This is a genomic window from Plastoroseomonas hellenica (assembly GCF_018129085.1).
Classification (GTDB): Bacteria; Pseudomonadota; Alphaproteobacteria; order Acetobacterales; family Acetobacteraceae; genus Plastoroseomonas; species Plastoroseomonas hellenica.
On sequence record NZ_JAAGBB010000046.1, the window covers coordinates 1 to 44,946 of the forward strand.

The 44,946-nt window shown below is 68.5% G+C and carries 49 protein-coding genes and 1 pseudogene; 21 read left to right on the forward strand and 29 right to left on the reverse strand.

Translation table 11 applies throughout. The annotated features are described in order from the left end of the window. Together GXW71_RS26840 and GXW71_RS26845 are read left to right on the forward strand one after the other, a co-directional pair. Positions 1-700, forward strand: a 700-nt coding sequence (locus GXW71_RS26840; RefSeq protein WP_211855781.1) for an adenylate/guanylate cyclase domain-containing protein, incomplete at its 5' end; no start/stop codon positions are given. Between the two features lie 109 nt (positions 701-809). Beyond that, positions 810-1,151, forward strand: coding sequence for a Rid family hydrolase (locus GXW71_RS26845; protein ID WP_211855782.1), 342 nt, complete (start codon positions 810-812; stop codon positions 1,149-1,151). Positions 1,152-1,214: 63 nt separating this feature from the next. On the opposite strand, the gene GXW71_RS26850 is transcribed toward GXW71_RS26845, so the two are convergent. The 5 genes from GXW71_RS26850 to GXW71_RS26870 all read right to left on the reverse strand — a co-directional run bounded on the left by GXW71_RS26850 (position 1,215) and on the right by GXW71_RS26870 (position 6,891). Continuing rightward, positions 1,215-2,552: an LLM class flavin-dependent oxidoreductase gene (locus GXW71_RS26850; protein WP_246526920.1), complete on the reverse strand. Its 1,338-nt coding sequence runs from the start codon at positions 2,550-2,552 to the stop codon at positions 1,215-1,217. Positions 2,553-2,592: 40 nt separating this feature from the next. Next, on the reverse strand, positions 2,593-4,185 hold the full coding sequence (locus GXW71_RS26855; protein WP_211855784.1) for an ABC transporter substrate-binding protein: 1,593 nt from the start codon (positions 4,183-4,185) through the stop codon (positions 2,593-2,595). A gap of 23 nt (positions 4,186-4,208) precedes the next feature. Beyond that, positions 4,209-5,582 (reverse strand): LLM class flavin-dependent oxidoreductase, encoded by a 1,374-nt coding sequence (locus GXW71_RS26860; protein ID WP_211855785.1) that lies wholly within the window; start codon positions 5,580-5,582, stop codon positions 4,209-4,211. Positions 5,583-5,858: 276 nt separating this feature from the next. Then, complete coding sequence (locus GXW71_RS26865) at positions 5,859-6,467, reverse strand: FecR domain-containing protein (protein ID WP_211855786.1); 609 nt, start codon at positions 6,465-6,467, stop codon at positions 5,859-5,861. 166 nt (positions 6,468-6,633) lie between these two features. Further along, on the reverse strand, positions 6,634-6,891 hold the full coding sequence (locus GXW71_RS26870; RefSeq protein WP_211855787.1) for a hypothetical protein: 258 nt from the start codon (positions 6,889-6,891) through the stop codon (positions 6,634-6,636). A gap of 385 nt (positions 6,892-7,276) precedes the next feature. Here GXW71_RS26870 and ku (GXW71_RS26875) point away from each other — a divergent pair, with 385 nt between their 5' ends. The 6 genes and pseudogenes from ku (GXW71_RS26875) to GXW71_RS26900 all read left to right on the forward strand — a co-directional run bounded on the left by ku (GXW71_RS26875) (position 7,277) and on the right by GXW71_RS26900 (position 11,373). After that, positions 7,277-8,086, forward strand: coding sequence for a non-homologous end joining protein Ku (ku, locus tag GXW71_RS26875; protein ID WP_211855788.1), 810 nt, complete (start codon positions 7,277-7,279; stop codon positions 8,084-8,086). A 45-nt stretch (positions 8,087-8,131) separates the two neighbouring features. Then, positions 8,132-8,447: pseudogene (gene nadA, locus GXW71_RS26880) on the forward strand (quinolinate synthase NadA); the annotation flags it as partial. A gap of 28 nt (positions 8,448-8,475) precedes the next feature. Further along, the gene (locus tag GXW71_RS34995; RefSeq protein ID WP_246526921.1) at positions 8,476-8,658 is read left to right on the forward strand and encodes a hypothetical protein; all 183 of its coding nucleotides are present in this window, start codon (positions 8,476-8,478) and stop codon (positions 8,656-8,658) included. 132 nt (positions 8,659-8,790) lie between these two features. Further along, complete coding sequence (locus tag GXW71_RS26890) at positions 8,791-10,221, forward strand: cytochrome ubiquinol oxidase subunit I (RefSeq protein WP_211855789.1); 1,431 nt, start codon at positions 8,791-8,793, stop codon at positions 10,219-10,221. Positions 10,222-10,225: 4 nt separating this feature from the next. Beyond that, complete coding sequence (cydB, locus tag GXW71_RS26895) at positions 10,226-11,230, forward strand: cytochrome d ubiquinol oxidase subunit II (RefSeq protein ID WP_211855790.1); 1,005 nt, start codon at positions 10,226-10,228, stop codon at positions 11,228-11,230. Then, the gene (locus GXW71_RS26900) at positions 11,227-11,373 is read left to right on the forward strand and encodes a DUF2474 domain-containing protein (RefSeq protein WP_246526922.1); all 147 of its coding nucleotides are present in this window, start codon (positions 11,227-11,229) and stop codon (positions 11,371-11,373) included. The genes cydB and GXW71_RS26900 overlap by 4 nt, the downstream gene beginning before the upstream one ends. A gap of 25 nt (positions 11,374-11,398) precedes the next feature. On the opposite strand, the gene GXW71_RS26905 is transcribed toward GXW71_RS26900, so the two are convergent. After that, positions 11,399-12,151 carry a GntR family transcriptional regulator gene (locus GXW71_RS26905; RefSeq protein WP_211855791.1) on the reverse strand — a complete coding sequence of 251 codons (753 nt, stop codon included), beginning with the start codon at positions 12,149-12,151 and terminating at the stop codon, positions 11,399-11,401. A gap of 101 nt (positions 12,152-12,252) precedes the next feature. Here GXW71_RS26905 and GXW71_RS26910 point away from each other — a divergent pair, with 101 nt between their 5' ends. Next, positions 12,253-12,801, forward strand: a complete 549-nt coding sequence (locus GXW71_RS26910; RefSeq protein WP_211855792.1) for a hypothetical protein — start codon at positions 12,253-12,255, stop codon at positions 12,799-12,801. 45 nt (positions 12,802-12,846) lie between these two features. After that, positions 12,847-13,263, forward strand: a complete 417-nt coding sequence (locus tag GXW71_RS26915; protein ID WP_211855793.1) for a GFA family protein — start codon at positions 12,847-12,849, stop codon at positions 13,261-13,263. A gap of 114 nt (positions 13,264-13,377) precedes the next feature. On the opposite strand, the gene GXW71_RS26920 is transcribed toward GXW71_RS26915, so the two are convergent. The 4 genes from GXW71_RS26920 to GXW71_RS26935 all read right to left on the reverse strand — a co-directional run bounded on the left by GXW71_RS26920 (position 13,378) and on the right by GXW71_RS26935 (position 17,671). Continuing rightward, positions 13,378-15,000 carry a thiamine pyrophosphate-binding protein gene (locus tag GXW71_RS26920; RefSeq protein ID WP_211855794.1) on the reverse strand — a complete coding sequence of 541 codons (1,623 nt, stop codon included), beginning with the start codon at positions 14,998-15,000 and terminating at the stop codon, positions 13,378-13,380. Further along, a complete protein-coding gene (locus GXW71_RS26925; RefSeq protein ID WP_211855795.1) occupies positions 14,997-15,998 on the reverse strand; it encodes a Bug family tripartite tricarboxylate transporter substrate binding protein in 1,002 nt (333 codons plus the stop codon). The genes GXW71_RS26920 and GXW71_RS26925 overlap by 4 nt, the downstream gene beginning before the upstream one ends. A 3-nt stretch (positions 15,999-16,001) precedes the next feature. Beyond that, a complete protein-coding gene (locus GXW71_RS26930) occupies positions 16,002-16,943 on the reverse strand; it encodes a TauD/TfdA dioxygenase family protein (RefSeq protein WP_211855796.1) in 942 nt (313 codons plus the stop codon). Positions 16,944-17,074: 131 nt separating this feature from the next. Beyond that, positions 17,075-17,671, reverse strand: a complete 597-nt coding sequence (locus GXW71_RS26935) for a TetR/AcrR family transcriptional regulator (protein ID WP_367617378.1) — start codon at positions 17,669-17,671, stop codon at positions 17,075-17,077. Positions 17,672-17,805: 134 nt separating this feature from the next. Here GXW71_RS26935 and GXW71_RS26940 point away from each other — a divergent pair, with 134 nt between their 5' ends. After that, positions 17,806-18,204: a RidA family protein gene (locus GXW71_RS26940; protein WP_211855797.1), complete on the forward strand. Its 399-nt coding sequence runs from the start codon at positions 17,806-17,808 to the stop codon at positions 18,202-18,204. 123 nt (positions 18,205-18,327) lie between these two features. Here the strand turns inward: GXW71_RS26940 and GXW71_RS26945 are convergent, their stop codons facing one another. Together GXW71_RS26945 and GXW71_RS26950 are read right to left on the reverse strand one after the other, a co-directional pair. Further along, complete coding sequence (locus tag GXW71_RS26945; RefSeq protein WP_211855798.1) at positions 18,328-18,990, reverse strand: peroxiredoxin; 663 nt, start codon at positions 18,988-18,990, stop codon at positions 18,328-18,330. A 541-nt stretch (positions 18,991-19,531) separates the two neighbouring features. Then, a complete protein-coding gene (locus tag GXW71_RS26950; protein WP_211855799.1) occupies positions 19,532-19,999 on the reverse strand; it encodes a RidA family protein in 468 nt (155 codons plus the stop codon). Positions 20,000-20,135: 136 nt separating this feature from the next. Between GXW71_RS26950 and GXW71_RS26955 the strand changes: the two genes are divergently transcribed. Further along, positions 20,136-20,684 (forward strand): hypothetical protein, encoded by a 549-nt coding sequence (locus tag GXW71_RS26955; RefSeq protein ID WP_211855800.1) that lies wholly within the window; start codon positions 20,136-20,138, stop codon positions 20,682-20,684. A gap of 84 nt (positions 20,685-20,768) precedes the next feature. Here the strand turns inward: GXW71_RS26955 and sthA are convergent, their stop codons facing one another. The 3 genes from sthA to GXW71_RS26970 all read right to left on the reverse strand — a co-directional run bounded on the left by sthA (position 20,769) and on the right by GXW71_RS26970 (position 24,058). Further along, the gene (sthA, locus tag GXW71_RS26960) at positions 20,769-22,229 is read right to left on the reverse strand and encodes a Si-specific NAD(P)(+) transhydrogenase (RefSeq protein ID WP_211855801.1); all 1,461 of its coding nucleotides are present in this window, start codon (positions 22,227-22,229) and stop codon (positions 20,769-20,771) included. Between the two features lie 150 nt (positions 22,230-22,379). Then, positions 22,380-23,132, reverse strand: coding sequence for a type I methionyl aminopeptidase (gene map, locus GXW71_RS26965; RefSeq protein ID WP_211855802.1), 753 nt, complete (start codon positions 23,130-23,132; stop codon positions 22,380-22,382). A 185-nt stretch (positions 23,133-23,317) separates the two neighbouring features. Then, positions 23,318-24,058, reverse strand: a complete 741-nt coding sequence (locus GXW71_RS26970; protein WP_211855803.1) for an SDR family NAD(P)-dependent oxidoreductase — start codon at positions 24,056-24,058, stop codon at positions 23,318-23,320. Positions 24,059-24,231: 173 nt separating this feature from the next. Here GXW71_RS26970 and GXW71_RS26975 point away from each other — a divergent pair, with 173 nt between their 5' ends. The 5 genes from GXW71_RS26975 to GXW71_RS26995 all read left to right on the forward strand — a co-directional run bounded on the left by GXW71_RS26975 (position 24,232) and on the right by GXW71_RS26995 (position 26,653). Continuing rightward, positions 24,232-24,795 carry a TetR/AcrR family transcriptional regulator gene (locus tag GXW71_RS26975; protein WP_246526923.1) on the forward strand — a complete coding sequence of 188 codons (564 nt, stop codon included), beginning with the start codon at positions 24,232-24,234 and terminating at the stop codon, positions 24,793-24,795. A gap of 99 nt (positions 24,796-24,894) precedes the next feature. Continuing rightward, entirely contained in the window at positions 24,895-25,233 is a 339-nt protein-coding gene (locus GXW71_RS26980; protein ID WP_211855805.1) for a Lin0512 family protein, read from the forward strand. A gap of 13 nt (positions 25,234-25,246) precedes the next feature. Continuing rightward, positions 25,247-25,594 carry a Lin0512 family protein gene (locus tag GXW71_RS26985; RefSeq protein WP_211855806.1) on the forward strand — a complete coding sequence of 116 codons (348 nt, stop codon included), beginning with the start codon at positions 25,247-25,249 and terminating at the stop codon, positions 25,592-25,594. Positions 25,595-25,844: 250 nt separating this feature from the next. After that, positions 25,845-26,069, forward strand: a complete 225-nt coding sequence (locus GXW71_RS26990; RefSeq protein WP_211855807.1) for a hypothetical protein — start codon at positions 25,845-25,847, stop codon at positions 26,067-26,069. Continuing rightward, entirely contained in the window at positions 26,069-26,653 is a 585-nt protein-coding gene (locus GXW71_RS26995; protein ID WP_367617379.1) for an MBL fold metallo-hydrolase, read from the forward strand. The genes GXW71_RS26990 and GXW71_RS26995 overlap by 1 nt, the downstream gene beginning before the upstream one ends. A gap of 235 nt (positions 26,654-26,888) precedes the next feature. Here the strand turns inward: GXW71_RS26995 and GXW71_RS27000 are convergent, their stop codons facing one another. From GXW71_RS27000 to GXW71_RS27025, 6 genes are all read right to left on the reverse strand, one after another. Further along, positions 26,889-27,434, reverse strand: a complete 546-nt coding sequence (locus tag GXW71_RS27000; RefSeq protein WP_211855808.1) for a carboxymuconolactone decarboxylase family protein — start codon at positions 27,432-27,434, stop codon at positions 26,889-26,891. Positions 27,435-27,468: 34 nt separating this feature from the next. Further along, entirely contained in the window at positions 27,469-28,086 is a 618-nt protein-coding gene (locus GXW71_RS27005) for a nitroreductase family protein (protein ID WP_211855809.1), read from the reverse strand. A 200-nt stretch (positions 28,087-28,286) separates the two neighbouring features. Next, positions 28,287-29,204, reverse strand: a complete 918-nt coding sequence (locus tag GXW71_RS27010; RefSeq protein ID WP_211855810.1) for an NADP-dependent oxidoreductase — start codon at positions 29,202-29,204, stop codon at positions 28,287-28,289. A 220-nt stretch (positions 29,205-29,424) separates the two neighbouring features. After that, on the reverse strand, positions 29,425-30,390 hold the full coding sequence (locus tag GXW71_RS27015; RefSeq protein WP_211855811.1) for a helix-turn-helix transcriptional regulator: 966 nt from the start codon (positions 30,388-30,390) through the stop codon (positions 29,425-29,427). Beyond that, complete coding sequence (locus GXW71_RS27020) at positions 30,387-31,103, reverse strand: HD domain-containing protein (RefSeq protein WP_246526924.1); 717 nt, start codon at positions 31,101-31,103, stop codon at positions 30,387-30,389. Before GXW71_RS27020 ends, GXW71_RS27015 begins: the two co-directional genes overlap by 4 nt. A 48-nt stretch (positions 31,104-31,151) precedes the next feature. Then, the gene (locus tag GXW71_RS27025) at positions 31,152-31,607 is read right to left on the reverse strand and encodes a carboxymuconolactone decarboxylase family protein (RefSeq protein ID WP_211855812.1); all 456 of its coding nucleotides are present in this window, start codon (positions 31,605-31,607) and stop codon (positions 31,152-31,154) included. Positions 31,608-31,740: 133 nt separating this feature from the next. On the opposite strand from GXW71_RS27025, the gene pdxR reads away from it, so the two are divergent. Beyond that, the gene (gene pdxR, locus GXW71_RS27030) at positions 31,741-33,171 is read left to right on the forward strand and encodes a MocR-like pyridoxine biosynthesis transcription factor PdxR (RefSeq protein ID WP_246526925.1); all 1,431 of its coding nucleotides are present in this window, start codon (positions 31,741-31,743) and stop codon (positions 33,169-33,171) included. A gap of 28 nt (positions 33,172-33,199) precedes the next feature. On the opposite strand, the gene GXW71_RS27035 is transcribed toward pdxR, so the two are convergent. The 4 genes from GXW71_RS27035 to GXW71_RS27050 all read right to left on the reverse strand — a co-directional run bounded on the left by GXW71_RS27035 (position 33,200) and on the right by GXW71_RS27050 (position 36,355). Continuing rightward, positions 33,200-33,352, reverse strand: a complete 153-nt coding sequence (locus GXW71_RS27035; RefSeq protein WP_211855813.1) for a hypothetical protein — start codon at positions 33,350-33,352, stop codon at positions 33,200-33,202. A gap of 183 nt (positions 33,353-33,535) precedes the next feature. Continuing rightward, positions 33,536-35,110: an inorganic phosphate transporter gene (locus GXW71_RS27040; protein ID WP_211855814.1), complete on the reverse strand. Its 1,575-nt coding sequence runs from the start codon at positions 35,108-35,110 to the stop codon at positions 33,536-33,538. Positions 35,111-35,220: 110 nt separating this feature from the next. Further along, a complete protein-coding gene (locus GXW71_RS27045) occupies positions 35,221-35,775 on the reverse strand; it encodes an NUDIX hydrolase (protein ID WP_211855815.1) in 555 nt (184 codons plus the stop codon). A gap of 121 nt (positions 35,776-35,896) precedes the next feature. Then, positions 35,897-36,355 carry an NUDIX hydrolase gene (locus tag GXW71_RS27050; protein WP_211855816.1) on the reverse strand — a complete coding sequence of 153 codons (459 nt, stop codon included), beginning with the start codon at positions 36,353-36,355 and terminating at the stop codon, positions 35,897-35,899. A gap of 301 nt (positions 36,356-36,656) precedes the next feature. Here GXW71_RS27050 and GXW71_RS27055 point away from each other — a divergent pair, with 301 nt between their 5' ends. Then, positions 36,657-37,625: a SulP family inorganic anion transporter gene (locus GXW71_RS27055; protein WP_211855817.1), complete on the forward strand. Its 969-nt coding sequence runs from the start codon at positions 36,657-36,659 to the stop codon at positions 37,623-37,625. Positions 37,626-37,635: 10 nt separating this feature from the next. Here GXW71_RS27055 and ligD read toward each other — a convergent pair whose 3' ends face one another. Next, positions 37,636-40,191, reverse strand: a complete 2,556-nt coding sequence (gene ligD / locus GXW71_RS27060) for a DNA ligase D (RefSeq protein WP_211855818.1) — start codon at positions 40,189-40,191, stop codon at positions 37,636-37,638. 3 nt (positions 40,192-40,194) lie between these two features. Beyond that, on the reverse strand, positions 40,195-41,079 hold the full coding sequence (ku, locus tag GXW71_RS27065) for a non-homologous end joining protein Ku (RefSeq protein WP_211855819.1): 885 nt from the start codon (positions 41,077-41,079) through the stop codon (positions 40,195-40,197). A gap of 210 nt (positions 41,080-41,289) precedes the next feature. On the opposite strand from ku (GXW71_RS27065), the gene GXW71_RS27070 reads away from it, so the two are divergent. Further along, positions 41,290-42,093 (forward strand): methyltransferase, TIGR04325 family, encoded by an 804-nt coding sequence (locus tag GXW71_RS27070; RefSeq protein ID WP_211855820.1) that lies wholly within the window; start codon positions 41,290-41,292, stop codon positions 42,091-42,093. A 144-nt stretch (positions 42,094-42,237) separates the two neighbouring features. After that, the gene (locus GXW71_RS27075; RefSeq protein WP_211855821.1) at positions 42,238-43,104 is read left to right on the forward strand and encodes a methyltransferase, TIGR04325 family; all 867 of its coding nucleotides are present in this window, start codon (positions 42,238-42,240) and stop codon (positions 43,102-43,104) included. 19 nt (positions 43,105-43,123) lie between these two features. Here the strand turns inward: GXW71_RS27075 and GXW71_RS27080 are convergent, their stop codons facing one another. Both GXW71_RS27080 and cobA read right to left on the reverse strand, forming a co-directional pair. Next, entirely contained in the window at positions 43,124-44,140 is a 1,017-nt protein-coding gene (locus GXW71_RS27080) for a glycosyl transferase family protein (protein ID WP_211855822.1), read from the reverse strand. Then, positions 44,130-44,946, reverse strand: an 817-nt coding sequence (cobA, locus tag GXW71_RS27085; RefSeq protein WP_456315996.1) for a uroporphyrinogen-III C-methyltransferase, incomplete at its 5' end; no start/stop codon positions are given. The genes cobA and GXW71_RS27080, both read right to left, overlap by 11 nt.

Below are 44,946 nucleotides of genomic sequence, written 5' to 3' on the forward strand. Positions count from 1 at the left end.
GGCGACGGCGCGGCGCCTGGCGCGCGAGCGCGCGCGGTTGCTGGCGCGCTTCAGCCACCGCCTGCCGACCGGCGTCGCGGACCGGCTGCTGGCGCTGCCGGAGGCCGAGCGGCTGCGGCCGGAGCTCTGTCAGGTCGCGGTGGTGATGACCGACCTCGCCGGCTTCTCCGGCATGGTGCGCGCCGGCGACCCGGCGGCGGTGGTGGCGCAGCTCAACCTCTACCTCGCCGGCATCGAGGCCGCGGTGCTGGCGATGGGCGGCACGCTGGAGCGACTGATCGGCGACAGCGTGCTGGCGGTCTTCGGCGCACCGGTCGCACAATCGGACAGCCCGGCCCGGGCACTGGCCGCCGCCCGCGCCATCGACCGCTTCGCCGAGGCCTTCCGGCAGCGTCCGGAAGCGGTCGCGCTCGGCTGGGGCGAGACCCGGATCGGGGTCAGCGCCGGCGAAGTGCTGGCGGGCGAGGTCGGCGGCTCCCGCCTCACCTGGTCGGTCTGCGGCGATGCCGCCAATGTCGCGGCGCGGCTGCAGGAGCTCGGCAAGGCGCTCGGCTGCCGAGCGCTGGTGAGCGGGATCGAGGACCCGTCGCTGCCGCCACCCATCGGCCGCTTCGCGCTGCGCGGATTGCCCGGCGAGACGGAGGTGCGGCCGCTCGGCGATCTCGCCGCCCGCAACAGTGATGCGGGTATGGCCCGGTAGCGTCTGTCGCTGCCGAGCGCGGCAAACAGCGCGAAGGTGGCCTTGCTCGTCTGGTCAGGCGCGCTGCTTTCGATGAAGCTGCAGCGCAGGAGCAGGAAGGAGACACGTCTTGACCAAGCGCATCCCCGGTGCCGTGGCCACCCGCAGCCGCGCCGTCATCAGCAACGGCATCGTGACGACAGTGGCGACCTCACCCAACAAGTCCGATTCCATGTACGAGCAGGTCCAGGGCGCGCTGGCCGCCATCGACAAGAATCTCGCCGATGCGGGGAGCAGCAAGGCCAATATCCTCACGGCGATCTGCTACTGCGCCGACATGGCGCGCAAGCCCGAGCTCAACAAGGCCTGGGACGAATGGGTGGACACCGCGAACATCCCGATGCGGGCGGTGCTCGGGGTGCAGTTGGAGAACAAGGATCTCATCGAGATCATCGCCACCGCGACGATCTGATCCGTCGCTGACCGGAGCATGATCGCTTCAGCTCGAAGCGATCATGCTCCGGTCGGCTTCGCTTCAGGCGTAGCGGCTGGCGGGCACGCGCAGGCCGAGATTCTCGCGCAGCGTCCTGCCCTCATAGGCGGTGCGGAAGATGCCGCGGCGCTGCAGCTCGGGGATGACCTGTTCGCTGAAGGCCTGGAAAGGGCCAGGGTAGTAGCTGCAGATCACGTTGAAGCCGTCGGCCGCATCCTGGTCCAGCCATGTCTCCAGCTCGCTCGCGATGTAGTCCACCGTGCCGACCAGCACGCGATGGCCCTGCGCGGCCGAGACGGAGCGCGCAACTTCGCGCAACGTCATGTTGTGCTTGCGCGCCATGTCCATGATCAGTTGCTGACGGGACTTGGCGGAATTCGCCTCCGGCAGGTCGGGCATCGGCCCGTCCAGCGGATAGCTGAAGATGTCGATGCCGCGCGTGAACCGCGCGAGCGCGGACAGCGCCACGTCGTCCGGCAGCAGGGCCTGGAGCGCCTCGTACTTCTCCCGCGCCTCGGCCTCGGTGCGGCCGATGATCGGGGTGATGCCGGGCATGATCTTGATATCGTCGGGCATCCGGCCGAAGCGGTGGGTGCGGCCCTTCACATCCGCATAGAATGCGCGCGCGGCCTCGATCTCGGTCTGCGCGGTGAAGACCACATCCGCGGTCCGCGCCGCGAGCTCCCTGCCCGGCTCCGAGGATCCGGCCTGCGCCACGACGGGCCGGCCCTGCGGCGAACGGGCGACGTTGAGCGGCCCACGTACCTGGAAGTGCTTTCCCCGGTGGTTCAGGAAATGCATCTTTTCCGCATCGAACCAGACGCCGCTTGCCTTGTCGTGCAGGAAGGCACCGTCGTCCCAACTGTCCCACAGCCCGGTCACGACCTCGTGGAACTCGATCGCCCGCTCATAGCGCAGCGCGTGTTCCACATGCTCGTCGCGATTGAAGTTCCCCGCCTCGTCCTCGATCTGGGAGGTGACGAGGTTCCAGCCGGCGCGCCCGTTGCTGATATGGTCGATCGTCGCGAAGCGGCGGGCGATGTTGTAGGGCTCGTTGTAGGTCGTGGTCGCCGTCGCGATCAGCCCGATATGGCTGGTGCCGACCGCGAGTGCGGCCAAGGTCGCGGTCGGCTCCAGCTTGACGATGCGGCTGAGCCGCGTGCGCGTCATGTCGCCGGCGGCCAGCGCGTCGCTGCCGCCGACCGCGGCCGTGTCCTGGAAGAAGATGGTGTCGTAGCAGGCGCGCTCGGCCATCTGCGCGAGGCGCATGTACCAGCCGAAATCCATGTCGGTCTCGGGCACCGCGTCCGGATGGCGCCATCCGGCAAGATGATTGCCTGGCACGCTCAGGAAGGCGCCGAGTTTCATCTGCTTCTTCATGCTGCGCATCGCCGGGCCGGAGGGTGGGAAGGACGGGGCATCATTGTGGCGCGCGGCGGATGCCCGTCGCCATGGTGTACTGGTCGCCGCGCGGCACCAAGGTGAGGCCGCGGGTCATGCCCCAGGCCGATTGGACGAAGAAGACCGGGACGATCGCCGCCTCGTCCATGGCGCGCCGCACCGCACCCAGCGTCGCCGCATCGCGCCGCCGATCGTCGAGCTCGGTCTCCGCGGTCGCGAGAAGCGCATCCAGCGCCGCATCCGAATAGCGCCCGCGATTGGAGGCACCGTGGCCGAGCGCCGGATTCCAGCTCCGGAGGAGGGAGTTCATCCCCTCCGTGGCAACGCCGGTGGTCGTGGCGAACATCGAGAGGGAGACGGAGAATTCCGGCACCCGGTCCGGCCCGCCGAAGGCCGCCCGGCGGAAGAAGACCGCGGTCGGGAGCGCCTCCACCTGGGTGCGGATGCCGACCGCGGCCAGCATCTGGCCGATCGCCTGGCAGGTGCGGGCATCGCCGGCGAAGCGGTTGCTGGTGCAATGGATCGTCAGATTGAAGCCCTGCGGATAGCCGGCCTCGGCCAGCAGGGCCCGGGCGCGGGCGGGATCATACGCTGGCAGCGGCCGGTCCGGATCATGCCCGATGAAGCCCGGCGGCGCGATCTGGCCCGAAGGCTCGGCGCCGCCTTCCATGGCCCGTTCGGCGAGCGCCACCCGGTTCAGCGCGAGAGACAGCGCCTGGCGCACTCGCCGGTCGCGCAGGGGGTTGGGAACCAGCGGCTGGCCATCCGCCCCGGTGACGAAGGGCGACGGATCCCGGTGGCTGTCGATGAACATGTAGTTGTTGAAGGCCGAGGTGGCAGTGACCAGGCGGCTGCGCGCATCGGCGCGGATGCGGGCATAAAGGGCGGGCGGCACCGCATCGATCACCTCGACATCGCCGGCCAGCAGCGCCGCCACCCGCGCGCTGTCATTGGGGATGAAGCGGTAGATGACCCGCTGCCAAGGCTCGGCCGGCGCCCAGTGATGCGGCGCGCGCTCCAGCACCACATCGCTGCCCTGATTGAACCGCGCCCAGCGATAAGGGCCGGTGCCGATCGCAGCGCGGCCGCCGTTGAAATCCTCCTCCCCCGCATCGGCCGCGGCATTCGCCGAGACGATCATGAGCGAGGTGAGATAGGCGGTGATCATCGGCGTCGGCGAGGCGGTGCGGATCAGCAGCGTCCGCGCATCCACCGTCTCCACGCCGGTGATGGCACGCAGCGCCGGGCCATAGGTGCGCAAGCCCGTCGCCGCCTGCGCCCGACGGAGTGAGAAAGCGATGTCCGCGATGGTCAGCAGCGTGCCGTCATGGAAGCGCACGCCATCGCGCAGCCGGAACTCCCAGGTGTTGTCATCGACCAGACGCCAGGATTCGGCGAGACCGGGGATCGGGCGCAGGGTCTCATCCTGGAAGATGAGCGATTCATAGACCTGCATCTGCACATTGCGATTCGGGCTGTAGCTCTGGTGCGGGTCGGATCCGTCCACCGCGGCCTTCATGCCGATGCGCAGCGTCTGCGCCGCGGTCGGCGCGGCGAGCATGGCCAGCACGAGCATCGTCAGCAGGGCCACACAGCCCGGACGGCACGGCATCGCAGTGCTTCGGCCCGCCCTGCTCATTGCGCCGCGCTGCCGAGCGCCTGGGCGATCGCCGCACGCTTCACGCCGGCGCGGCGATGCTCGGGCCAGGCGATACCGAGATTGCCGCGCAGCGTCCGGCTCTCGTAGCCGGTGCGATACAGGCCGCGCCGCTGCAGCTCCGGCACCACCATCTCCACCACATCCTCAAGCCCGCCCGGCAACCAGGGCGGCAGGATGTTGAAGCCGTCGGCCGCGCCGTTCAAAAACCATTCCTCCATCGCGTCGGCGATGTCGACAGGCGTGCCGATCACCAGCCGGTGGCCGTTGCCCCCGGCGACCGCGAGGTAGAGCTGGCGGATCGACAGCCCCCCGCGGCGCGCAATGTCGAGGAAGATCTGCGCGCGGCTGTGCATGCGGCGATTGGTGGGCTCCGGCACCGGCCCCTCCAGCGGAAAGCCCGAGAGATCGCCGAGGTAGTTGGAGAGTGCACCGAGGCCGACGACCGGCTGCACCAACTCCTGCAGCACAGCGTATTTGTCCTCTGCCTCCTGCCGGGTGCGGCCGGGCACGGCCATGATGCCGGGCATGATCTTGAGCGCCTCCGGTGCCCGCCCGTAGCGCGCCATCCGACCCTTCACCGAGGCGTAGTAGGCCTGCGCGTCCTCGAGCCGCTGGGCGGCAGCGTAGACCACATCGGCCGTCGCGGCAGCGAGCTCCCGCCCCTGCTCGCTGGCGCCTGCCTGCACGATCACCGGCGCGCCCTGCGGCGTGCGCGCCACGTTCAGCGGCCCGCGCACCTGGAAATGCGGGCCGTGGTGATCGAGGACATGGAGCTTGCCGGGATCGTAGTTGAGGCCGCTCGCCTTGTCGCGAACGAAGGCGTCGTCCTCCCAGCTTTCCCATAGGCCGCGGACGACTTCGACGAATTCGGCGGCGCGATCGTAGCGGGCGTCGTAGCCCGGCGCCTTGTCGCGGTTGAAGTTCCGCGCCTCCATGTCGGTGACGCTGGTGACGACGTTCCAGCCGGCCCGCCCATCGCTGATATGGTCGAGCGACGCAAACTTCCGCGCCACGTGATAGGGCTCGTTGTAGGTGGTCGAGGCGGTGGCGACGAGGCCGATGCGCTCCGTCACCATCGCGAGTGCGGAGAGCAGGGTCAGCGGCTCGAACTGCACGTTCTTGGAGGTGTGGCAGAGCGCGCCGGGCGGCTCGTCATGGAAGCGGATGCCGACGCCGTCGGCGAGGAAGGCCATATCGAACAGACCGCGCTCGGCGGCCTGGGTGACGCGCACGAAGTGCTGCAGCTCCATGTTGCCGCCGGCGGGGGCATCCGGATGGCGCCAGGCGGCAAGGTGATAGCCGAGCCCGATCATGGATACGCCCAGCCGGATCTGACGATGCGACGCCATCTGCCGCACTCCTCCGATGAGTAGCGGCGGAGTGCAAGCAATCCACATGCCAACGAAGAGCCAGCGCCACGCGGCCGCCCCCTCCTGCGCCGAGGCTTCGGAGGGCGAGGACCACACGGCCGAAGGCCGTCATCAGAAAGGCCGGGCTGCGCGGCGTCAGCCGATGCAGACCGAGGCCGCGAATGCGGCCCGCGCGCGACCATCAGTCGCGTCCGGCACACACCCGACAGCGCGGAAGCCAAGCTGGCGCATGCCAGCGCCGGCGCATGAGGCAAGCTACACGAGCGCGAGCACCCGCCGGATCCTGGGCTGCCCCCAGCGCCGCACCGGGTCGGGCGGCGCGCCGGGCGCCGGGATGTCGACGCCGAAGCCCTCCGTGATTTGCACGCTCTGACCGGCCGCGTCCACGAGGACCCGGCCGCGCGCGACGAAGACGACGAAGCGGTCATCCAGCGGCCCGGCGAAGAAACGCGTGCCGCGCACGCCGATGCGCGCCCAGGGCAGCGTCACCTCGATCGGTGCGCTGCCCGCCTGGGGCGGGCGGTCCAGCAGCACCGGGCCGTCGAAGACGCGGAGCGCGATGCCGGCGCGCGGGCCGCGCAGCGTCAGGGCATCGACGCGCAGGCTGGCGCGCTCGCCCAGGCGGATCTCGAGCCCGCCTTCAAGCTGGCAGTGCAGGCGCGCGCCGGCGCCGGTGGTCAGCAGATCCTCCAGCAACAGGGGGGCCGCCGGTGCGAGCAGGCGCGGCGGATCGGTCGCGAAGCGCGCCATGGCCTCGCCGGTGACCGCCGCCACCTCACCCACCCGGGCGCGCTCGGCCAGGCCGCGGCGCAGCGGCGCCGCAAGCGCGATGCATGACATGACGGCACGACGGTAGAGGGGCACGACGCATCCTCTCAAACCTCGCCGCGCGATGATCTTGGGCATCCGCGGTGAGGATCGCCACTTCGGGCGACCGCCGCAGGATATATCGTGATGAGACTCCGTCCCGATGTGCCTTACGTCTCTCGATCGGGAATCCGGCCGCGCAGCCCGCCAGGTCGTGGCCGGATCAGGGCGTGGTGGCGCAGGGCGGCAGCGGCCAGCCCAGGGCGACCGCCAGTTCTCCCTCGTCGAAGATCACCTCGCCGGACAAGGAATGCAGCTCGACGGCCGAGATGGCCGACGCACCGATGATCTCGCGGGCGCGATCGAGCGCTGCCCCGGGCGTCGGGAAGCCCTCGATGCGGAAGCGCGGGGTCGCCGGGGGGCGATCACCGAACGGCGGGGCGGTACTGCGCAGGCATTCGACATAGGCCAGTCTGTACATCCGGGCTCCTCTCGTGGGGGGACGAAGGCGCGGCGTCAGCGAGGCGGAAACGAGGTGTGGCTCTTCTTTCGGCCTCAGGCCGCAGGCCTCTCTGCGGCTTTCACCCGGGTATCGCAGGACCGGGCGGCAGCGATGCCGGAGGTCCTGGACGGCATGCAAAGGCACGAAGACGGGCCATGGTCTGGGCAGGCCGTCGGCTTCGCTGCGGCGTCGTAACGGCCGCGGTAGCCATTGTCAACTGGTTGTCAACTGGATGGTTGAAGGTAACGCTGTGGCATGCCGGTTGCCGCCTGGCAAGGGGGTCGTGATGGGGCATTCCGGCAGCCGCGGCGGTGAACGTTTCGCCCGCCCGCGCGTTGGCATGCCGTGCCGAGGAGTGCGCATCATGGCCCTGCGACCCTTCTGGAAGGGGTACCTCAAGCTCTCGCTGGTGACCTGCCCGGTGGCGATGATGCCCGCCGTCACGGACAGCGAGAAAGTCCGGTTCCACACCCTGAACCGGGCGACCGGCCACCGCGTCGTCAGCCAGTATGTCGATGAGGGCAGCGGCAAGCCGGTCGCGGATGAGGACGAGGTGCGCGGCTACCGGCGCGGCGAGGATGACTATGTCACCTTGGAGGATGATGAGCTCGCCTCGGTGGCACTCGAGAGCGCGCGGACCATCGACATCGAGAGCTTCGTCCCGGCCGATGGCATCGGCTGGGTCTGGTACGACAGGCCGCACTACCTGGTGCCCGACGACCCCGTCGGCGAGGAAGCCTTCTGCGTCATCCGCGACGCCATGGCGGCGACCGGCACGGCCGGCATCTCCCGCCTCGTGCTCTACCGGCGGGAGCGCGCGGTGATGCTGCAGCCGCGGGATCGCGGCATCGTGCTGTGGACACTGCGCTACGGCGACGAGGTGCGGGATGCGGATGCCTATTTCCGCGACATCGACGACAGCAAGCCCGACACCAAGCTGCGGCAGATGATGGCGACGCTGGTCAAGGAACGGACGACGGACTGGGACCCGGCGATGGTGAACGACCCGGTCCAGGAGCGGCTGCTGGAGATCATCGCATCGAAGAAGAAGGGTCGGCGACGGCCGGCGCGGGCGAAGCCGGAGGCGGAGCCGCCGAGCAACGTCGTCAGCATCATGGACGCGCTGCGCAAGAGCCTGTCCGCGGAGGGCAAGGGCGGGCGAAAGGGGCGATAGCTTCGCGTGACGCGCCGCAATGCGGCATGCGATAAGGCCCGCGATGCCGATTCAGAATGCCCGCCGGATGTGGTGGCCGCCGCCGACCTGTCGGGTTCCACCGCCGAGGTGGCGACCTACATCGACCGCCACGCGCCGACGTGGGTGGTGCTGCTGACCGAATGCTCGATGAGCGACAACCTGGCGCTCCAGTATCCGGCGCTCGACTTCGTGCGCCCCTGCAATCTCTGCTCGCACATGAAGCGCATCAGTCTGGGCAATATCCGCCAGGCGCTCGAGCAGATGCGGCACGCGGTCGAGGTCGATCCCGCACTTAAGCTTGCGGGCTCGCGCTGCCGTCGAAAGGATGCTCGCGCTATGATGCCGCTTCCCCGCCCCTGCCGCGGCTGATGCTCGAACCGCTGGTGCGCAACGCGCTGCTGGAGGATCTCGGCCGCGCCGGCGACGTGACGACGGATGCGATCGTGCCGGCGACCGCGCCCGCGATCGCCGCCACCGGCGTGGACTTCATCTCCGCCGGCTGGCTGACCCACAGCGTCGCGGCGCTGGATATCGGCCTGGACGACATGTGACCGCACCTCTCGTGCCGGCGCGCCTCCGCGCTAGCGTTCGGTATGACGTTCTGTCCACTATCCGTGCCAGGGCAGCGCCGCTACGCCACGTCCAGCGGATGGCGCTGCGCGCGGGACGGAGGAGCGGGACCCATGTTCGGATTGACGGCGCTGGAGCTCGCGCGGATCCAGTTCGGCTTCACCGTCTCCTTCCACATCATCTTCCCCGCGATCACCATCGGGCTCGCGAGCTACCTCGCGGTGCTCGAGGGGCTGTGGCTGTGGAAGAAGGATGCGGTCTATCGGGACCTCTATCACTTCTGGTCCAAGATCTTCGCGGTGAACTTCGCGATGGGCGTCGTCTCCGGCCTCGTCATGGCCTACCAGTTCGGGACGAACTGGAGCTACTTCTCGGACTTCGCCGGGGCAGTGACCGGGCCGCTGCTGGCCTATGAGGTGCTGACCGCCTTCTTCCTGGAAGCGGGCTTCCTCGGCGTCATGCTCTTCGGCTGGCGCAAGGTCGGGCCCGGCCTGCATTTCTTCGCGACCATCATGGTCGCCCTCGGCACCCTGATCTCCGCCACCTGGATCCTCGCGTCCAATAGCTGGATGCAGACGCCACAGGGGCATGCGATCATCGACGGCCGCGTCGTGCCGGTCGACTGGCTGAAGGTCATCTTCAACCCGTCCTTCCCCTATCGCCTCGCGCATATGACGGTCGCGGCCTATCTCGCGACCGCGCTCTTCGTCGGCGCCTCCGGCGCCTGGCATCTGCTGAAGCGGCACGACACGCCGGCGGTGCGGCGGATGCTCTCGATGGCGATGTGGATGCTGCTGCTGGTGGCGCCGCTGCAGATCGCGATCGGCGATGCGCATGGCCTCAACACGCTCGCCTACCAGCCGGCCAAGATCGCCGCCATCGAAGGCCATTGGCGCAACGTGCCGGGCGCGGGCGTGCCGCTGATCCTGTTCGGCTGGCCCGACATGGCCGCCGAGGTGACGCGCTACGCAATCGAGATACCCCGTCTCGGCAGCCTGATCCTGACCCGCAGCCTGGACGGGCAGTTCCCGGGGCTCAGCGAATTCCCGCCCGGCGACCGCCCGAATGCGACGGTCGTGTTCTGGAGCTTCCGCGTCATGGTCGGCCTCGGCTTCCTGATGCTGCTGCTCGGGTTCTGGGCGGCCTGGGCGCGCTGGCGCAGGCGCCTCTATCTCTCGCGGCCCCTGCTCCGCTTCGCGGTGCTGATGGGGCCGTCCGGCGTGATCGCCATCCTCGCCGGATGGTACACGACGGAGATCGGCCGCCAGCCCTGGGTGGTCTATGGCGTCATGCGCACCGAACACGCGGTCTCCAACCATTCGGCGCTGGCGCTCTCGACCACCCTCGTCCTCTTCGTCGTGATGTACCTGATCGTGTTCGGCACCGGGGTCAGCTACATGCTGAAGCTGGTCGCCAAGGGCCCGCAGATCCATCACGAGCCGGAGGAGGAGGCGAAGCCGACCGGCACCGGCCGCCCGGCGCGACCGATGTCCGCCGCCCCCGACCAGGTGGATCCGGCGCCATCCGCGCCGAGGAGGGGCTGACGCCATGGGCATCGATCTTCCCCTCATCTGGGCCGTCATCATCGGCTTCGGCCTGATGATGTATGTGGTCATGGACGGCTTCGACCTCGGCATCGGCATCCTCTTCCCCTTCGTCCGGGGGCGGGAGGAGCGCGACACCATGGTCAACACCGTGGCCCCCGTCTGGGACGGCAACGAGACCTGGCTGGTGCTTGGCGGCGCCGGGCTCTACGCCGCCTTCCCGCTCGCCTATGCCGTGGTGCTGAGCGCGCTCTACCTGCCGCTGGTGCTGATGCTGGCCGGGCTGATCTGGCGCGGCGTCGCCTTCGAGTTCCGCTTCAAGGCGGACGAGGCGCACCGGCCCTTCTGGGACAAGGCCTTCGCCTGGGGATCCTATATCGCGACCTTCTCCCAGGGCGTGGCGCTCGGCGCCTTCATCGAGGGCTTCCCGGTCGAGGGCCGCGCCTATGCCGGCGGCATGCTCGACTGGCTGAGCCCCTTCAGCCTCTTCACCGGGGTCGGGCTGCTCGCCGCCTATGCCCTGCTCGGCAGCACCTGGCTGATCATGAAGACGGAGGGCGAGTTGCAGCGGCGCATGACGGCACTGGCAAAGCCGGTGATGCTGGCGCTGCTCGCGGCGATCGCGGTGGTCAGCCTCTGGACGCCGCTCGCGCATCCCGCCGTCGCCGCGCGCTGGTTCTCCCTGCCCAACCTCTTCTTCTTCAGCCCGGTGCCGGTGCTGGTGCTGCTGGCGAGCTGGCTGCTGTTCCGCGCGCTCGACCACGGGCTGCATGCCGCGCCCTTCGCGCTGGCGCTGCTGCTGCTCTTCCTCGGCTATACCGGCCTCGCCATCAGCCTCTGGCCCAACATCATCCCGGGGATCTCGATCTGGGATGCGGCGGGCCCGCCGCAGGCGCTGGGGTTCACCCTGGTCGGCGCACTCGTCATCATCCCGGTCATCCTCGCCTACACGGCGTGGTCCTATTACGTCTTCCGCGGCAAGGTCCGGCCGGGGGAAGGCTACCATTGACGGTCCCCGAAGCACTGAAGCCGCGCCGCCTGCGGCAGCTCGGCTGGCTGGTCGCGATCTGGGCCGCGAGCGTCGTGGCGCTGGCAATCGTGGCGCTGCTCTTCCGCGCCATCATGGGCATGGCGGGGCTGACCCTTGGATGAGCCGGGCGGGTGGCCTTGTGATGCTCTAAGCGAGGGCTTGAAGATTGACTTCCTGCAGCCTGGAGCCCGCAAGCAAAGCCTCAAGCACCTGCTTCTTGAGGGAGAGGCACTGCGAACGGGCGAGTTTGACGATACCGGACACTTCGCCCACCTCGCAGGCACGCACCAGTTCCTTTTGCTGAGCAATGATCAGCGGTGTGAAATCGCGCGATTTGAATCCGAGATGCAGCGCTCTCTCCGACTGGTCGAGCACCTGACCCAGGAGCTGCGACAGCCGGAAATTTCCGGGAAGCTCCGCGAGGGCAAGACGGAAGGCACGATCTGCCGCGAGGAATGCAACCTGGCTGCGGAGGGTCTCCGGCTTCAGCGCTTTCTTCGCGGCCTGCCTGACATCATCGAGCCCCCGCTCCGTGATACTTGATGCAGCCACCCTGAACACCTCGGGCTCGACCAGGCCGCGGACATCGAAGATCTCGTTGACGTCCCGCAGAGTAAGCGGCGCGATGACATAGCCACGACGTGGCTCGCTCTTGACGAGCCCCTCCTGCATCAGGCGGGCCAAGGCAGCACGGATCGTCGCCTTCTTGATCTGGTACCGGTCGCCGATCTGCTTCTCGGTCAGAGCTTCGCCGGGGCGCAGGACGCAGGCGACGACATCGTTCCTCAGCTGCGCGTAAGCCTGCTCGCTGCGGAGCAGGTCGGCGGTCGACAGCACCGCCGCTCCGCCAGCGGACGGGACCGATTTCGATGATCCGGCTGTGAACTTCGGGCGAGTCATGGTGCTTCCGTTTGAGACCATCGGTTGACGCTGGCATCAGCATTTGGTTATCTGAGCATCTCAGATGCCTTTGGTGATCATCTCAGATGAGGTAGCTGACAATGCCTCTTCCTGCCGCCTCGCCCCTCTATGCCGTGACCAGCGACATCGTCAACGCCGCCCAGGCTGCCGATCCGCTCGAGCGCATAAGAACGGTGTTGCACGAGCATACGGATCGCTTCCACGCGCTCGGTGCGCTTGTCCATGAAGAAGATGAAGACGAAGTTCTTCTGCATGCGAGCCCCAATCTGACGATCTATCACATTACGCTATCGCCAGGTCTGCAGTATCCGCCCCACGACCATCTCATGGATGCGCTGATCGGCATCTATAAGGGCAGCGAGACCAACTTCATTTATCCTGTCTCCAGCGGCAAGATCGATGTTCCGGAAAGGCAGGACTTCACTGCGCCTTCCGTGGTGCACTTGCCCCCGCACACCGTACATTCGGTCGCGAATACGGGCAGCCTGCGCTCAGGCGCGTTGCACGTGTATCTGGGCGATCTCCCACGGACCAGGCGGCACTTGTGGAACCAGCAAAGCCATCAAGCCGAGCCCTTCGACAACGATCGCTATCTGGCCGGTGCACGACCAATTCCGAAATCGGCCTGATCCCTTGCTGTGCCGATGAAGGAATCTGCCAGCGGGAGAATGACAATGGCCAAGCCCTACACTGGCGGATGTGCGTGCGGCGCGATCCGTTATGAAACGAGCAGCGAACCCATCGTCGAGAACCATTGCCAATGCCGCGATTGCCAGAAGCGAAGTGGCACGGGGCACGGATCCTATCTGACCTTCCCCCAGCGAGCCGGAGCGACAATTGCGGGCGAAGCCAAGAACTGGCGGGTAGCAGGCGACAGCGGGAACGAAAAGATCCACGCCTTCTGCCCGACCTGTGGAACGCCGGTCTATGTGACATTCGTCGCAATGCCAGAACTGATAGCGATCCACGCGACCAGCCTGGACGACCCAAGCCGGTTCAATCCGCAGATGGTCACATACGGTATCCGTGGCCAGGCGTGGGACACGATTGATTCCTCGTTGCAGAAATTCGATCGGATGCCGCCCGGATGAATTCCGCTGAGAGCAATGCGAAACTGCCGATGATGTCAGTGGAGACGTCAAGGGTGCGAAGCGATCGTAACGTGCTGCGGGGTTGATAGCTCCTGAGCCTGGTATGAAGGGGCCTCAGCCGCGCAGCGCGCGCAGCACCGCATGATAGGCTTCCCGGTCGACAGCGACGTCCACCACCACCGGGCGTTCCGCCTGGAAGGCATCCCGCATCGCGGCTGCCAACTGGTCCGGCGCCTCCACCCGGATGCCGGCGCAGCCGAAGCCGCGCGCGACGGCGGCGAAATCCGCGGGCGCGTAGTCCATGCCGCGCGGCGGCAACTGCCGCCGCCGCTGCTTCACCTCGATCATCGACATCGCCGCGTCGTTGAACACCACGACGACCAGCTTCCGGCAGCCGGCCTGCACGGCGGTGCCGAGTTCCGCCACGCACATCATCAGGCCGCCATCGCCGGTGAAGGCGATGACCGGCCGGTCCGGCTCCGCCAGCGCCGAGGCGATCGCCGAAGGCAGCGCGCCGCCCATGGTGGCGAGGCCCCGCGAAATCAGCACATCGCGCGGCCGCGCGGCCTGCCACAGCGCCATCACCGGCAGCATATGCGCCCCCGCATCCACGGCGATGCGCGTGCCCTCCGGCGCCGCCGCCGCGGCTTCCTCGACGATGCGATGCGGCGCGATGCCGCGCGTCGGGCCACCGGAGCGGGCGGCCGCGCGCATCGCCTCGCGCGCCGCCGCGATCTCACCCGCTCTCCATCCGCCCGGCGCGACGGCACCAGCGAGCACCGCCGCGCTCAGGGCCAGGTCGCCGACCAACGTCGCCGCCGGCGCCAGGAAAGGTCGCGCGAAGGCATGGGTGCTCAGCAGCACGACCGGCACAGGGTAGCGCCAGGGCTGCGGCAGGAACTCGATCGGGTCGCCGCCGAACAGCAGGATCGCATCGGCGCTGCGCAGCAGCGGGTCCTCCGCCGCGCCTGAGATGAAGGGTCCGACCGCCAGCGGATCGGCATCCGGGAAAGCGCCCTTGGCCTTGTAGGTGGCAAGCACCGGGCAGGCCCAGGCCCTGGCGAGGTCGCGGAGCGCCGCGGCGGCGCCCGCCTCGGCAGCCTGCAGCCCGGCGATGATCACGGGTCGCCGGCTCGCGCGCAGCACCGCCTCCGCGGCCGCGACATCGATCGCAGGTGGGGGTGCCGCCCTGGTGGGCGAGGCGCCGCGCGCTACGTCGCTTCCAGGCGGCGCCGGCGCGCGGATGCGCCCGCCGATCAGCTCGATATAGACCGGGCCTTGCGGCGGCTCGGCGGCGATCGCGATCAGCCGGTCGATCTCCGCGGCCGGATCAGGTCCCTCCAGCGCGCTTTCCGCCTTGACCAGGGGGCGCATCAGCGCCGCCTGGTCGAAGCGCTGGTGGCTGGCATGGCCGGCGTCGGGCTCGTGTCCGTCGGCCAGCACGAGCAGCGGCGCCCGGTCCAGCGACGCATAGGCAATGCCGTTCACCGCATTCGCGAGGCCTGGCCCGCGCGTGGTCATGAGCACGCCTGGCGCGCCCGTCAGCTCCGCGGTGACCGAGGCCATGATCGCCGCCGCGGTCTCGGTGCGCGTGACGACGAAGTCGATGCCGAAACCCGCCGCCGCCTCGATCAGGTCGAGGCTGCAATCCCCGCCCGGCACCCCGAAGAAGCGCCGCACGCCATGCGCAGCCAGGCGCTCCGCGAGCACCTCCGCGACGGTTCGCGTCCTGCTCATTCCGCCCTGATCCCCGCTTCGCGCGTAACCTGTGCCCAGCGGGCGATCTCGCCGCGCATATAGGCCCCGAACTCTTCCGGCGTGCCGGTGGTCACCTCGGCCCCCTGGCTCGCCAGCCGTGCGACCATCTCCGGCTCGCGTATGATGCGGTTGAGCTCCGCATTCAGCCGCGCGACGATCGGCGCTGGCACGCCGCGTGGTGCTACGATGCCGAGCCAGCCCGTCACGTCGTAGCCCGGCAAGCCCGCCTCCGCGACGGTCGGGATCGTGGGCGCGGCGGCCAGGCGCTGCGGGCCGCTGACCGCCAGCGCGCGTACGCGGCCATCCGCGACCTGCGGCAAGGTCACCAGCGGGTCGCTGAAGGCGGCGACGAGGTTGCCGGCGATCAGGTCGCTCAGCGCCGGCGCCGCGCCGCGATAGGGCACGTGCTCCATCTCGAGCCCGGCCATGCGCGCGAAGACCACCATGGCGAGGTGCGGCGATCCGCCATTGCCGGGCGAGCCATAGGTCGCACGGCCCGGCCGCTCGCGCGTCTGCAGGATGAACTCCTGCATCGTGCGCGCAGGATTCGAGGGATGCACGACGAGGATGTTGGAGAAGCGCACGAGCCGCGCCACCGGGTCAAAATCGCGAGCCGGGTCGTAGCCGGCATCGCGGTAGATGGAGACGTTCACAGCCATGACGCCGATCGTGCCCATCATCAGCGTGTAGCCGTCTGCCGGCGCGCGGGCAGCGGCGACGGCGGCGATATTGCCGTTCGCACCGGGCCGCGGGTCCACCACGACGGGCTGACCCCAGGCTTCGGTCAGCTTCTGTCCGACCTGCCGGGCCAGGATGTCCGAGGCGCCCCCCGCCGCGGTCGCGACGATCAGGCGGATGCTGCGGTCCGGATAGGTCGGCTGCGCCTGCACCGCCAGCGGTGCGAAACTCGCTGCGATGGCAAGGCCGAGCAGTCGGACGGCGCCGGATCGGCAACGCCGCGGCAAGGACTGTCGCATGGCTCAGACCGGCTGTTCGAGTGTCGGCGCGCTGTCGGAGAGCGTCACCCGCCTGAGGTCGCGGGGATAGACTTTGTCCTCATAGGGCCGCCCGCGATGCATGGTGCAGCGGTTGTCCCAGATGACGAGGTCGCCGACCGCCCAGCGATGGCTGTAGACGAACTGGCGCTGCGTCGCGAATTCGGTCAGCTCGCGGATCAGGGCCATCGCCTCGGGCGTCGGCCAGCCCTGGATGCGGCCGATATGGGCCGAGAGGTAGAGCGAGAGGCGCCCGGAGCCCTGGTGCCGCCGCACGAGGCGCTGCGGCACCGGTGTGCAGCGTGCGCGTTCCTCGGGCGTGAACTCGTCGAAGCCGAGCTGCGCGCGCGAGAAGATCAGGGAATGCTCGGTCACGAGGTCGCGGATCTCCGCCTGCTTCTTCGCGGGCAATGCGTCCCACGCGGCGCGCATGTCGGCGAACTCCGTCTCGCCGCCTTCCGGCGGGATCACCCGCGCATGCAGCATCGAGTATTGGGCAGGTGTCGGCTTGAAGCTGCTGTCGCTGTGCCATAGCAGGTTGCCGAGATTGTACATGCGCCGCCGGTCGTCGGCGGCCAGGATCCGGCCGTCGGCACCGAGGTTGGAGATATCGTTGACGCGATTGTCGGAGAGGCGCCGGCGCCCCTGATCCACCAGCGTCGGCACTGCCTCGACCTCGCCGAAATGGCGACCGAAGGTTAGTTGCTGGTCGTCCTCGAAGCGCTGCCCCGGGAAGACGAGCACGGCGTAGCGGTCCATCGCCTTCCCGATCGCGGCGACCTCCGCCGGGGTCAGCGGGCCGCTCAGGTCCAGCCCCTCCGCGCGCGCAGCGAAGACCGGGTGGAGCGGGGTGATGCGGAGTGCGGTGTCCGATGCGGCGCCGCGATGCGCGGCAAGGCCGGCCTTGTCGGCCAGATCGTTGGGCATTGTTTTCCTCCCTCATGCCCTGCGTCGCGGGATGGCCGCAGCAGCGCTTGGTATCGGTAACATGACGCTAGCCCGAGCAGTTGCGGGGCGCAAGGGACCCCCTCCACTCGTCTTGCCGGAATGGCCTGCCGTCAGCCCTCGGTCTGCAGCAAGCCGGCCGCGAGATGCCGGAAGGCCTCGATGGCCTTGGCGAGGACGGCGCGAGGATCCTCGGCCGCGGCAATCCAGAGCGCGGCGTTGAGCGCTGCGCCATTGAGCAGCCGGGCGGCCGCTTCGGCATCCACCGGCCTGACCGTTCCTTGATCGATGAGCGCCTGGATCGTCTGCGTCGTCGTGCTCAGGCAGGCGCTCTGGTTGGGCCATTGCGAGGGATCGCCGAGCACGGCCGGCCCGTCCAGCAGCATGATGCGCTGGATCTCCGGCTCCAGGGCCATCTCGATATAGGCGATGGTTTCGTCGAGGAGCCCGAGCCATGGGGTCTCTGCGCGATCGCGCACTAGGCGCAGCCGGGCCAGCATTTCCGTGTCGATCTGGTCGATCACGGCCTGCAGCAGGCCCTTCTTGTCGCCGAAATTGTGGTAGAGCGCGCCCCGCGTCAGGCCGGCCTCGGCGGTCAGGTCGTCCATGGACGCCGCCGCGTAGCCCTTCTCCGCGAAGGCTTTCCGGGCGGCGCGGATGAGCTTGGCCCGGGTCTCCTCCATCATCTGCGCGCGTCGTCCGGCGGCCACGGCCCTCTCCCCCTGCAAACGCATACGTCGCGTATGTGAGTTGACATACGGCGCGTATGCGGCAATGTGCCGGCATACGGGGCGTATATCAACACCCGCCCCCCGACGGCGACATGCAGAAGGGACCGAAGCCGATGGCCAAACGCGATGCGATCTTCCCTGCCGGCCAGCAGGCGCTCTACGAGATCAACCGCTACTCCGCGGCGATCCGCTCGGGCGATCTTCTCTTCGTCTCGGGCCAGGTCGGCAGCCGCGAAGACGGCTCACCCGAGCCGGTCTTCGAAAAGCAGGTCCAGCTCGCCTTCGACAATCTCACGGCCGTGCTGAAGGCCGCCGGCTGCACCTTCGACGACGTCGTCGACGTGACCAGCTTCCACACCGACCCGCGCACGCAGTGGGAGGCGGTCACTGCCGCGCGGCTGAAGGTGATCGGCGACCCGCCCTACCCGAACTGGACCGCGGTCGGCGTGAACTGGCTGGCGGGCTTCGATTTCGAGATCAAGGTCATCGCGCGCATCCCGAAGCCTGCCTGATGATGGGGCAGCTCAGGCGAGCGCGTCGCCGATCGTCCTCGGCGGAACGCTCGCCGGTCCAGGGTGGCCGCCGGACCTGGCCAGGCGCGGCTTGAATCGCCCGGCCAGGTCGATCGCATGACCTCAGTCGCGCGGCTGGGCGACCACGCGGAGATAGGGCTTCAGGGTCTTCCAGCCGTCCGGGTATTTCGCCGCGGCGGCTTCATCGGAGACCGCGGGCGGGATGATGACGTCCTCGCCCGGCCGCCAGTTCACCGGCGTCGCCACCGTGTGCTTCGCCGAAAGCTGGCAGGAATCCAGCAGCCGCAGCACCTCATCGAAATTGCGGCCGGTGGTCATGGGATAGGTCAGCATCGCCTTGATCTTCTTGTCAGGGCCGATGACGAAGACCGAACGCACCGTCGCGTTGTCCGCCGCGGTGCGGCCTTCGGAGGTGGTGCCCGCGCCCTCGGGCAGCATGTCGTAGGCCGTCGCCACCTTCAGCTCGGTATCGCCGATCATCGGGTAGTTCGGGGCGTGGCCCTGGGTCTCCTCGATGTCCTTCGCCCATTTGGCGTGGTTGGTCACGGGATCGACGCTGAGGCCGATGATCTTGGTGTTGCGGCGATCGAATTCCGGCTTGAGCCGAGCCATGTAGCCGAGCTCGGTGGTGCAGACCGGGGTGAAGTCCTTCGGGTGCGAGAACAGGATGGCCCAGCCATCGCCGATCCACTGGTGGAAATCGATCGACCCCTCGGTGGTCTCGGCGGTGAAGTTCGGCGCCGTGGCATTGATGCGCAGTGACATGGCCTTCTTCCTCTCTGTGCCCGGGACGGTCGCGGCGCCTTGCAGGCATCGCCGATCCGCCGGGCGGTTTCGCATGCGCGTGGGGACAGCCTCTTCGGCGCCCGGCGCTTGAGCGCTTCTGGAAAACAGTGCCGGGTGCGAACCATGCCATCCTGGCATGAAGGACGGTGCCGGGTCCCGGCGAAGGCGATGGCGCCCCCACAACCGTTCGGCGATGGCGTCCGATGGTCCCTCGCCAGGCGCCGACCCGAGTCCGGCCGGAAACGCAGCCCCGGCGGCTTTCTGCTCTGGCGTCATGGCGAGGCCCGCACGCGGGCATCCCTTCTCCCGGGCACCCTCGCCCACCGCCAGAGCATCCCAGCTTTCCAGCGGGAAAATAAGGCGCCTCCGCTGGAAAGATGAGGACAGCCGGGGAGAGGATGAGCAGCAGCCAATCGACCCCCCCCGCCCGTGCCGAGGCCGGCGTGCGCTCGCGCCACCTTGGCGGGCTCGAGCTCGGTACCGATGAGGATGTCCCCCTCGACACCGCTTTCCGCCGGGCTCAGCCCAGGATTCGGAAGATCGCCTCGATCTCCACGGGTATCCGGCTCGGCAGCGAGGCGAAGCCGACGGCCGATCGCGCATGCTTGCCGTTCTCGCCAAGCACCGCGACGAACAGGTCCGAGCAGCCGTTGATGACCTTCGGATGATCCTCGAAATCCGGATCGGCATTCACCATGCCGAGCACCTTGATCGCCTTCAGCTTCGACAGCCCGCCCGCCCCCTCGGCCGCCGCGGCCAGCAGCCCGAGGCCGACCAGGCGCGCGCTGGCATAGGCGTCCTCGATGCTCATCTCGCTCGGCACCTTGCCGCGCGGGCGCGGCCCATCCACAACGCGCGGCCCCTGGCCGGAGGTCCAGAGCATGTTGCCCTCCACCCGATAGGGCACATAGGTGCCGATCGGCTTCGGCACCGGCGGCAGGGTCAGGCCCAGCGCGGCCAGGCGCTGTTCGGGGGTCTCGCTCGGCATCGCATTTGCTCCCTAGGTTGATGCGCCATGCGACACGCGCTTCGGCGTTTCGGCAATAGCACGCATGTGAGGTCGCGGTTCGGGGCCGGATGGCCGAAGCTCCGGCGCCCATGGATCAGAGACGGGGGAACCAGATATGCTCACGCCGCCTTTTGAGGAATGGCTCGGGACACTGGCGCCATCGGAGCGTCAGAGGGCGCTGGAACTCCTGGACAAGTTCAACGCTCTGGCGGCCAGGGATGCGGAGCTCTGGGTCCGGTCGGAGATCTCCGAGGACATCCCTCAGTTCGCCCGCTACCTGGTCCTCCGCAGCCTCTGGCCCGACCATATCGATCCCTGGGCGCACAACGCCGGGACCTGGATCGGGCACGCCATCAAGGCAGCCGACAGCCAGCCGGATGGCGACTTCGCCGAGGCCGGCCGGGCGCTGGGCAGAGCGATCTCGGCGGGCGTCTCCATGGCGGATCTCGGCGCCATCGCGCGCATGGTCGCCTTCGAGACGGCCTTCGGCGTCCTGAACCATATCGACGAGGGCCACGACCCCGCCGCGGGCGCCAATGCGCCGGGCTGGCGGCTTGTCGAAACCGACGCGGATGGCGCCACGACCGGAAGGCCGGTCGTCGGCTTGCACGAGGACATCCTCTCGATGGCGCCGCCCGGGCCGGGTGCCGCAGGCCAGGCATGACAGAGGACATCGCACGCGCGCACCGACACTCGGTCCGGCATCGGGGACATCGCCCGTGATGTTGAGGCCGAGCCCGCGGCCGCATCAGCCTTCGATGGCGTCGCCCGTCAGCTCGGCCGTTTCCGGCAGCACCGCCGGAACGTCGGCCTCCGGCTCCCGGCGCGGCGTCATGCGGTTCCAGGCATCGAGCGCCGCGATCTTGTAGGCCTCGGCGAGCGTCGGATAGTTGAAGGTGTTGTCGATGAAGTAGTCGAGCGTGCCGCCCAGGTTCAGCACGGCCTGGCCGATATGCACGAGCTCCGTCGCGCCCTCCCCCACGATATGCACGCCCAGCAGGCGACGCGTCTCGATCGCGAAGATCATCTTCAGCAGGCCGCCATTGATCCCCATGATGTGGCCGCGCGATGTCTCACGGAACCGCGCGATCCCGCACTCATAGGGCGTGCCCGCCTTGCGCACCTCCTCCTCGCTCATGCCGACGGTGGAGATCTCGGGCACGGAGTAGATGCCATAGGGGAAGAAGGACGGCGCCGCCGGCAGCGGGTTGTCGCAGGCGTGGCAGGCGGCGATGCGCCCCTGCTCCATCGACATGGACGCCAGGCTCGGGAAGCCGATGACGTCGCCGGTGGCGTAGATATGCGGCACCGCGGTCTGGAAGGTCTTGGGATCGACGGTCAGGCGGCCACGCTCGTCAGCGGCGAGGCCTGCGGCGGCGAGGTTGAGCCTGTCGGTGGCGCCGACCCTGCCCGCGGCGAAGAGGAGCATTTCGGACCGGACGCGCCGGCCGCCGTCGAGGATCGCCACCGGTTGCCCATTCTCGAACTGGATGGATTGGACCTTCGAGCCCAGGCGAAAGCTCAAGCCGCGATCGCGGAGCTGGTGGACGAAGTCATCGACCAGCTCGCGGTCGATGAAGTCCAGGAAGCTGGTGCGCGGTTCCACCAAGGTGACGCGCACATCGAGTGCCGAGAAGATCGTCGCGTATTCGACGCCGATCACGCCGGCGCCGACCACCGTCAGGGAGCGCGGCACGGATTTGAGTTCGACGAGCTCGTCGCTGTCGACGACGGTCTCGCCGTTGAAGGGGATGTGGGGCGGGCGCAGCGGCAGCGTGCCGACGGCGATGACCACGCGGGACGCCTCGATCACCCGGGTCTCGTCCGCCTCCATCTGCACCTCGATGCGGTGCGGATCCAGGAAGGTGGCGAGGCCGCGCAGCACATGCACCCGGTTGCGGGCGAACTGGTGGTCCAGCGTCTCGACCTCATGCTCCAGCGTCTTGTGCAGGCGGGCCATGAGATCGCCGGCTTCGATATCCCGCTTCACGCGATAGGCCAGGCCGTAGAACCCCCGCTCCCGCCAGCCGGTCAGGTTCAGGACGGTTTCCCGCAGGGTTTTCGACGGGATGGTGCCGGTGTGGACGGACACCCCGCCGACACGCCGGCCCTTCTCGATCACCAGGACGGAGCGCCCGAATTTGGAGGCCTGCACCGCCGCCCGCCGCCCGGACGGGCCGCTGCCGATGACCACGACGTCGTATTGCATTCAGAAGCCCGTCTCTTTTGCGCTCGCCGCAACTAGGCAGTCCGCGCCGCTGGGCTTGTCAAGCTTCCCGCCGCCTGCAATGCGCCGCGTCACGGAAGTTTCGTGGTCTGGCTACGGTGGCGAGAAGACAGCGCCCGGCCGCTTGCGTCCCTAATGTCCCGGCATGGTGAGGATCAGCGGTCCGCTGCGCGTGGCGACGACGGTGTGTTCGTATTGGACCGTGAGGGCTCTTGGATGGCTGTAGAGGGTCCAGGGGTCGTCACCATCCTCGGCGAACTCAGCGCCGAGGGACAGGAAGGGTTCGACGGTGAACACCAGCCCGTCTCCCATGATCCGGCGCTCGGAAGCATCGGGCCAGGTCGCGATCCCGATCGGCTCCTCGTGCAGCGACAAGCCCACGCCGTGGCTGGCGAGATTGCGCACCAGCGTGTAGCCATGTTTTCGCGCGAAGGCGCCCACGGCCCGGCCGATGCCTGCCAGCGGCTTGCCGGCGCCGACCTGGCGCAATCCTGCCCACATTGCCCGGCGCCCGTCCCCGCAAAGCCGCTTCACCGCGCGCGTCACGGGCGGCACCGCGAAGGACGCCCCGGTGTCGGCGAAGTAGCCGTCCTTCTCCGCGGAGACGTCGATATTGACCAGGTCACCCGGCCTGATCCTGCGGACGCCCGGGATGCCGTGCGCGATCTCCTCATTGACGCTGATGCAGGTCGCTCCGGGAAAGGCGTAGACCAACTCCGGCGCCGAACGGGCCCCGGTGGCTTCCATGAATTCCCGCCCGATCCGATCGAGTTCGAGCGTGGTCATGCCGGGCTCGATGGCGTTGCCCATCACCTCCAGCGTGTCGGCAACGATGCGCCCGATCTGCTTCAACCTCGTCAGGTCGTCGTCGTTCGACACCGTCATGTCGTTTCCTTTCGCAAAGCCGGAGGAGGCTTCAACCGGACGGTTCTGCCAGTTTCAGGGAACCAGGCGAAGCCATTGACGCGGCGACGCCGGCCACCGGCGGAAAGACCATGTTGACGCCGCGCGAAGGGCGAAGAGACCAACATCGGCCGGTCCCTCCGCCGCCGCCATTCCCAAACGGGCTCTCAGGTGTTCAGGCCGCCATCCACGGTGAGGATGGTGCCGGTGATGTGCCGCGCCGCAGGGCTCGCGAGGAAGGCCACGGCCGCCGCCACGTCCTGCGGCTCCCCATACCGTCCAAGCGGCATCAGGGCGCGCTGGAAATCGGAAGACTCGCCGTCAGCCGGGTTCATATCCGTGTTGGTCGATCCCGGCTGGACCAGGTTCACGGTGATGTCCCGGGATCCGAGCTCGCGGGCGAGGCCACGCGTGAAGGAATGCAGCGCGGATTTCGTCATGTAGTAGACCGTGCCGGTGTCGCCGACGATGCGTTCGGCGCCGGCCGAGCCGATGCTGATGACGCGGCCGCCTGCCTTGAGATGGGGAATGGCGGCCTGCGCGGTGAGCACGGGCCCGCGCACATTGACGGCCAGCAACGCATCGATGTCAGCGACGCTGACCTCGGCGATCGCGTCGTAGAGCACGATGCCGGCATTGTTGACGAGGATGTCGAGACCGCCGAGCGCCTCGGCGGCCCCATCGACCGAGCGCCTGACCGCAACGGGGTCGGCGCTGTCGGCCTGGATGGCGATCGCCTTGCGGCCCTTCCCTTCGATCGCCCGGACGACCTCGGCGGCGCGATCGGCCGAGCGCTCATAGGTGATGGCGACGTCCGCGCCCTTGTCGGCCAGCGCCAATGCGATGGCGGCGCCGATGCCGCGCGAAGCGCCGGTGACGAGCGCGCGCTTTCCAGCCAGTTCGGTCATGTCTGTTTCCCAATTCTGTAGTGATCGATGCAAATTAGCTAGGGAGCTTGCCGGGGCCTGTCAATGGATTTATATAGTGATCGATGCAGAAATCGGAACAGGGGCAGGGAGCCAGGGAAGCGGCGGCCACCCGCGGTCGCGGCAGGCCGCGCGCCTTCGACCGGGAGGTTGCCTTGGCGCGCGCGACCCGCCTCTTCTGGGTCAAGGGTTACGAGGCGACGTCGATCGCCGACCTCACGGAGGCGATGGGGATCGGGGCACCCAGCCTTTATGCCGCCTTCGGCTCCAAGGAAGCGCTCTATGCCGAGGCGCTGCGCCACTACCGCGAGACCAATGAGGGGCTGGTCTGGGCGGGATTCTTTGCTGCCCGCACGGCCCGCGCAGCGGTGCTGTCGCTGCTCATGGATTCCGCCGCGGCCCTGACCGGCTGCGTGGTGGCGGACAATCCCCTCGGCTGCATGGTCGCGCTCTCCTCGGTCGGCAGCGAGGGCCATGCGGAGCTCGGCGCGCTGGTGCGGACGGCCCGCGCGGTCACGCTCGAGCGCCTCGAGGCGCGGCTGAACCGCGCGATCGCCGAAGGCGAGATCCCCGCTGCGACCGATGTCCACGGGCTCGCGCGCTTCGTGCAGACCGTGCAGAGCGGCATGTCGATCCTCGCCCGCGACGGGGCGCGCCGCGCCGAGCTGGAAGCCGTCGCCGACGTCGCGATGCTCGGATGGGATGCGCGCACGGCCTGACCGCGCAAGGCAGCGCGTGGACATGGTGCAGGAAGGCGCATTAGCTTCGCGTCAGGCCAGCCATGGGTGGCCGAAGAGGCAGGGTCCAAGGAAGCGGTCATGGCGCTCAAGCGCATGGTGCTCGAAATCGGCATGGGCACCGATATCAGGGGCGCGGATTATACCAAGGCAGCGGTGCGCGCCTTGCGCGACGCGCTCTGGCACAATTCTCTCTCGATCGGCGCCGCCGTCGGCCAGCCCGCGGATGCGATGCAGGTCGAGGTTCTGATCGGGGTGCCGAAGCCGGACCAGGTCGACAAGGCGGAGGTGCTGGCGATCCTGCCGCATGGCACGGGCAGCGTGACCGTGGTCGAAGGCGGACTCGAAATCCCCAATGAGGAAGGGACGGGTTCGACTGTCATCGCCAATTGCTGCGCGATCGTGCGGCTCGACGTCTAGGGAGCGCCGGACCATGGCTTTGAAGCGGATCATCCTGGAGATGGGCAGCGGCAACGACCTGCATGGCGGCGACTACACCAAGGCGGCGCTGCGCGCCGTGCAGGACGCGCTGCACCATTCCTCGCTGGCTTTCATCCGCAGCCTCGGCCTCGACATCAGGACCATGCAGGTGGAGGTCACGATCGGTGTGCAGCAGCCGGACAAGGTCGATATCGAGGCCGTCAGCAAATCCCTGCCCTACGGTATCGTCACCGCCAGGGCGGTGAAGGGCGGGCTGGATGTGCCGGAAGAAGGGAAGCACGACAGGGCGGTGATCGCCTCCGCCGCCATTGCGGTCCGCTTCGATCTTCCTTCACCATAGCGGGCACGGCGGCGGCCGACCGGCCTGTGACGGCTGCTCCGATGGCACGCATGGTACCCGTCTGCCGAGGTTTGGCCGAACGCGAATGGGCGGCGTTCGGGTGACCGATGCGTCGAAGCTGACGGCTACTGTTCGATCGATCTGTCGCGCCCGTCCGGGCGTCGTGCGCCGATGGCCTCCCGTGGCGGCGATGGACAGATGGCAGGCACTTCCGACAGGCTGAAAGCTCGCCTAGGCGGAGGAGACACTCATGCAGAGGATCCGGTCCGGCAGCAATTTCGCCAGCTATGCGCTCGGCGGGCTGACCATCGTGGCGCTCCGCGACGGCCATGTGGACATGCCGCCCAGCCGGCTGCGCCGGCCGGGCGACCGGCCCTTCGGCGCTGACTTGCCCGAAGGGTCAGGCTGGTCGGCGGGCGGCTGCGGCTTTCCGTCAAGGCCTTCCTGGTCATCGGGGAAGGCCGGCACATCCTGATCGACACTGGCGCCGCGAATGCCTGGGAGCCGAGCATGGGCCTGCTACCCGAGGCGCTCGCCGAAGCGGGGGTGGTGCGGGAGGCGATCGACACCGTCGCTGTCACGCACACCCATCTCGACCATGTCGCCGGGCTGGTGGCGGCGGATGGATCGGACGCCTTCCCGAAGCTCCGGCACCTCTACGTCCCGCAGGCGGAAGTCGCGCTGTTCCGCCGGGATGAACGGCTGGGGCGCTTCCACGCGCGCTGCCAGGGTTTTGGTGACGGCTTCGCCCTGAGCGACAGCGTCACCGCCATCGCGGCCCATGGCCATGAGGTGGGGCACAGCGCCTTCGTGGTCGCGAGCGGCGGGGAGGCGCTGCTGATCTGGGGCGATGTCGTGCATGTGCCTTCGATCCAGTGCGCCCGGCCGGAGCTCACCTGGGAATTCGACGACGACCAGGCGGCGGCGCGCGCGACCCGCCTGCGGATGCTGGAACGATCGGCGCGGCCGGACGTCTTCGTCGCGGGCGCGCATCTCGACTTCCCCGGCCTCGGCAGCGTCACGCGCGTGGGCGAGGGCTACGACTTCACACCGGCCTAGCGACCGCCTCGATGGGGCGGCCGGAAGACGGTCGGGCCCGAACAGGAACGCTGCCTTCCGACCCATCCCTGTCCGTCGGTCAAACGGGGACGCCGGCTGGTCAGCGTGTAGTGGCCGATTGCGGACCGTCAGCTACCAAGCTGACGGTCCGCAACAGCTGCCATTAACCGCCGGCGCGCGGCGTCGCCGCTCAGGTGCATCCGAGCAGCCAGCTGAACCACCCCGGTTGGCGACCTCAGATCGAACCAGCCGGCGTAACGGCGGGAAAGTCCTTCTCGGGATCGAACACGTTATTGAAAAAGTTCGTCAGGGAGTACATCGCCACCAGCGCGACGATCTCCATGACGTTCGCATCCGTGTAGCCGGCATCGCGGACGGCTTTCAGATCGGCGTCGCCGACATTGCCGCGGGCCTCGATGACTTTCCGCGCGAACTGGACCGCGGCGTCCCGCTTTGGGTCGGTGGCATGACCCTTCCGGGCGAGAATGATGTCATCGGCCGGCAGCTTGGCCATATGCTCGGCCGTGAAGCTGTGAACCGTCAGGCAGTAGTTGCAGCCATTCACTTCGGAGACAGCGAGGCCGATGCTGTCCCGCGTCTTCACGTCGAGCGCCTTGCTCAAGGAGCCGAGCAGGGCGGCCCATGCGTTGAACGCGATCGGGCTCTGCGCGAAGGCCGCCATCATATTCGGGGTGAACCCGATGGTCTTGGTGAAGGTATCGAGGGTCGGCTTCGAAGCCGCTGGCACCTGTTCAGGCTTCAGAGCTGCAGTTCTTGGCATCGTATTCTCCGAAAGTTCCTGGTTTTACTGATAATCAGACGAGATTCAGCACCTCGACCACCGGACGGCGCGGCTTCTGCGCCCAGTTTCCCGGACGCTCCGGCCCGACGGACAACAGCATGACCGGCACTTCGTCCTCGGCCAGCGCGAACTCGCGATGCACCGCTTCGGCGTCGAAGCCGATCATCGGCGTCGAACCCAGGCCCAGCGAGCGGGCCGCATAGATCATCGCTGTCGCGCCGATGGCGGCGCTGCGTACTGCCTCGTCGCGCTGGCGCTGCGGGTGCTCGAAATACAGACCGCGTGCGGGGATTTCCCAATCCGGCACCATCTTCGCCGGCATGATGCCGGCTTCCACCAGCGGTGCCAGGCGCTCCGGTATGACGCTGGAATCGGCCAACTGTCCGCAGACGATGAAGGTCACGGCTGCTTCGGTGATCGGGGGCTGATTCCAGGCGATCGGGCGCAGCCGGGCCTTGGCCTCCGGCGTGCGCACGGCGATGAAGCGCCAGTTCTGCAAGTGGAAGGATGTCGGTGCGGTGGTGGCGATCCGAACCAGCTCGCGGATGTGGTCGTCACTCAAGGTGGCGGCAGGGTCGTAATACTTGGCGGCGCTGCGGCTCAGAATACATTCGATGACGGCGTTGGTCATGGTGCTTCCTTTGGTGAAGGGACAGTTGAAGGACAAGAGGGCTTTCGCTGTCTTCGCCGGAAATGCCGCAGGGATGGAGCCCGCTCGACATCTCGCCAGGGGCAATGGGTGATTTCCCGGATTGCCCCGCGCGTCCGACAGGACTCAGCCGGCCGATCTGGACAGCGCCGGCCGGCCGCGTGCATCGAGGCGCATGTCGCTCACGAGCGAACGCGGATGATCGTCTTCCCCGGGCGTCGCTCGGTCGGGTTGAAGGCGGCGACGGCATCGTCGAGGGGCGAGACGGTGCCGATGTTCGTCCGCAGTCGTCCGTCCCGCACCCGTTGGACGATCTCACCGAGCTGGGCGCGATCGGACTCGACAACGAAGTCGATCGCCAAGCCGTCGGCGGGCCGCGTCTCCGACGGTCCCACGATGGACACCAGGATTCCTCCTGCTCGAACCAGGCGCGCGGACCGCTTCCCGATATCCCCACCGATGAGATCGAACACCAGATCGACCTGGCCAACGTCTTCGAGGGGCTCCTTGTCGAGGTCGACGAACTCGTTCGCACCGAAGTCGAGCGCCTTCTGACGGTCGGCGGCGCGCCCGGTGCCGATGACGTAGCCGCCGAACTCACGTGCGAGTTGCGTCACCATCGACCCGACCGCGCCGGCCGCGCCATGCGCGATCACGCGCTGTCCCGCCTGAAGGCGGCCGTGCACGATCAGTCCCTGCCACGCGGTCAGGCCCGAGATCGGCAGGCTCGCGCCCACCGTGAAGTCGACATCGCCCGGGAGTGGCGCGAGGTTGCGCGCCTCGACGGCCGCGTACTCCGCCAGGGTGCCGTCGCGTGACCAGTCCGTGAGGCCGAACACCCGCTGTCCCACCGACAGCCCAGTTGTCCCGTAGCCCAGGGCGGTGACCACGCCGGCCAGCTCATGCCCGGGGATCGACGGTGTTCGGTCGCGGTTGAGGCGATCGGTCCAGGTCGAAGGCCAACCGAGCTCGGTGTTGACGAAACCCGACGCATGAACCTGAACGACGACGTCGTTTATCGATGGCCGCGGCTCGGACCGCTCCACCAGCTTCATCCCGGCCGTTCCCGCGGCCTGGTCCGTCACAGCGATCGCCTTCATCGTCTACCTGCCTGTGTGTGGTAGGTCGTCATCTTCCGAATTCCTTCGCAGACGCGCGAAAATACGAAGGTGCTGGCGCGATGGAACCCGCGTCGGGCTTCCCTGGACGAACGGACACGCATTCCGGAATCCTGAGCTGGCCAGTGCCGAGGATCAGTGCGCCAGGCGTGCGCGAATCTGGCTAAGGACGGGAGAGATGCCTCGGAACGCGGTGTCTGGCTCAAGCGCCCTTGTCACCCTCACCGTTTTTCGCGCTCTGCCGGTACTCGCTGGGATCAACGTCGTAGGCTTTGCGGAATGCGCGCACGAAGCTTGAGCGGCTCTCATATCCCGCGTTGTGAGCCACAACATCGACGGGCGTCGCAGTCGTCGTCAGATCGAGCGCGGCCTGCCGCATCCTGAGGTCGCGAAGGATGGCCATGGGCGACCGACCGAAGATGTCGGAGAAGCGGTCCATGAAGGCCGAACGGCTCAAGCTTGCGCTGCAGGCAAGACTCTGGACCGTGTGCGCAGCACCAGGGCGGGCGACCATGTCGGCAAAGGCGCGCGTGATCTGGCGGTCGGCGAGGATGGAGAAGCGGTCCGTCCAGCTCTGTGAGGATTTCAGCGAGCGCCGCACCAATGCAATGATGACTTGCTTCAAGAGCGAGGCCGTCATCGCACCCATGCCGACCTCTTGCGACAGGAGCTCATCCATGGCCTCGCGGAGCTTGCCATCAATCTTGTCCGACGGTTCGAATTGCTCGACGACCGGTTGGCGCAGGTCGCGAAACAGACCAACCGACTGACCGAAGGACGCGTTGAAGAAGCCGCAAATTTGCACGACCTCGGGCTTTTCGTTCGGAGCAGCGACGCGCAGGAGACCTTCTTCGTCGCGCTTCCAACAATCACGGTTGATCAGGCGGGTAGGACCGTCGTCGCCGTCGACCTCAATCGAAAAGGGCATATTCGGGGGAACAATGATGAGCAGGTGCGGCATCAACTGCATGTTCGGGCCGCGATTGATCGATATCCGCCCAGAACCCGCGAGGTTGTAGTGGATCGCGGGCGCATCAATCATTCCCATCTCGGCCCGGTGGCCGCGCGGAACAAGGATCTCTGTCAAGGCCACGACGTCGATCTCAAGCGCCCGCATGAGGCTGTTGAGTTCGGTGGTGGAGAGCTTCGAGGCAGAGGCGGCAATCATCGGATCGGTCCGCTCCTTCCGTCCGCTTCCGGCCGGCGATTTGGCCCCGTCGCGCAACCCGCATGCGTGCAGCCCCGCCACTTGGAACCCAGGATGACGCTGCACATGTCCGCCCGCCGGAAGCCCGGATCCTTGAACGCCAGGAAGTCGTCGTTGAAAGTCCCGAAGGTGCTGTCCGGGCGGTGCTTCAGACCCTGGTAGAAGGCGTCGATGATCCCGTGCTCGAAATCGGCTTCCCGGGGAAAGGCGGCGATGACGGCCTGGCGCTGGGCGTCGGTGAACTGGTCATAGCCGCGGCCGGCCACATCCATGCCCGCCCCCGCCTGCAGCAGGGCGATCTCGGGCCGCATGAATTCCGGTATGCCGGGCGTGGTGTGCAGCGCGACCGCGTTCCACACCGTCTCGACGTCATGTTCGGAAACGCCCTGCCCGCGCAGGAAATCACGCGCCGCATTCGCGCCATCCACTTCGAAGCGCAGATGGCTGTCGCCGTAGCGCGCGGTGATGCCGATGTCGTGGAACAGGGCCGCGGTGTAGAGCAGCTCCGGGTCGAAGGTCAGTCCCCTGCCCCTCCCCGCCATGGCACCCCAGACATAGACCCGCACCGAATGATGGAAGAGCAGGTCGCTTTCCACGTCACGGATGAACTCCGAAGCCTCGCGCGCCAGCTTGCTGTCCGGGATCCTGACGCCGGCAATCTCGCTGATGATCATGGGCTGCCTCCAGCTCCTGCAGAATCCCAATGCCGCATGGCCTGACGCCTAGTTCTCGAGGACGGCCTGCGCCGTGTTGCGGAAGCTGATGGCCATGCGGTTGTAGGCGTTCATCACGCCGATCGCGATGGTGAGGTCGACGAGCTGCTTATCATCGAAGACCGCGCGCGCAGCCTCATAGGCATCCTCGGGAACACCGGTCTCGGCGACGCGCGTCACGCACTCGGCCCAGGCCAGCGCGGCGCGCTCCGTCTCGCTGAACAGGCTGCCGCCTTCCTGCCAGGCCTGGAGCAGCGCGATCTTCTCGACCTTCACCCCGCGCTTGATCAGCTCCCGCGTGTGCATGTCGAGGCAATAGGCGCAGTTGTTGATCTGGGAGACCCTGAGATAGACGAGGTCGACCAGCTCCCCGGGCAGGCCGCTCTGCGCGACATAGCCATAGACGCTGCCGAGCGCCTTGGCCCCATTGGGCGAGACCTGGTTGTAGTTGAGCCGCGTCGTCATTCTTCCCACTCCTTCGACCGTCGTGAACGGAAGCGGAGGGCGCCCTGCCGTCGTAGGCGATGGCGCAACCCGCCTTTCACCGCCCGAAAATGGCCGCTGCTGGGCCAGGAAAAAGGACCAAGAACACCGAGTAATGCTGTACCACGCGAGAATGGGCAGGCCGCTGAACCTGACACTCGACCGCGCGGCGAAGCTCCCCTTGGCGGAGCAGATCCGAAAGGCGATCGCCACCGCCATTGAAAGCGGGGTGCTGGAGCCGGGCGTCCGCCTGCCCTCCTGGCAGGATCTCGCTACCCAGCTCGGCGTTGCCCGCGGCACCGTGCGCGCCGCCTATGAAAAGCTGGCCGCGGCCCAGTTGATCGAGGCGTCGCGGGCCGCCGGGACGCGCGTCGCCCAGCGCCCCCGCGCCGCCGCCAGGAAGGAGGGGCCGCCGGATGCCGGCTCCTTCCTCGAAACCTATCAGGAGATGACGCAGGGGCCCGCTTTGTTCCAGATGGGCGTGCCGGCGGCCGAAACCTTCCCGGCGACCCTGCTCGCGCGCATCCGCGCCCAGGCGGTCCGAGCGGAGGCGAGTGCTCCCCCGCTCTATCCCGATCCCCGCGGGGAGCTCGAATTACGGCGGGAAATCGCGGGCTATCTCGCCGTCGCGCGCGGCATGGCCTGCGCGCCGTCGCAGGTCATCATCACCGGGGGATTCAGCGCGGGGCTCGGCCTGGCACTCAGCGTGCTCGGCTTAAGCGGCCAGACGGCGTGGGTCGAGAATCCCGGCTTCCCCTGGTCCAGGAAGGGGCTTGAGCTCGCGCGCCTGTCCCTCGCGCCCATCCCGGTCGATGCCGACGGCATCGTTATCAATCATGGCCTGTGCCACCATCCCGACGCGAAGCTCGTCGTCGTGACACCCGGCCAGCAGGCGCCCCTCGGTCCCACCTTGTCGCTCGAGCGGCGCCTTCGTCTGCTCGAATGGGCGGCCGCGACGCAGGCCTGGGTGATCGAGGATGATTATTTGAGCGAGCTGCAACTGGCGGGCAGGGCTGCGCCGGCGCTCGCCTCGCTCGACCGGGACGGGCGCGTCATCCATATCGGCTCCTTCAGCAAGACGGTCAGCCCGACCCTTCGGCTCGGCTTTCTGGTCGCGCCCGTCGGCCTCGTCGCGCGCTTTGCGGAGGCGGCGGCCTGCCTCGCGCCGCCGCCCGGCCCGGCGGTGCAGCGCGCGATCGCCGAATTCATGCAGCAGGGCCATTATCTGCGGCATCTCCGCCGCACCAAGCGCGCCTATGCCGCCAAGCGGCAGGTGCTGCTCGATTGCCTGCAGGAAGCCGCCGGCGCTGATCGGGTCGCGGCACCCGGCCTGGCCGTGCTGCTGCGATTACCGAAGGGGGTTTCGGACCTCGCCATCGCGCGCGAAGTCGCGGCCTTCGGCATGTCTCCGTCGCCGCTCTCGGCCTGGTACATGGCGCCCGATGGCGCAGGGTCCGGGCTGCTGCTGGGCGTCGCGACCGCGCCGACACGGAACCTCGCCCGCTGCTGCGAGCGGCTCTTCGAGACGATCCGGCGGTTCGGCTGAGCGGCCGGCGCGCGCCGGCCTACCCCCGCTACCCCGCCAGCGCCATCTCCTGCCAGCGCCGCGCCAGGTTCGGCAGCGGCCGGCGCCGCGATTGCAGCAGCCGCGCCTGCATCATGACCGCGGGACGGAAAGGCCGGGTCGCCATGCCCTCCGCCCCCGTCGGCGCGAAGCCGTCCAGCACCGCGATTCCCGCCCCCGCCCGCGCCAGCGCGCAGGCGATCGAGGATTGCGAGGCCTCGATCGCGATCCCGCTAGGCTGTCCGATCCGAGCGGAATCTGGCGCTTCAACGTCGTGACGGTGCTGGAGTGGGCTTCGAGAAAGTCAGGCGCTGCATGCGGAAATTGGCGCGCTATTCGGTCACCTTCAGAGGAAAATGCTGGAAAGGATGAGATAGATGACCGCAGAGAGCAGCGCGGACGCCGGCACGGTGACGACCCAGGCGGCGACGATGGTCAGGAAGTGGGAGCGGCGCACCAGCCGGCGTCGACGCACCTCGGCGAAGTTGGCTTCCGCCCTGCCCATGAAATCTTCCCGTCCGGTCTTCTTCCGCACGTATTCCAGCCGGCGTCTGGAGTGGCGTATGTACCATTCGCGGAAGAAGCCGACGCCGAAGACCGCGCCGACCGCCGTGTGGGTGGAACTGATCGGCAGGCCGAACTCGGTCGCGAGCAGCACAGTGACTGCCGTCGCAAGCGCGACGCAAAAGGCGCGCATGGGATTGAGGCGCGTGATCTCTTCGCCGACGACCCGGATCAGCAGCGGCCCGTAGAGCACGAGGCCCATCGAGATGCCGAGTGCGCCGATCAGCAGCACCCAGAAGGGCGCCCTCGCGCTCTCTGCCGATACGGCGCCGTTGACGGCGGAAACGATCGCCGACAGCGGCCCGATCGCGTTGGAAACGTCGTTTGCGCCGTGCGCAAAGGAAAGCAGCGCTGCCGAGAATATCAACGGCATGCGGAAGAGCTTGCGCAGCGACTGGTTGCGGTTGTCGAGCCCCTCCGACTGGCGGTGGATCCACGGCTTGCTCGACAGGTAGCAGAGGATGCCCGCCAACAGGCCGATCAGAAGACCGGTTGAGATCGAGATGTTGGCCACCTGGATGAGCGCGAAAACCGCCACATAGGCGGTGAAGGCACCCGCCGTCACACCCAGGACGATCGGCATCCAGCGCCGCGCGGCCTCGATCCTGTCCTCGCGATAGATGATGAATTCCTTGAGGAAGGCTAGGAAAGCCGCTGCGATGACACCACCAAGCAGCGGCGATACCGACCAGCTCGCCGTGATGCCAGCGAGCGTCCACCAGTTGATATGGGAAAGGTCAGTGGCGATCATGCCGGCGCCCACGATGCCGCCGATGATCGAGTGGGTGGTGGATACCGGAGCACGGGAATAGGTGGCGATGTTGATCCAGGCCGCGGAGGAGATCAGCGCGGCCATCATGAGCCATATCAGCGTCTGAGGATCGACGAGCGCGCCGTCGACGATACCGGCCTCGATCGTCAGCGTGACCTTCCGCCCCGCGCTCAAAGCGCCGGCGATTTCGAAGACGGCGGCGATCGCCAAGGCCGTCGCCATGGTCATCGCCTTCGCGCCGACCGCCGCGCCGACGTTGTTCGTCACGTCGTTGGCGCCGATGTTCATCGCCATGTAACCGGCGATCGCCGCCGCCGCGATGACGATGGCGGCCCCCCTTGAGCCGATCACATAGGATGCCGCGAACGCCATGCTGAGGAGGAGGAAGAGCAGCGCCAGACCGGGAGCAGACAGCTTGCGCATCGCGTGATGCGAGGCTTCCTCGGCAAGGCTGAGCTTGTCGAGGTCCTTGTCCAGGGTCAATTTTTCAAGGCGCGGCTTGGCCAGGGCGCGATCTCCAAAGCCCGATCGCCAGTAGCGGTGTGGTCGAGCGCATTCAAGGGGATTTGGGGTGTGGAGCAGCATGGCGCAGCGGCGCGCAGACATCGGCGCGAAGCACCCTGTCCGATGCAGCGGACGGCATCGTCTTCGCGCGCTGGTGGTCGCCGGCTGCGCCAGGCCGGCGCAACCGCGCCTCAGCCGGCCTGATCCGCCCCTGAAGGGGCGGGCCTGCGGCCGGCAAGCTGTCGGTCAGCCGTTTGCGCTCCAGGGCCGGGCGTCGCCGCCATCCGTTCGCCGAAGGTCAGGATAAGGGATTTCAGCGAGGGTTCGGCAACTCGGCTTGCCGCTTCCTTGCAGTCGGCCCATTCCAGACGCCGTGCGCCCTTTTCAGGGAAGTCCTCGCAGGCTCCATCGACCTCGAGCGCGTGCACCTGAACCTTGCAGGAGATGGCCAGGCCGTGGTGCGTGCGCTTCTGATAGACATAGGCGCCGATCGGGGCCTTCTGCGCCTCGCCTTGCACTCCAGCCTCTTCATAGGCCTCGCGTTCCGCGACCTCGTGGGCCCGCTTGCCTGGCATCGGCCAGCCCTTGGGAATGACCCAGCGGCCGGTATCGCGGCTGGTGATCAGGAGGATCTCCAGCGCACCCGTCTTCCTGCCGATCCGGTAGCACAGCGCCGCATACTGCATGCGCGCGGGGCGACGCAGCATCAGACGCAGATCAGCGGCCAACTGGCTCAGGAAGTTCAAGGGCATCTGACTCGGAGGACGCTCGCAAAGAAGACGAGAGGAGACAAATCGAATGTGGTGATCCGCTAATCCCAGGACAATCGGCCACTCGGACCCCGGTCCCTGATCGTGACCACCAATCCTAGGCGGCATCGCCATCATAGAGCGGATGGTGCTCCAGCCGCCCAATAATGCGGCCGAGCTCACCATTCGCCACCTCGCCGGCTGCGGCCCGCATCGGCATCCATTCGACCCGACGTGCGCCACTCTCGGGATAGTCGACCATGAGGCTCTGGACGAAGATCAGATGCACCGTCACGAGGTATGATTTCAGGCGTTGTTCCAGGCGGGGCACCTTGCGATACGAGAAGTGCCCGATCGCCGGCTCCAGCGCGATGCCCCGCACGCCTGCCTCTTCATACGCTTCTCTTTCTGCGACCTGTCGGACGGTCTCGCCGGGTTCCATATGGCCTTTGGGGATGCCCCAGAGTCCGGTGCTCCGGCTGGAAATCAGCAGAACTTCGCTTTCATCATGCTGGCCCTGTCTGCGGACACAAAGCGCTCCGGCCTGCAAGATCGGTCGCACCGGATTGTCGCCCATCCTTTCACGGTGAAGGATAGGTAAAGCAACCATCATACGTCCTTTTCGTGACAAATTTGACCGCATCGGTCATTCACGCGCGGCTTACTCCGCCATCTGGCGCGTCTGCAAGGCAGGATATGACAATTGAATGTCTATTCTCCTGCGAGAGAAGGTGCAACCGAACGCGCCATCGGCCGCACCAGAACCAGAACCCCGTGCATCGCCGACCGGGCCCATGACTGCGCCGAAAACGACGTGATGATCGACCACCAGCCGGATCGGATTTCGGGCGCGCGCCGGAGCAGCTCACGGAAGAGGCGTGGCGCCGCTGCGTGTCGAGGAGGAGAGCAGCTACGGCGTGCTGCGGACGCTCGGCCCGGTGCTGCGCATGTCGGCGACGCTGCTCGCCGCCGCTCTCGGTCTTCCCGTCCGGCGCGTGGCCCTGCCCGACGATCTGCTGGCGGCGCTCGAGATTCCGGGCGAGGCGCAATTCCTCGCCATGCTGGACAGCACTCTCCTGGTCTCCGCCGTCATGGTCGCCTTCGTCGCCAGCGCCGAGACCCTGCTCTCCGCCGCCGCGGTGGACCGCATGCATGATGGGCCGCGCGCGCAATACGACCGCGAGCTCGCGGCGCAGGGCGTCGGCAACATGCTTTGCGGTGCGCTCGGCGCCCTGCCGATGACGGGCGTCATCGTGCGGAGCTCGGCGAATGTGCAGGTCGGCGCCGTCTCGCGCCTCTCGGCGATCCTGCACGGGCTCTGGATCCTGCTGGCGCTGGTGCTGCTGCCCGGACTGCTGGAACTGGTGCCGACCGCGAGCCTGGCCGCGGTGCTGGTGCTCACCGGCGTCAAGCTCGTCGAGGTGAAGCGCCTGCACGCGCTCGCCGGCTACGGCACGGGCGCGGTCGTCACCTACGCCGTGACGCTCGCGACCATCGTCGCCACCGACCTGCTGGCGGGCGTGCTGGCCGGCATGGCCGTCTCGCTCGCTCTGCTCGCGTGGCGGATGAGCCAGCCCCGCCTGGAGATCGAGGAAGCGCCCGGCGAGGTGCGCGTCGCGCTTTCCGGCACCGCCACCTTCCTCTGCCTGCCGGCCCTGGAGCGCGCGCTGCGCCGCGTGCCCACCCATCATCCGGTGCGGCTCGACACCAGCGGCCTGCGCTACATCGATCATGCCTGCCTCGAGCTGCTGCAGGATTGGGCGCGGGGCATCGAACGCAGCACGGCCAGGCCGCCCGCCGTGGATTGGGACACCCTGGGAGCCCGTCCCTCCTTTGCCCCTGGCTAAGAGGCGCCCTTCAGCGCGCCGCCTTGCGCCGCTTCGGCTTCGCGGGCGCGAGCGGCACCGCGGCGCGGCGGAAATCGGCCCAGGGGGACCGCGACAGCGCGGCGAGGCGCGTCGGCGTATTGGCGACGGTGAAATAGGCCGGGCCGATGGCGTCGTCGATCTCCTCCCAGCCGAGCGGCATGGAGACCGGCGCGCCCGGCCGCGCCCGGGTCGAGAAGGGCGCGACCGCGGTCGCGCCGCGCTGGTTGCGCAGGTAGTCGACCAGGATCTTGCCGCGCCGCTTCGCCTTGGTGATGGTCGCGACGAAGCGCTCCGGGCTGTCCGCCGCCATGCTCTCCGCGATCCCCTTGGTGAAGGCCTTCACCGCGGCCCAGTCCGCCTTGGGTTTCAGGGGGGCCACCACATGCAGCCCCTTGCCGCCCGAGGTCTTCAGGAAGGGCTGCAGCCCCGCATCCGTGAGCCGTTGCCGGGCTTCCTGCGCGGCGGCGATCACCGCTTCCCAGCCGACGCCCTCGCCCGGGTCGAGATCCAGGATGATGGTATCCGGCCGCTCCCAATCCTGGTCGGTCGATCCCCAGGGGTGGATCTCGAGCGTCGCCGACTGCACCAGGCCGAGCAGCCCGTCGAGATCGTGGATCGCGATCAGCGGCTCCTCCCCGGGCTCCTTGGGGTCGGGGATCTGTGCGACCGCCGGGCTGATGCCCTTCCAGGCATGCTTCTGGAAGAAGCGCTGGCGACCGTCGATGCCATCCGGGCAGCGCAGCAGCGCCAGCGGCCTTCCGGTGATGAAGGGCGCGATCTGCGGCCAGACCTCCGTGTAGTAATCGGCGAGGCCTTCCTTGGTGACGCCGACATCCGGCCAATAGACACGGTCGGGATGGGTCAGGCGCACTGTCCGCCGCTGCGGCTTCTCCGCTTTCGCCGACACCGGCGCCTCCCGCACGATCTCCTCCGCCGGCTTGTCCTCGCGCAGGCCGCGGAAGGAAGCGTGGCGGAGATGCTTGTCCGCGGTCCAGGCGCGGAACTCGATCTCCGCCACCAGTTCCGGCCGCACGAAGCGCGCTTGGCGCGCCTCCTCCGCGGTCAGCTTCTCCGCGAAGGGGCTTGCCGGAATGCGCATGCGCTCAAGCCGCGTGAACAGCTTCTCCGCGACACCAGCCGTGAAGCCGGTGCCGACGCGCCCGACATGGCGGAGCTTGTCATTCTCGTGCACACCGAGCACCAGCGACCCGATCGCCTTGCGCGAGGTGGAGGAGGGCACATAGCCGGCGACCACGAATTCCTGCCGGTTCGAGCATTTCGACTTCACCCAGGACTTGCCGCGGCCGGAGCGATAGGGCGCGTCCTTCTGCTTGGAGACGATGCCCTCCAGGCTCAGGCGGCAGGCATGGCGCAGCACCATGTCGCCAGCTTCCGCGAAATGGTCGCTGAAACGCAGCGCGCTGCCGCGGACCAGCGCCGCCAGCGCGTCCTTCCGGGCGGTCAGCGGCGCCTGGCGCAGGTCAACGCCGTCGAGATACAGCAGGTCGAAGACGTAGAAGACGAAGCCATCCGTCCGGCCTTCGCTGAGCGCGGCCTGCAGCGCAGAGAAGTCCGAAGCCCCTGCCTGCCCTTCCACCACGACCTCGCCATCGATCAGCGCATTCGCCGCCGGCAGCGCACGGAATTCGTTCAGGATCTCCTTGCCGAAGCGATCGCTCCAGTCGAGGCCGCTGCGGGTCAGCAGCTTGACGCGGCCGCCATCGATCCGCGCCTGCAGCCGGTAGCCATCGAACTTGATCTCGTGCAGCCAGCCCGCGCCCGCCGGCGGCTTGGCGACCAGGGTGGCGAGCGCCGGCTCCACGAAGGCAGGCAGCGCGGACTTCTTCGCGCCTTTGATCCGATCGGGCTCGAGATCGGCCGCCGGCGCCTCCCGCTCCGGCCCGGTCTTCGCCGGTTTGCGCGCGCCGGCAGCCGGCTTGCGCGCAATCTTCCCGGTCTTCGACGACCAGCCCGGCGCCTCGCCGGCGACATCCTCGACGCTGCGGCCGGTCTTCACCGATTCCGGCCGTTCCTCCAGGATGTCGGGGTCATCGGGGGCGCGCGCTGCGGCGTCCTCGCCCTTGATCAGCAGCCAGTTCTCCCGCTTCTCGCGCGGCTTGCCGTGCATGCGCACCAGGTGCCAGCGGCCGCCAAGCTTCTCGCCTTCCAGCTCGAACTCCAGGTGGCCCTTCGCATAGCCGCGTGCGGCGTCGCCGATCGGCGCCCAGGTGCCGCGATCCCAGACGATCACGGTGCCGCCGCCATATTCGCCCTTGGGGATGGTGCCCTCGAAATCGCCGTAGTCCAGCGGGTGGTCCTCGACATGCACCGCGAGGCGCTTCTCGCCCGGCACCAGGCTCGGGCCGCGGGTCACCGCCCAGCTCCTGAGCACGCCATCCATCTCCAGGCGGAAATCGTAGTGCAGCCGGGTCGCGTCGTGCTTCTGGATGACGAAGCTGTGGCCCGCCGCCCGCGCGCGGCGGCCGCGCGGTTCGCGCGTTGCGGTGAAGTCGCGCTTCTTCCGATAGGTTTCGAGCGTCGCCACGGCTCAGCCCGCCTTCCGGCGCGGCGTCGCCTTCGCCTTCGGCCTGCCGCGCGCGGCGGTCTTGGTCTTGGCCGCGGGCGCCTTGCCGCGCGGCTTGGATGCGGGTTTGGCCCGCTTGACGCCGGCGCTCTCCCGCAGCGCATCGAGCAGGTTGACGACGTTCGCCGAGCGCGCCGCGCGCTTGGTCTCGATCGGCCGCCCCTCGATCTTCGCCTTCACCAGCTCGGCGAGTGCGGCTTCGTAGCGGTCGTCGAACTCGGACGGATCGAACTTGCCGCGCTTGGAGGTGATGATGTGCTTGGCGAGGTCGAGCATCTCGCCCTTGATCCGCATGTCCGGCACGTCGCTGAAGGCATCCGCGGCGGAGCGGACCTCATAATCGAAGTTGAGCGTGGTCGCGATCAGCCCCGCATCATGCGGGCGGATCAGCAAGGTGCGGACGCGGCGGAACAGCACCGTCCGCGCCAGCGCCGCGACGCCCTGCCCGCGCATGGCCTCCCGGATCAGGCCGAAGGCGTCCTCGGCATGGCGGTCACCGGGGGTCAGGTAATAGGGGCGGTCGAAATAGACGTTGTCGACGCTGTCGCAGGCGATGAAGGATTGCACCGAGAGCGTCTTGTCGGCGTCCGGGACCGCTGCGGCGACTTCCTCCGGCTCCAGCATCACGAACTCGTCCTGGGCGATCTCGTAGCCCTTCACCTGCTCCTCTGCCGGGACCGGATCGCCGGTGCTGCCGTCCACGTAACGGCGGCGGAGCCGGTGCCCGGTCTCCCGGTTCAGGCTGTGCAGCGCGATGCGTTCGGAGGTGGAGACGGCCGCGTGCAGAGCGACCGGGCAGGTCACCTCCGCGACCTTCAGGAAGCCACGCCAGCTCGCGCGCAGGGCCATCGCCCTCCCTCCTCCACGCATCCGCCGGGCCGGAATGCGGCCCGGACACCCTGTAACGCGCGGTTTGCAGCTGGGGTTCCAGCCGTCTTCCCGCGCCGGCGCCGCCGGTTCGGCACCGAAATTACAGCGATTGCGAATATCCGGGCCGGCATGCAACACCCTTGCCGGCGGCCCGCGTCACCGGAGGCCGCCGCCGGAGATGGAGACTGGATGCTCGGACGTCTATGGAGCCTGCCTGGGCTCAGCCGGATCCGCCGCTCGGGGCGGCTGAACGCGTTGCTCGGCCGCAGCCATGGCAGCCATTGGGGCCGGTTCCCGACGCGGGAGGCGGCGGCGGCCTATATGCGGCCTTCAGCCCAGCTCGACTACGACGACGACCGCGTCGTCGACATGAATGTCGAGAGCTTCAGCCGCATCCACCTCTTCGACTGGCCGGTCATGTTCCACCTGCAGCGCATGATCGCGCGCGGCGAGTTGCGGCGGGTGACGGATTTCGGCGGCCATGTCGGCGTCAAGTATCTTGCCTATCGCGATGCGCTGGGCTTCCCCGACGACCTGGTCTGGCAGGTCGTCGACGTGCCGGCGATGTGCCGGGCGGGCCGGCGCCGCTCCGCGGACATCCCCCAGCTCCGCTTCCACGAGGCGCTGGAGGACACCATGCCGAGCAATGTCCTGCTCTGCTCCGGGTCGTTGCAATATGTGGATGCGCCGCTCGACCAGATTCTGGCGCGGCTGCCGGCGCCGCCGCCGGTGATCCTGCTCAACAAGGTCTCGGTCACCGAGGCGGCGGGCTTCTTCACGCTGGAGAGCTTCGGCCTCGGCCGCATGCCGCACCACGTCGCGGCACTGCGGGAGCTCGACATGCTGCGGCAGCGCTGCGGCTACGAGCTGGAAGCGCGCTGGGACATTCCCGACCGTGAATTCGAGGTACAGGCGGCGGATGGCCGCCAGACGGTCCAGATGATCGGCGAGGTCTGGCGGCGCGCCGGAGGCAGCGCGGCGCCCGCATCGTGAAGGATCGGCGATACCTCGGTGATGTCGGCCGCCGGCGCCGCCGGGTGACGCGCTGATGCCTCCCCTGCGCGCGCGAGGTCGCGTAGGATGGGCGGGCGGCGATCCAGCGTCTCCGCGACGCCGCATCCGGGAAGGCCGCATCGCATGACCCCTGCGCAGAAGATCCGATCCGGGCAGGACCGGCTGTCCGTGCAGGCGGGGGCCCTCATGCGGCCGGGCGCGCAGCGGATCACCCCGGATTCGCTCCGCCAGAACCAGGCCACCTGCCCGGTCATCCAGGGCGTGTTCGGGCATCAACGGCAATTCGCCGGGATCCAGGAAGCGCGTGCCTATATCCAGGCCTACGCCAGGTCGGAGGGCGAGATCCCCTCCGATCTCCTCTGGCACCTGAGCGCGAGCGAGCGGGCCTATCTGAGCGACTACCCGGCGCTGTTCCACCTGGACACCAATCGCGAGGCGATCCGGACGGTGTTCGATCTCGGCGGCAATGCGGGGGCGATGTTCTACCGCTACGACGAGCATCTGCGCTGGCCCGCCGACTTCGCCTGGACCATCTGCGACAGCCCGAAGAACCTCGAATACGCGGCGCGGCACGCGAAGAAGCGGCGGGAGGAGCGGCTGCTCTTCACCACCATGCCGGAGACCATGGATGGCAGCGACCTGCTGCTGATCTCCGGCGCGCTGCAATACTACCAGGATCCCGTCGGCATGGTCGCGGCCGCCCCGAACCGGCCGCGCTTCATCCTGGTGAACCGCAGCCCGCTGACCTCGATGGGCACCTATGCCGTCATCCAGGATGTCGGCCATTGGCTGGCGGCCTGCGTGGTACACAACCGCAACAGGCTCTACCAGGGTCTGCAGGCGCTCGGCTATGTGCTGCGCGATGAATGGCCGGCGCCGGAGTTCGAGATCCAGGTCCCGGAAAGCCCGGCCTTCAGCGTGGCACAGTATTCCGGCTTCTTCATGGAACGCCCCGACCCTGCGCCGGAGGCGCTGCCGGCCCCGGCTTAGACGGTAGGCCCGCCCCGCCTCACCGGACGACGCGGTCGCGCCAGAGCTGGAGAGCGCGGGCATCCGCTTCGGCAGGCGTAGCCGCTTCGCCCAGCGCCAGCAGGCCGAGCGCCAGGGTCGCCAGGACGGTCGCCAATCCGGCGCCCTCGGCCTCGCCGCGCCAGACCGGAAGGAAATCCCCCGCCGCGGCGGTCCTCGCCCCCCCGGCCAGGATGGCCGGCAGAGCCAACTCACGGGGTTCCGATCCGCAATCGAGCAGATGCGCCGCGACCGGCTTCAGCGGCGTCCGCTCCGCCTCGCCGCCGCCGCCCTTCACCACCAGCAGGCGCTGCCGCCCCAGCCGGGCGGCCACCGCGAGGTGCAGCGCGATATAGGGCGGGTGGAACACGCCATCCACGCCGGCCGGCGCATCGCAAGGGTTCAGCAGCCGCGCGACCGTGTTGATCGGGGAGCGCAGGCCGAGCAGCGTCCGCAGGCCGAGCAGGCGGTCGAGCCCGGGGCTCAGCCGCGCCAGCGGCAGATAGGCGAAACCCACCGCATCGAGCATCCGCGCTGCCGCCGCCCGGTCCTCGGCCGGGCGCAGCCCGAGCAGGGCCAGCGCCTCGGGCACCGGCATGCCGGAGGAGAAGGCGTTGGAGCCATGCATGAGCACGCGATGCCCCGCCTGCGCGAGCGCGAGCGCCGCCAGCAGGAACCATGGTGCCGTGCGGGTCCGGCCGGCGCCGTAGGAGGGCCAGTCGAGGTCCACCGCCACGCGCGGCTCGCCGCCGCAGCCGGAGGCCTCGCGCCCGGCCTCGACTAGGCCGGCGACCTCGTCCGGATCTTCGCCGCGGTAGCGCAGCAGCATGAGGAAGGCGCCGACCTGATGCGGATCGGCCTCTCCCCGCAGCACCATGCGGAGCGCGGTCCGCGCCTCCTCCCAGGTCAGGGCGCGCGAGCGGCCCGGGCCACGACCGAGGGTGCGGACGAAGGGGGCGAAGGGATGTTCCGCCGCGCCGTCTTCTGCGGCCTCGGCGGTGTGGGGATCACGCGGCATGCCGCTCGATAGCACGGCCCGACGCCGCGGCGGACCCGGCCAGCGCGACGACGGCGCCGATGAGAACCAGCGTCGGTCCCTCCACCGCCGCGGCGGAGACGGCGGCGGCGATCGCGCCGAGGGTCGCGGGAATGCGGCGCTCGCTCGGCAGGCTCGCATTCTCGACCGCGATGGCGGGGGTTTCCGGCGCCATGCCGGCATCGATCAGCGCCGCGGCGACGCGCGGCAGCGTCCGGCTCCCCATGTACACGGCCAGCGTGCCGCCGGCTTCCGCGAGGGCGCGCCAATCATGGGCCGGCAGATCCTCCTCGGCGCCATGGGCGGTGATCAGATGCAACCCGCGCGCGAGGCCGCGATGGGTCAGCGGCAGGCCGAGCCGCGCGGCGACGGCGAGTGCGGCGGTGATGCCGGGGACCACCTCCACCGCCGCGCCGGCGGCGCGCAAGGCCTCGAGCTCCTCCCCGCCGCGGCCGAAGACGAAGGGATCGCCGCCCTTCAGCCGGACGACATGCGCGCCGGTGCGGACCTCGCGGACCAGCAGCGCATTGATCGCCGCCTGGCTCATCGCGTGCCGGCCGCAGCGCTTGCCGACATCGATGCGCCGCGCGTGGCGCGGCGCGAGGTCGAGCACGCTCGGGTCCACCAGCTTGTCGTAGAGCACGACATCGGCGCTCGAGAGCGCGCGCAGCGCCTTCAGCGTCAGCAGCTCCGGGTCGCCGGGGCCGGCGCCGACCAGCGTGGCCCGGCCCGCCACCGCACCACGGCGCCCGGGGGCGAGGGCGGGGGTGGCAGGATCGGCGAGCGCC

Excerpts from the sequence above, each read along its gene's own strand:
- cydB (WP_211855790.1), top strand. The coding sequence starts at position 10,226 with ATGGGCATCGATCTTCCCCTCATCTGGGCCGTCATCATCGGCTTCGGC.
- sthA (WP_211855801.1), bottom strand. The coding sequence starts at position 22,229 with ATGCAATACGACGTCGTGGTCATCGGCAGCGGCCCGTCCGGGCGGCGG.
- GXW71_RS27025 (WP_211855812.1), bottom strand. The coding sequence starts at position 31,607 with ATGACGACGCGGCTCAACTACAACCAGGTCTCGCCCAATGGGGCCAAG.
- GXW71_RS27050 (WP_211855816.1), bottom strand. The coding sequence starts at position 36,355 with ATGGGCGACAATCCGGTGCGACCGATCTTGCAGGCCGGAGCGCTTTGT.
- GXW71_RS26905 (WP_211855791.1), bottom strand. The coding sequence starts at position 12,151 with ATGACTCGCCCGAAGTTCACAGCCGGATCATCGAAATCGGTCCCGTCC.
- ku (WP_211855819.1), bottom strand. The coding sequence starts at position 41,079 with ATGGCCCTGCGCGCGAGCTGGCGTGGCTTCCTGAAGGTCGCGGAGGTG.
- GXW71_RS26930 (WP_211855796.1), bottom strand. The coding sequence starts at position 16,943 with ATGCCCAACGATCTGGCCGACAAGGCCGGCCTTGCCGCGCATCGCGGC.
- GXW71_RS27075 (WP_211855821.1), top strand. The coding sequence starts at position 42,238 with ATGACCCCTGCGCAGAAGATCCGATCCGGGCAGGACCGGCTGTCCGTG.
- GXW71_RS27000 (WP_211855808.1), bottom strand. The coding sequence starts at position 27,434 with ATGCCAAGAACTGCAGCTCTGAAGCCTGAACAGGTGCCAGCGGCTTCG.
- GXW71_RS26870 (WP_211855787.1), bottom strand. The coding sequence starts at position 6,891 with ATGTACAGACTGGCCTATGTCGAATGCCTGCGCAGTACCGCCCCGCCG.
- GXW71_RS27080 (WP_211855822.1), bottom strand. The coding sequence starts at position 44,140 with ATGCCGCGTGATCCCCACACCGCCGAGGCCGCAGAAGACGGCGCGGCG.
- GXW71_RS26950 (WP_211855799.1), bottom strand. The coding sequence starts at position 19,999 with ATGCCGAGCGAGACCCCCGAACAGCGCCTGGCCGCGCTGGGCCTGACC.
- GXW71_RS26940 (WP_211855797.1), top strand. The coding sequence starts at position 17,806 with ATGGCCAAACGCGATGCGATCTTCCCTGCCGGCCAGCAGGCGCTCTAC.
- GXW71_RS26925 (WP_211855795.1), bottom strand. The coding sequence starts at position 15,998 with ATGCGACAGTCCTTGCCGCGGCGTTGCCGATCCGGCGCCGTCCGACTG.
- GXW71_RS27070 (WP_211855820.1), top strand. The coding sequence starts at position 41,290 with ATGCTCGGACGTCTATGGAGCCTGCCTGGGCTCAGCCGGATCCGCCGC.
- GXW71_RS26855 (WP_211855784.1), bottom strand. The coding sequence starts at position 4,185 with ATGCCGTGCCGTCCGGGCTGTGTGGCCCTGCTGACGATGCTCGTGCTG.
- GXW71_RS26980 (WP_211855805.1), top strand. The coding sequence starts at position 24,895 with ATGGCGCTCAAGCGCATGGTGCTCGAAATCGGCATGGGCACCGATATC.
- map (WP_211855802.1), bottom strand. The coding sequence starts at position 23,132 with ATGACGGTGTCGAACGACGACGACCTGACGAGGTTGAAGCAGATCGGG.
- GXW71_RS26920 (WP_211855794.1), bottom strand. The coding sequence starts at position 15,000 with ATGAGCAGGACGCGAACCGTCGCGGAGGTGCTCGCGGAGCGCCTGGCT.
- pdxR (WP_246526925.1), top strand. The coding sequence starts at position 31,741 with ATGCTGTACCACGCGAGAATGGGCAGGCCGCTGAACCTGACACTCGAC.
- GXW71_RS34995 (WP_246526921.1), top strand. The coding sequence starts at position 8,476 with ATGCTCGAACCGCTGGTGCGCAACGCGCTGCTGGAGGATCTCGGCCGC.
- GXW71_RS26860 (WP_211855785.1), bottom strand. The coding sequence starts at position 5,582 with ATGGCGTCGCATCGTCAGATCCGGCTGGGCGTATCCATGATCGGGCTC.
- GXW71_RS26945 (WP_211855798.1), bottom strand. The coding sequence starts at position 18,990 with ATGTCACTGCGCATCAATGCCACGGCGCCGAACTTCACCGCCGAGACC.
- GXW71_RS26915 (WP_211855793.1), top strand. The coding sequence starts at position 12,847 with ATGGCCAAGCCCTACACTGGCGGATGTGCGTGCGGCGCGATCCGTTAT.
- GXW71_RS27005 (WP_211855809.1), bottom strand. The coding sequence starts at position 28,086 with ATGACCAACGCCGTCATCGAATGTATTCTGAGCCGCAGCGCCGCCAAG.
- GXW71_RS26890 (WP_211855789.1), top strand. The coding sequence starts at position 8,791 with ATGTTCGGATTGACGGCGCTGGAGCTCGCGCGGATCCAGTTCGGCTTC.
- GXW71_RS27015 (WP_211855811.1), bottom strand. The coding sequence starts at position 30,390 with ATGATTGCCGCCTCTGCCTCGAAGCTCTCCACCACCGAACTCAACAGC.
- GXW71_RS26990 (WP_211855807.1), top strand. The coding sequence starts at position 25,845 with ATGCAGAGGATCCGGTCCGGCAGCAATTTCGCCAGCTATGCGCTCGGC.
- GXW71_RS27040 (WP_211855814.1), bottom strand. The coding sequence starts at position 35,110 with ATGCTGCTCCACACCCCAAATCCCCTTGAATGCGCTCGACCACACCGC.
- GXW71_RS27020 (WP_246526924.1), bottom strand. The coding sequence starts at position 31,103 with ATGATCATCAGCGAGATTGCCGGCGTCAGGATCCCGGACAGCAAGCTG.
- GXW71_RS26970 (WP_211855803.1), bottom strand. The coding sequence starts at position 24,058 with ATGACCGAACTGGCTGGAAAGCGCGCGCTCGTCACCGGCGCTTCGCGC.
- GXW71_RS26850 (WP_246526920.1), bottom strand. The coding sequence starts at position 2,552 with ATGAAGAAGCAGATGAAACTCGGCGCCTTCCTGAGCGTGCCAGGCAAT.
- GXW71_RS26985 (WP_211855806.1), top strand. The coding sequence starts at position 25,247 with ATGGCTTTGAAGCGGATCATCCTGGAGATGGGCAGCGGCAACGACCTG.
- GXW71_RS27010 (WP_211855810.1), bottom strand. The coding sequence starts at position 29,204 with ATGAAGGCGATCGCTGTGACGGACCAGGCCGCGGGAACGGCCGGGATG.
- ku (WP_211855788.1), top strand. The coding sequence starts at position 7,277 with ATGGCCCTGCGACCCTTCTGGAAGGGGTACCTCAAGCTCTCGCTGGTG.
- GXW71_RS26955 (WP_211855800.1), top strand. The coding sequence starts at position 20,136 with ATGCTCACGCCGCCTTTTGAGGAATGGCTCGGGACACTGGCGCCATCG.
- GXW71_RS26910 (WP_211855792.1), top strand. The coding sequence starts at position 12,253 with ATGCCTCTTCCTGCCGCCTCGCCCCTCTATGCCGTGACCAGCGACATC.